We start from the raw sequence: 55937 nt of genomic DNA, 5'->3' as shown, positions 1-55937 counted from the left end.
TAAATAATGCACAGCTACTCGTTTTAAGGTGTAAATTGAAAGAGCTTTCACCACGAGATTTATTTTTTTCGTTCCGAATAAGCGTAAAAAAAGAGGTGCCGTGACTGGCACTTTAACACCTCTTTTTAATATAATATTCGCAGCTCTTTCTTCAAGTTTGAAATCCATTAAGGCGTTTTCTTACCAATTAAAACTGCTGGCTTTCCTGGACCAGGTGATTGAGGACGCAAAGTGATTTCTAACAATGACAATCCATTTTTCACCAACTTGGTATTAAACTTCGCAATTACACGACATTTCGGGAAATGAAATGGTAAATCTGTATTCGTTAATAATTCGATTGCTTGGTAAATCTCAGGCATTACCGGTGGTTCTGCCCATTGTCCATTGACAATTGTACCTCCTTTGACTTTAACAAGTGTCTCAGGTGAATAATCAAAAGTTGAAAGCTTGATATTTTTGGCACCTTTAATCGCGAATGTTTGAATTGGATCATCTTCTTGATCAGAATATTCATCCGTGATTTGTGGATCATCTTCTGTGAACTCACACGAATCTCGATAAGTTTGACATAATTCTTCTAATACCGCTGGCATCGTTCCATCTGCTGAAACTTCTGCTGAACTAATCTTTTTTAAGCCGTATGTTTTTACTGTAGCCATTTTAAATATGTTTTAAAATATGTTTAAACACTGATTAATCCTCTTTTTTGTCAGCTGGATTCTCTTCTGATTTTTGTTCAGAATTATCTTTTGACTCTTCTGAAGAACCTGTTTCTTCTTGACCTGTTTCATCAGATTTAGAAGCTAATTCGGTTTCCTTTTCTTGGATTTGAGCTTTTAGTTTTTCAATTCCAATATTGTGAGCAGGTTTTTTACCATACAACTCTTCGTAACGTGCAGCCAATTGTTGACGCTCTTCATCTGTCTCAGTTGCTTTAACTTTTGCAACTGGTTCTTTCTTTCCTTCTTCGTAAATCAATACTGAATCTGAAGTAAAATGATGAACTGCTTTATCACTCAAATAACGACTATGGTCGTTTGCGCGTTCTTTGTCTGTAAAACCTTGTTTATCCGAACACACATATACTTCTTGTAAATTGTGTGCTTTCATCATTTCTGATGCTTTAGGAGCTAACTCCTCGCGAGTGATATTTTCTTGTGACATTATCTAAAAATTAAATAGTTTGAGATTGAGCCCTAAACCAACATAAGGCGTTGTTTTGATTTGGTTATTTTGCTGATAGATTCCGTATCCCAATTGAACACCAACACTTAAAGGGCTTTCTTTTTTTTCTTCAACTCGAAAAGTTTGTAAGCCTTTTATGGTAACTCTTGGATCATCGGAATAGACATCGATATAATTTGTTTTCTTACCTAAAAACCAAGATTTATCGCTGTATCGTGCGATGTTTAAACCTACATCATAATTAACCGCTACCTGATTGCTATCTTGATTATAATTAAGTGTTAGCCATCTATCTTGATACACCAAATTATTAGCTTCATTAGGTTTTAATTGAACTTTTGCTTTCAACTCAGCGTTTACTTTTGTGACTTGGTCTATTTTGTTGAGCGATATTTTTAACGCTTGTTCAAGACTATCAGCATAGCTCTTTGATATGGCTAAACGCTTTGCAGCTTCATTGTCTGGAATGATTTTATCCTGATAAACGACGTGTTCAATTGAATCTCGGATGTACTCTTTTATTACGGTCGCTTTGGCACCTGTACTCACAAGTTCATCAAACTGTTCTTTTTGTTTTGTAGACTGATGACATTCTCTAATTGCTAGTCCAGTTGCAACACAACTGATGAAGACTAATAATATGGTAATCAAATTTTTCATTTCAATATTTTTTTAACGAACCCTTCCGTTTTATCTCGTACTATCGAATCTTTTGTTTGCATTTCTTCTCGAAGTGATTGGTTTTCGGATTTATAAAATATCATCCCTTCGTACAGTTGAATTCTGTCGTTTCGCTCTTCGAGAATTGTTTTTATTAATGCCTGTTTTTCTGCTTCGCAATGTTCCTGATCATCTTCTTTACGGACGAATAGAAAACCGATAACTGTACAGGTAATTAATAACAAACCGATTAATAGTGAGATAACTACCGCTTTAGGGCGTTTTTCGATATCTTGAATTGAAAAAGGTTGCGGTAGTTCTGGTTTCATTACTGGTTAAATTGAATTAATATTTTAGCATACTTTTCAGCCAATTGCACTTTGTTTTTCTCATATCGCTCCAAATCTTGAGCATTTGTGATAAAACATACTTCCGTCAAAGCAGCTAAACCTTTTTTGTTTAGAACTGCTAATTTTCCACGTGCTGATTCGCTTTCAGTTTTTAAACCTCTTGATTTCAAATTCAACACATCCACATTAGCAGTAAGAATTTCAGCTGCTAACTTTTTCGATTTTACAGAAGCAACGTCTGAAACTAAAACTTCTGTTCCTGTACTAGTTGGATTTGCTGATGCGTTAAAATGAATATCAAAAACGATATCAGTACTTTTAGGAAAAATCTTTCTCAATACTTGAGAGAGTGTATCATTGTCATCATCAATTTGATAATCTTTGAATCCTATCTTCTTGAACTGAGAAACAACTAAGTTTCTCAATTCTTTCGTTAAGTCAGCTTCTTTAAGATCATTTCCAATTGCTCCTGAATCTTTGTTATGATGACCTGCAAACAAGAAAATCATTAGACTCCTGCTGCTTGCATTAATACTGCAACTCCTTCATAATTCTTACGTCTTGCACGTCCTCCTGTTCTTACAAGAAACGAATAGATATCACCGTAATAAGTAGGATCACCAATACTTTCAAAGGCTTGTGTAGTTCCAATTGCCTTCTCTACCATGTTTTTATTCCAAAACAAATTCCCTTCTGTATCTGTTGCTTCTCCAACTGCTCCAAATGCTTTGAATTCTTTTGAAGTTGAATCCATTACATAAACACTTGAACGCTCCATAATCGACCAGCCTTGTACTTTATAAATTACACCAGCTCTACGTTCAGTTTCAGATGTAGCCGCCATATATGTCGCAACAACTTGAGAATCTACAGGGAACATTTGTGCAATTGCTTCTGATGTTAGCAAAGCATACATTTGACCTTCCGTCCAAGCTTTCTGAGCTTTGAACAATGCTTTCATACGCTGTAAATCTTTTAAGCCATGAGCATGTCGTTTTCCTGTTGATCCAGGAAGGGTTGCATCTACTAATTCACCTTCTGTTAACAAAATATTTTTAGATGGTAATTCTTTATTGTCTCCCACTGGAGATACAACCATATTCGTTAACATACCTTCTGCAACTTCCTCCGATAGATTTGCTATATCTTGATCCAAGATAGAGCGACGTTTGTCATAGCTCAACTCAACGGTGTCAGCGTTTTTAATACGAACAGGATCAGTTGTATATTCATCAATTGAATATAAAATCTCCGAATCCTTTCGTTCTGCAACTGCCGCAGGTAACAATGTTCTATTCTTTACAACCTTCGAAGGTTCTCCAGCTTGTGGAATATGAACAATTGTTCCATTAATAATATTGTCAGATGATACATCTGCAATATGTTGTAAGAAAGTATTATCCTGTAATAACTTTTCTTGAATGGTATCATGCCAAAATTCTACTTGTAATCCCATGTTTGATTTTTAAAAATTATTGATTTGGTTTTTTTCCGAATTGTTGTTCGAAACGTTGAGCGTAGTAGTCAGGATTATCAGCTTTCAATTTTCCTAAGTGATTGCCTTTGTCTAATTCATCCCAACTCATTTTTTCTAATGCTGCAAGTTGCGCAGCAGGAGTTTCGAGCTTACCAGCAATTGGAGTACGTTTAGGTAAACTTGTTAATAATTTTAAACCAGCTTCGTAACCTGATTTAAGCACCATTTCATCGATTGGAGCTTTTCCAGCTTCATCGATACGACCATCTTTGACTGCTAGGTCTCTTTCTGTTTCATAAGAAGCTTTTAATTCAGCAGTTTGCTTTTCAATGACTGCATCATATTTCGCTTTTAATTCAGCCTTTTCGGTTTTCAACTGGGTGTTTTCAGTTGAGTATTTTAGTTCTAATGCTTTAATTGCATTTAAAACTTCTATTTCACCTGCTCCATCAGCAAGTTGCAAATGTGTTGTTATTAATTTCATATTCTGAATATTGATATGTTGATTATTAATTGATAAAGTCAATTGTTTGACCTGAGAATCTGTATATTGTTTACCATCCTTTTTGTTGTAAAGTGTTACAGAGTTTGCGTTACTTGGAACTGCTACAAATGACACTTCAAAGAGTTCACATTTCAGTAACCATAATTCACCATCGATATAAACCATATCTTCAGGTTCGAAGAAAATCCCCATAGATACACTTACAATGGTTCCTTTGTTTACTTTTCGAACAACCTCCTTACCATCTAAATCCTCTGTATCAAATTCAGGTTTACCAACAAGTAACCCTTGTAATTGTTCTACATCAATCCATTTTCCTAATACATTCTTTGTATCGTTTTGATGATTGTTTAAACAAATTGGATTCGTATTAAATCTTGCTGATAAATCAATCCCATCAGTTTTTATTTTAAAACCGTAGGAATTCTTTTTTGATTCATCATTGAATACATATGATTTTTTCATCTTTCTAATTCCGTTTCTGATGCAAATTTTGGTTAGAAAAACCGCCTGTAAAAAAAGTCAATCTATGATACCTGAAAAATCAGGGTATCATACCCCAAATTCTAGGGTATCATAAGTGAAGTAATTTATTAGCTGAAGCTTACACGCCAACTTTGCTACATAATAAGAAGAAAATGGCAAGATTAACAGCAGAAAAACGCAAGGAAAAAGAGGAATTTGCGAAGCTTTTATTCACCAAGGAAAACGTTACGGATTTTACAGAATTGAAACGTCGTACTGGAGTGAGTGAAAAGACACTTCGAGCATGGGAAAAAGAAGGGAATTGGACGAAGTTAAAACGAAACATTGTCTTAACACGCGATGAACAAATGGCTTTGATGTACGATGAACTAGCCGAAATCAACGAGTTTATTCGTAACAAACCCGAAGGCTCTCGATTTGCTGATCATAAAGAAGCTTCTGTTCGTCGTCAATTGGTAAAGGATATCAAAGATTTAGAAACTAAAGCAATGCTTCCTGAAATCATCAATTCATTAACTCAATTCTTAGACTTTGTACGACGAAATGATATTGAAGACACAAAACTGCTTGCCAATTATGTAGATCAATTTATTAAACAAAAATTAAGAAGCTAATGGCATTTGTTACAACAAAATCACGAGAAGATAAAGCAGCTCTTGACTTTTGGGACGAATACTATAAATCCGTACAGAATACTGACATCGTTGACAGTTCAGAGCCTGAAGAGGAAAAAGAAAAACGAATCAAACGATTAGAAGCTGATCCAATCGAATGGATGAAACACCATTTCGAAAAGTACTGTACAGCAGAGTTTACAGATTTTCATAAGCGATTTATCAAAAGAGCTGTTCAGAACCCTGAAATCTATCTAACTAATGCTTGGTCGCGTGAGTTATCAAAAACAGGTGTAACGTTTTTGGTGATGATGTATTTGCATTGTACAGGACGCAAACGATTTACATTGATGATTTCTGCTACAAAAGATGCTGCCGAACGTTTATTGAAACCTTATAAACTTGCTTTTGAGAAAAACCCTCGATTACGAAATGATTATGGCGATCAAGTAAATTATGGTTCGTGGGCTGGTGATGATTTCACAACAAAGTCAGGTTCTCGTTTTATTGCTGTTGGAGCTGGACAAGCACCTCGTGGAGCTCGTAATGAAGAATTACGTCCTGACAGTATCATTATGGATGACTTTGATACGGACGAAGAATGTCGAAATCCTGATTTGATTGATAAAAAATGGGATTGGTTCGAGCAAGCTGTTTATGGTACTCGTTCAATTTCAAATCCTTTATTAGCAATATGGAATGGAAATATTATCGCAGAAAACTGTTGTATTAAAAAAGCTATTCAAGTATCAGATTATTTTGAAATTGTTAATATACGTGATGAATTTGGACGTTCAACATGGTCTAAAAATTCAGAAGAACATATTGATAGAGTTTTATCAAAAATTTCAAAAGCATCAGGTCAAAAAGAATACTTTAACAATCCTATAATATTAGGAAAAGTTTTCGATAAGCTTCATTATGGCAAAATGCGTCCTTTAAAGGACTATAAATATTTAACAGCTTACACCGATCCATCATATAAACAAAAAGGAGATTTTAAAGCAACTGTTTTAATAGGTAGATGGAAAGATGAATATCACGTATTAAAGGTCTACTGTAAACAAACATCTACTGCTGAGATGTTGGATTGGCAATATGAAATTTTAGATTGGGTAAATGATCGAGTTCCTGTTTACTTCTGGATTGAGTGGCCATGGATTGATGATATGTTAAAAGAAGAAATTAAAAAGGCTAATAAGCGTCATGGGTTTACACTTCATTTAAAAGCTGACGATCGTAAAAAGCCTGAAAAATTCTATCGTATTGAATCAAGTTTAGAACCATTGAACTCTAATCATAAATTGATTTTTAATGAAGCTTTAAAAGATAATCCACACATGAAAGAAATGGAATATCAATTCTTAGCTCTTTCAATTAAATCACGGGCTCATGATGATGGTCCAGATGCAGTAGAAGGTGGAGTTTGGCGTGCTAATCATAAAGCAAAAGAGAATGTCGGACCTCCAATAGTTATAACTGCTCATCATAATCAAAAAAGATATTAATAACAGACGATTTCATTGAAATTTATCTTTAATGTATAAACAAATATATTATGTATTTATCACCTGAAGAACTAAAAACACACGCCTATGAAGAAGAAATAGGCGCAATCATACGAAACGACGAAACAATTGCTTTGGCTTCTATTGACATGGCAATTGAATATGCTTCCTCAAAATTAATGAAGCATTATGATATTGAAGCTGTTTTTGCAACAACTGGAAAAGCTCGCAATCCTTTGCTTTTAAAAATTGTAAAAGACATTGCAATTTGGGAACTAATCGGTTTAGCCAATCCAAGTATTGATTATGAAGACAAAAAGTTTCGTTATCAGCAAGCTGTAGATTGGTTGACAGCAGTATACAAAGGTATGCCAACCACATTACCACCAAAAACAGAATTAGATGATAGTAAAGCGTCAAGTTTCACATATCATTCTAACCCACCACGAACTAATTACTATTAATTATGACACGAAAAAATAGATTAAAAGCCAATCAGAAAAGCGGTAAACAAATCAATATATCACAAACATTAATTGTAAAACCACCGCAACGTAGTAGTGTTGGAATTGAGAAATGGCGAAATGCCATGAAACAAGCAGACAGAGGTCGACGTGCTCCATTGATAGAATTAATTCAAGAGATTATGGATTCTGATCCTGTTTTCTTCGAAGCATGGGATAAACGAGTTCGTGCCATTACAAATGCTGATATAGTTTTTCAAACAAAAGGAAAGGAGGTTGAAGAAATGATGGATTTCATTGATACAACTGAATTTGAGGAAACTTTAAAAGAAGCAATGAATACAATTCTTTTAGGGAAAACTGTTGGAGAATTAGATTTTGCAAATGGATATAAGTTCAATTTAATTGACCGTCGACATTTAAATACAGAAACAAAGCAAATCTTAATCAACCAATCTGATACAGTTGGTATTTCATATGAGAATAACGATTTCTTATTGAATCTTGGAAAGGATAATGATTTAGGTTTAGCAATGAAAGTGATGGCGTATGCAATTTTTAAACGGAATGGAGGTGCAGATTATGCGCAATTTTGTGAATTATTTGGCATCCCACAACTCGCAGGACTATACGATCCTGAAGATGAAAAAGGACGCGAGGAAATGGAATCAGCTTTCCAAAAACGTGGTTCTGCGGGTTCTATTGTCATGTCGAAAAATGGAGACATCAAAACGATTGGGAGTGAAACTTCAGGAAATGCAGTTGTACATGATGGATTTTTAAAATGGTGTGATGAGCAAATTCTAATTGGATTAATTGGCCAAACCATGACAACAAAAGATGGTGCGAGTTATTCTCAAGGAAAAGTTCATGGAGATACAGAGAACGATATCAACAAAGCTGATAGACGTTACATTCAAAGGATTTTAAATGAAAAACTTTTACCAATTCTTGAAAAACGTGGTTATCCTGTAAAAGGTGGTTGGTTTTCATTTCCTGAGAAAGAAAAAGCATTATCAAAAAAAGAACAATTAGAAATTGCAATTGAAGTAGACGAAAGAACAGAAGCTGGTATTGATGAAAAATATTGGTACGAAAATTTTGGACTACCAAAAGGAAATAGAAAAGCTAAACCTGAAACAGAAGAGGAACCAACTCCTGAAGACGAAGAAGAAACTGATCCAATAGAAGAAAAAGCAACAAAAAAAACGAATCAAAAAAAGACGAGCAGATCTGTTCAAGGTAAAAAGGTACAAGCGCAAGAATTATCTTTTTGGAATAAGCTGAAGAATTTTTTCGACAAAGCTCCTCGATAGAACTCACGCTATACGAGGAGCTGGATTGGAAAGCTCTTGAAAAAGATTATGAAAATTGCAATCATTCGCATCAATTGAATTCTGATGACAATCAACCTGATTGGGCTGATTTATTAGCGGCTCAATGGATGGATACGGTAAAGGAAGTTTACAAGGATAAAGATTTACCAAAAGATAAGGTTTCACGCCCAATTGTCAAAACACAAGCAGAACGCTTTGAACAAGGTGTAAATTCTATTTTAGGAGAAGTTGATTTTGATTCACCAGAATTTTATTTACGTGAAGTTTTGCGCAAAAATATGTGGCAATTTTCTGCTGCTAAAAATTACAATGATTGCGTTCGTCTTAACAATTTGTTATTAGATGAGAATGGTAAATTAAGAAGCTGGAGCGACTTTTTATATGAAGCAAAAAAAGTCATTGGAGATTCGGTTCGTTATCTTAAAACAGAATACAATACCATTGTTGCAAGCGCACAAATGAGCCGTTTGTGGTACGAAATACAACGAGATAAAGCAATCTTTCCATTTGTTCAGTTTTTGGTTGTACAAGATGATCATACCAGCGAAATATGTAGTCCGTTACATGGTTTAATTTTTTCGGTTGACGATCCAGTATTAGCGTATTATTTTCCTCCTAATCATTTCAATTGTCGTACAACAGTTAAAAAATTGCGATACGGAGTTCCATCTCAGAATTACAGCTTACCTGAAATTCCTGAAGCTTTTAAAAATAATGTTGCGCAAACAGGTGAAGTATTTACAAGTGAAAACAAATATATCGCAAATGCACCGAAAGAATTAGGAAGTGATTTAGAATATTACGAAGAAGATGGAATCCATATTTCCAATTTAGCTGAGAAATTCTCAAAGAGTAAAGTAGAAAGAGAACGCCAAAAGCAAGAATTTGAAAACCGAAAAGTTGCAGCTAAAACTTTGAAAGAACATTTTAATGAAGAAACCTACATAATGCCTGAGATTTTACCACAACATTGAAGTTTTGATTTTCATTTTAAAGGGCAACCAATTGCAGGAAAAGTAACTGATATAAAAGTTGGTTCTGATTTTTGGGAGTTAGAAAGCTATGAAGGTAAATTCAAGAAAACAAAGCTTGGTCGAATGATCAAACATGGCCAGGAGCAATCAAATAATGTTGTGATTAAAATGAATCATAATATTCCATTAAAACAGATTAGTACCCAAATGCGTGAATTGTTTGATAAAAAGGAATTTCAGATTACAGCTACAAGAATTTATATTATAGATCATAAAGGAAAGTTGATCTACATTTTTGATAAAGATAAATTCTATTAAAAATAAAGTAGGACTTAATTTCTTAAGTCCTACTGCCTTTAACCTAAGTCAAAGGGGGCACAGAATCGAAATCCCGTTGGTACAAATATACAACATTTTTAATTATGATTTAAAAACCTTTTAAACACTATTTTAATGGTAACAGACAGAATCAGTAAATTACAAAAGAAGTTGGCAGATACAATTAGAATTTTACCTCCAATATTAGCAAATGAAGCAATTAATTTTTCATTAAATAGTTTTGATCAAGAAGCTTGGAGCGGCAATTCTCAGGAAGTATGGAAAAAACGAAAAAACCCAACAAAATGGGGGAAGCCTGATGAAACAGGGCGTGCTTTATTGATGAAAACAGGTCAATTAAAGCGAAGTATTCAAGTTGTTAGAGAAGATATTGATAATGGGATAATATATATTGGAGCTGGAGGAGCAGATACACCTTATGCACGTGCTCACAATTTTGGTTTTCGTGGAAAAGTTGACCAAAATGTTAGAGCATTTACTCGCAAAATGAAAAACGGAAAAACGCAACAGGTAAAAGAACATCAACGTACGATTCATCAAAATATACCAAAGCGTCAATACATTGGTGGCGACAAAGATTCGCCTTATTTAAAAGCACGTTTACGTCGTGCATCAATACTGGAACTTAAAAAAATATTCAAATAATGGAAGAAATATTATACGAGCTAATTTTAGAAAAATTAGATGAAATCAACGAAATAAAATTTAGTGATTTAGATTTTGGACAATTAATGGTTGAAGTTCCTCCAATCAGCTATCCTGCTGTTTTGGTATCGATAGATTATCCAACAACAAACAATATCAGTCGATTATTACAAGAAGTAAGGGCAACTATCAAATTAACGATTGTCACTAAAGCAATTACAGAAACAAATAGTTTAGCTCCAAAAGAAATTAGAAGTCAAGGATTAGAATTTTTGCGATTACGCCAAAAAGTGTACAAGAAATTACAAGGTTTCGGAAACGAAGAATTTTATCCATTCGAACGAAAATCGATGCGAAATGAAACACTTAGGCAAGGTCTAAAAACAACTGTGCTCCAGTTTGAGACATCTTTCCATGATGATAGCTCCAATTCATAAACGGAAAGTAATCTTTCAGCGTAGTTGTTGTGAAGTTTTCTGTTTCTAAATGACAAATATAATCGGTGTGAGCAGCCAATAAATCTGCAATGCGCGATTGAGAGATAAAGAATTCTTTCTCTAAGTTTTCTAAGCATTTAGAGAACTTCAGACCATTCAATGAACTGTAAAAATAAAAGCGCGCAGTCAACAGCTTATTGCGATCAGCAATAAGATTCTCATTACGTCCTTTTTTGATATTTACAGATTGATTGGCTTGCATGTTTACAAAATTAATAAACCCCAACTTGATTTGCAAATTGGGGTTTATTGTGGTTAGATTATAATTTTTTGTTCAACAAATGATTGCCATAAATTACCATACGATTTCTTATACTCTTCTACTAAATTCATATCAACTATATCTGTTAAAATAGATACAAATATTAATCTATCAATAGCTGAAATGACATAATCAATCCTCAATTGATTTGATTTTGTTGTATTCTTTATTCTTTCGACACACAAAGCAGGATATCCATTTACAAAAGTTCTTTTTGTACTCTGAGACACAACTCCATTTGATTCAGGTATAATTGTATTCATATACTCATATAATCTGTTTAATTCTGCATCTTCACCAGATAAAATATATTCATTGAAAAGTTTTTCACTTGCTCCATGTTTTAAGAAAAATAAACTTAACAAAGATGATGAACCTTCTTTATCTATTTGTGTTGTAAATACTGAATTTTTATAATCATTGAATATTAAATTATCATCACCAAACATGACAATTGTTTCTGTTTTATTAAAGTTAAAAATTGCTATATTTTCATCTTTTAATCTTGAATATTCTACTGTTGTTTGGCCGATGCAAAAAGATGATAACAACAATAGTAAGTATAAGTATTTCATTTTTTTTATTTAAAATTAGTATTTTTTGGATTAAGAAAAGTATCTCCAAATATTTTATTCACTATTTGAGGTATATTATATTTAAATTTTTCAGAAATTTCTGGCAAGGTATAATCTCTTGACGGTACTGCATAACGTAATTTTTTAACTGTTGTACGACAACCATCATGATTTGGAGGAAAATAACATGCCAAAACGGGATCATCAACAGAAAATATTAAATTATGTAAAGAACTACAAATTTTACTTGTATGATCATCCTGTACAACTAAAAATTGAACAAATGGAAAGATGGCTTTATCTCGTTGAATTTCGTACCAAAGTCGACTCATTTGAGCGCTTGCAACAATGGTATTATAATCTTTTTGTAATAAATTATAATCAATTTCGATTATGTTGCATATGTTTATCGCATCATATTTAAAATTATTCCAGTTCTTCAAATTGCTATTTCCATCTAATAATAAATTGTTTAACAAAATATTATCATCTGACGTTTTAGCTGCCGAAAATTGCCAGTTATTTTCTAATAAAATTTTTCTCAAAAGATAGTCTGGTTGATCAAAATTAATTTCTCCAATTATCGGTTTTGGAATTTTATTTATGTGATCTTTCTGTATATTATTAGCGTCTTTTGAAATATTGTTTTTTATTGTATCCATCCATTGAGCTGCTAATAAATCTGCCCAATCAGGTTGTTTATTTGAATCACTCATTATATATTTTTTACGAAAAGTCTTTTATAAAGATATATATTTTCTTTAAATAACAAAAGCCACTCTAGTTGAGTGGCTTTTCTTCTTCTTTACCGCATATTTTGCAATAAGATGGTTCATATTGTCCTGCTAATGGATCAGAAACCCATTCATGATCACATATATTTTGCAAAGATAGAATTGCAACATCAACATTCATTGCGTGTGCATCTGCTTTTTTCTTTGCTTTTTGCAACTTCTTAAAAAGCTCAACATTCAATGTTACTCCCATCTCTTTTGGTTTATGTATGTTTCAGCATACGGCATCGCTGTACCGTCTATTTTCTTTTTATCACGTTCCTTGGGTAGATGAAGCAAAGCAGCCAATTGTTCTAATGGTTTTAGCTTTTCGTACTTCTTTTTTGCAACGGATTTTGTACCATGCTTTCCGTATTCTTCCCAAAATCGGTCAAAACTCAAATCTGCTGGTATCTCTTCGACTTTAAAGTCTTTGGCTTTTTGTTTCCATTCTTCCATCTTATCCAATGTGTAAGGTATATTGGTATAAAAGAACTTTACAATTCCTACAATCGTGTTAGAAATGTTATGTTGAAAAAGAATTAACCAACCATTAAGATTGTATTCATAAATCACTTCACCTGTAAAGTGATCACTTGTTATGATGTATTTTTTCCCCTTCATCTTTTCTCATTATTTCACGGTAAATAAATAATTCTTTTATCAAGCCTCTCAGCTTTTCTACGAAATAAGCTATTGCTATTCCTGCTAAAATTCCTATTAAAAATTGATTTGTTATCATAATTGCTCGTGTATTTGGTTTGCGATTTTTAAAACTACCATATTGATATATGGACTTTCGGATTCAACCTGCTGAAAATCTCTTAAAATAAAATGAAGTGCATACGCTTGATGGTATTTTAAACTGATTTTAAAAGCCTTCACATTCATTCGCTCTGTTATGAATTTTTTGAGCATCTTATCCGCCAATTCATAAATGATGGATTCTACTAATTTGGTTTCAGGCGTTGGAAGGCTTTGCTGGTTTATTCTGTTCTCGATGATTTGATTAATGATATTCAATTCATCATTTTTTAGTTCAAACTTTATTTTTTGCATATCTAATAAATTGGAGGTTTAGGTCTTTCGATTGGTTGGTAGTGAGAGATTAAATTAAAAGGGAGTAAACTAAATTCACTTTTTAAAACAAAATGCTTGCTTTGATATAAAGAAAGGCATATTTTATCTTTATATATTATCCAGCAATCAACTATGTATTTCGGTAAATCATCTTCGCTTTCAATTTTTATCCAACCATTGTTTGTTTCGATTCCTTGAAGTGAATTTGGACGATAAAAATAATAACCTTCATCAGGAGAATAAATCTCAATACTCAAATCATCATTAAGCATTTTACATTGATTATTGGTTAAAAATTTTTCAGACACTAATCCGTATTCATCAATCTGTTCCTTTACATCTAAATAGTAATCTCCCCACGCATCCTTAATCTTTTCTTTTTTTTGTCATCCTACTTCCATTTAGATTTTACCATATTTTCTAAAGCTTTAATGACTTTCGAGATATCCTCGTAATTCATATCCTTTAATTTCTTATCCTGTACTGGACATCTTGCTGATCTAAACCAACCGCCTAAGCGTTCTAAACTTGCAAATCCTGTCTTTTCATCTATCCAATCAAGCTCACGAGCTAAGGATAATATTTTCATGTGTCGAGGATTGTTTTTGTCAAAGAGCGCATAAGAAGTGTAATCTGCAACTCTACCAGTCGTTAAGTAAGTTATTACGTCGTCAGCTTCGTTTCTTGAAAGGTCTTTTGTAGATTTTACCTCTCTAAAAAGAAACTCGGAGAAAAACTCCAACCGCTCGTCACGGTTAGAGAATTTTCCACTACAAATCGTTTGTATGATTTGGATTTGTTCTGGGTTAATTGTTGTCATAATAATCGCATATTATCTAATAAATCATCCTTTTCTGCTTCTCTTGGGCTGATAACAATTATTTGATTTACATTATCCTCAACTACTGTCTCAGCTTCAATAAGATTTAAAGAAAATCCATCATCCAAATAAATATCTCTGTCTTGATCAACATTCTGAAGCTTCTCTATTAATTCTTTTACAGTCATTACTCTATATTTTTAAATTTAACTTTAACGTCTTTTTGAATAGCCTTTAAATGGTTTTTAAATAGTGTTATCTCAAACCATTCGAATTTTACTTCAGGAATCCATTTTCCTGATTCGGATTGATAAACAGCCTTGCCGTTTACTATATATCCTTTGTCTGATAGTTGCGTGATTTGGTTTGGCATAGTTAATCGTGATTTTTAGTTCCTTTAAAGTATATATAAACAAATAAGCCTGTTATGAATAGCAACCATGACCCTATCATGATTGCTATAGCTTCTAATATTTTTATCATTAATCGATTGAAAAATTAAAGTTGACACGTCTAATATTTCCTTCACCGAAATCAACCATTTTGTAACCTCGAGCAAAACGTGAAGTTCTAATATCAATCAAAGCTTTATCGATGATATCCATTCCTTCAGAAAACAATTCGCTGTTGGCACGATCACGCATTTTATTTAATTCACGAACTTTCTTTGGATCGTAGTTTCCGTTAGAATCTGTTTTTAATGCGATTTCTAAGAACTCCATCAAAATCTTTTCGTTTTCCGTTTCACCTGCAAGGCTCGACATATATTCTCTGATTTTTACAATTCCTTCGCCTTCTGTTCCGTTGAATGAAGGTTTTACATTCCAACCAACTTTTATCGACGCAGAACCATCATCAAGTGTAAATGTGTGCGAATCTTGTTCTCGCTTTTTATTTCCGTACACTTCAGCTCTTAATTCAATTGCTGGTTCTATGTGTTTGAAAAGATTAAGTAAACGTTCCTCCACATCATCACGTTTATCGATGAAAAAAGGCACTTCAGATAGAACCACATCATTCTCTAATTTTTTAAGCAAATCTTTGTCTTGTTGCTTTTTTGCCTTCTCAGCTTTTTCCTTTTCTTTGATTTGAGATTGTAATTTTTCTAAATCTGCTGGAGATAATTTCTCGATGTCTATTGTTGTCATATTTGTTATTTTAAGTAATTCCACGTTTCTTTAAATTTGTTTGGCAATTGAACAAAGCCACCTTTGTCGATGTTTTCAACCCAGTTGAAAAATTTCGGTTTGTAATTGTTTACTTTAATTTTTAGGATCAAAGCTTTTATTTTGGTTCGGGTAGATCGTTCTAAATCTGCACCTCTGTGTATCGCTTTATGAATTTCACATCGTTCCGTGAGCGTTAAGACTTCTTGAGCATTCGTATCGTAATTAAGAACCAATAGCATTTCTAACTGTTCTCGATTTAATCTTTCATTTGTCATAGTAAAACACCTATTTGTTGATGAATTTGAGTTGGACACTGATCTTGTATGGTTAGGGAACTTGAATCTTTTAAATCTGATATGAGATCGAGATAGTAATAGACTTCATTTTTTGCTGTTCCTGCCATTGGATCATTAGGATTTTGAATCAGCCAATTATTTAATCGTTCAATTCGCTTTTCAAGTTGTTTTTTATTTAGATACTGTTTGTCCATTGTGTTTTAGATTATTGATTAATGTTTGTGGGTAGAAGTCCTCAATTTCAGCAGTCATCCATCTAAAAACCTGAAAGAGTTGCATTGGATCAAATTCGCCAGTAAAGAAATCTTTGTTTTCGTTGTAAAATCGATGTTCAATCTTTCGATATTCATTCTGATACCAGTTCCATACTGCATCACATCTTGTTATTTTTTCAAGTAAAACTGATTGAATTTGAGCCGTTCTAAAAGCCCATACTTCAAATGCTACTCGCATTTCATTTCTATACTGCATATTTGATAATTGTAATGCAGCTTTAACTTCTAATTGTAATACCTCGTAATTCATAGTGTTTTGTTTTAGATGATTTCTTTCCAATATTTAGCGGCTTTTTCAGCCCAAATCGTAAAAGGTTTCCCTCCTCCATTCAATCGACCTGAAGGAAACATTTTATAACCTTCAATCCATAATTTCAAATCGACATCATAACGAATATCGTCTGCCAAAGCTCCTTTCGGTTCTTTTCCTTTTGCTTGACTCACCCAAATAATCCCTTTGCCCTTATCTTGCATCAATTCTTTGAGTTGGTAGTATTGATTTTTATTAATTCTTGTATACTGCACAGAATCGATTATCAAGAACTGTGGAGACTTGTGTTTATTCATTCGTTCTATCATCTGGTCAAATGGTTCGCGATCTAATAGAATGAATGAGTTTTCGCAATCTTCCATAAAAGTTCGTTGAATAGTCATCTGCATCGTGTGGCTTAAACCTTCTTCTAATGAATTATAAGCCACTGTACCGAATTTTGTCAAGTGTTTAGCTAACTGCATCGCAAAAGACGTTTTACCGTTACTAGAATTACCCCAAATGATAGCTGAGAATGCTTTATCAGGATTTCCTAAAGAATCAAAGAACTCGTTTTCTAATTTTAATGGCGAGAATTTTTTGGTAGTGATGTTAGATATAGAGTAAGCACGGTTAGTTTTCTTTTTTGCCATACTTTTTATTGTATATGTAATAGGTTTGCCTTTTTATTTTACATCGCTCAAAAAAATCTAGAATATTTTCACCTTGCATCCGTTTAGCTTTTATTTCTAGAAATTCTTTTTTTGTCCACTGAGCTGGTTTGCAAAAGTTTTTGCTACTTTTATGATTAATACCTTGCCCTCTTTTACTCCATTGTAAATTTGAATAATGCTGACCTTTTTCTTCGTCTATTTTTTTAACAACATATTCTTTGTTCTCAGAAAGCCCGTGCCATGCTTCACAAACTAATCGCATAGTAGTTACCGATTTATTAATGAAAACAGTCATTGTTCCATCCGAATTATGATATTGTCTGATTAATTCATTATTTAAATAAATCTCTGTTCCATCTTCATTTACTTTTAAACCTTCAATAAGCGGATGAAAGCGAAACTCTTTATGCTGCATTTGCTCGTTTATTTGCAATTACTAATCTTTTTACTCTTCGAATATCCCCATCACAATCTTTTGAAATAGCTGATATTGCACGTTCATCTGTTACCCCATTTATTTCACAAACTGATTTCACATCTGCATAACTGGTTGGGTCTAATTCAATAAATCGTAAACCAATTCTCGAATAGATTTCACGATAACCTTTCTTTTGAGCAGTAACCCCACGTTTAATTCGGGTTTCTAAAAAGCGTGTTGCCATCAACATGATTCCTGCGTGATCTTCCAGTTCGTTGTAAAGTGTAATAAAGAACAATAGAACTTTGTCTTGAAGTTTATCAGCTTCATCAAGAATGATTAACGGCTTATCAATTGACTTAAGAGTTGTAACAACTTTCAACATCATTTCAGGCATCGTCATGCCGTCTGATTCTTTTCCCATTTTTGAAAGCAATTCTTTCAAAAACCATTTCTTATCCCAATATTCGTTACAGCTCAATCGAAAAACATTCGCATTATCAGCTTCATAATACTTTGCTGTTTCAGTTTTACCACTACCTGCATTAGCAGTAACTGCCATTACCAACGATAATCCTTGCGCATCAGAAAACAAACGCATCAATTCTTTCGAATTATTTGTTTCTGCAAATTTCCAATCATTAGCTCCAATACCTAAAAATGCAGATACACGTCGCCACATTTCATCAGCTATATTCTCCCAATTATGATTTCTCATTTGTGAAAGTGTTGCTGCTGATACTGATTGCATTTCGGCAGCAACTTTATTTTGAGAGCCTTTCTGAGCGATGTAACGCTCTAAATTTTCTACTACTACAAATTTGTCTTGTTGTGTCATTTTAATATCTTTTAATTATTCTTTAAATAGTGTTTAAACATTGATTAAATAAAGCTTTACCACTTTCTGTGATACTCATCTATATCAGCTTGCATTTGTTCCTCTTTCGGAAGGTGTCCTTTGAATTTCATTGCTGTTTCTTGATCTTCTATCATTGTTTCAACTGTTACACCTGCACGCTTCATAATTGCTTCAGCTTCGGCTAAATCTCGTTTGAATTCATCTTCACGTACTGCAATATCTTTCAGCATCTGATCACGAGAATGTTCTTTCATCAATACAGGTATTTGTTGATAAGTGCGTTTCTTCTCAGCATACGCCACAAATACTTTTTCATTTTTTGCATTCAGTTTGTAAAGCGCGATATACTGATCTAATTGTTCAGGATCATAGCGAACGATTAACTGTTCACCTACATAATTTCTTCGGAACTCCATATCGATTTGACCATTCTCATCATATACTTCAAATAAATAATCTTTACCCTCAACCGTCATTGGCATACCATGTCCATAGTATTTTTTAGGTTTAGATTCATCTAGCCAGAATAAACTCATTTGATCCATGTAGTCTAACTCGCTTCTAAATGGAGCTTCCTCCGCGTATAGATCATTTCTACAAATCGTCATATCACGTCTTGATTTTGAATTCCATTGAATAACCGCTAACTCAAACCATTGCCACAACTCTTCTTTTGTTGGTAATGCACCTTTAAACTCGATTAAGAAATCAGTATTTGGTTTATTATCCTCTTTACGAACTTTAATCGATTGTTTGTCAGAGAACCACATCTTACCAATTACTTGTTGTTGTAGGCGGTTAAAAATCTGCTCAGCAGGCGATCCTGTTTTACGACCAACCATGTGTGGGTAATGCGTTCCTTTTTCAGGCATCAAACGATCATATAAATCTTGCATTTTAGCCGATTTATGCCCTGATTGATTATCATACGTCAATAAATACGGTCGAGCGCCTGCAACGTTAACAGCTTGCTTAATTGCTCTAAAGTGTGCTGCATGATTTTCTGTGAAAGCGATATCCCAACCAATAATTTTCTCTGAGTAAACATCAAACACAACATCAATTTTCATAGAAGCCGCCATTTTCTGTTTGTTATCCTCGTAATGCACCCAATCCAGCTTAGTACCATCAATCGACCACCAAGAATTCGGGAAGAAATCAGAACGATCTCTGGAAAGAGAATGCCCATACTTTTTCATGTAAGCATCTTTTCCATGACGTGCTGCATACCATTTGCGCATTTGCTCAGGTTTATTTAACCAAGTCAAAATTGTTTTCTCGGCTATCGACTTCCATCCATTTTTCTCACGAACTTCATTATACACATCCATCACTTCAGGTACCGTATATTTAATCGGTAAACAATACTGAGCCAATAAAAAGTCTGCAATATCTCCTGTGATCTTAACCGTATTCGTGTTTAGGAACTTCCCTGAGACATTCGCCTCATAACCATCGTTTAAATACTTCTTAAAGGCTCTTTTAAACGACAATTCATTCTTGTATCTCGTATGCAACCATGTTGTTGGTAAATTTTGAATTGCTTCTAACATTTTAGACCACATTTTAGTTTTACCTCCAAACTTGCGTTGCACAACCACATTAGTGGCAACATGATTAACTGCATTGAAGATTGTTGCTTGATGCGTGTATTCCTTTTGCTTCTCTTCAGGTAGATTTGATCCATCTTCCAACAAATAAGATTTGTAGAATTTTTCTGCTTCTAAATCGTACTCGATATAATCTGCTAACACTACATATCTTACTTGTTCGTATGGATCACCAGCTAAAGCTTTAATCTTCGTTTTAAAACGATCAGGAATACTTTCGTAAGCAACCAATGCACGACGTCCGTTACCACCAACAGATATTTTTTTGATCTTACCAGTAGAACACATTTTTTTATAATTGCCTTCACTGATAATCTCATTTTCCCATAACCATTTACTGGCTACACATAAAATATTTTGTTGGTATTCGAACATATTACTCTTCGTTGATTGATTTGATTATTTCTTTTAGATTATCTTCAATTGCTATAAATTGAGATTGATAAAATATTGTCATAACTATATTCTTTTAAGATTATTTTTTAGCTCTAACACAGAAGCTTCTGCTTCTTTTAACATTTTTTTGTAATCTTTTTTAATACTATCCGAAGTCTCTGATTTTCTGTCACCATCTAAACTCATGGTTATAAAACGCTTTGAAACTCCGTACTTTTCAATTAATCTTTCAACTACTAAAGCATTGTAGTTGTTTTTTTTCTTTGTAGGTTTGCCTATCGTTTTCATTGTTCCAACATTTTGAACAAAGATAATGACAAAATTTTATCATTAACAAATTATATGGACAAAATTTTAGCACCAATAAAACAAAGAATTATACAATTAATTGAATTAAAAGAACTTGAAAAGAATAAATTCTATAAAGAATTAGGAGTTTCAGGCTCTAATTTCAGAAGCCAAAGTTTATTTAGTGAAGTTGGAGGCGAAGTTATTGCTAAAATTTTAGCAAAATTTCCTGATATCAATGCCGAATGGTTGATAACTGGAAATGGCTCTATGTATAATATTGATAACAATTTCTCTAACCTACCTATTGACAATAATGTTAATGAAATAAATACCAGTTATATAGCTGACAATATAGGAGACGAAGTGAAATTATTTGATGCAAGTCAAGAACCAGAAATATTTACGAATAGTCATGGAAATAAATTTCATGTTTACCCAGATGGAACTATCAGAATTGAAGTTTTAAAAATCCCATTCCCTGCATACGCCAGTTATGTAGAAAGTTATTTTGATGAAGTAAAATTAAAAGAAGACTTTTCAACTATCACTTTTAAAGTAGATCATATTGGACGAGGTTATTATTTAGGCTTTGAATCTACAGGCGACAGTATGTGGAATAATGGAGGATATGACACTCCTTCTGGAGCTGATATACTTGGACGTGAAATAGATCGCCAACTTTGGATTGACGGATTTAGAAAAACCACTTACGGATTTATAATTGTGTCAAAACAAGGAATTTGGCACAAAGACATTAAAGAAATTACAAATGATGGAAAATTAGTTTTAACATCAAGAAATCCAGAATGTAAACCATTCAAATACCCTGTAGATGATATAAAACAAATATTTCATGTTATAAAACGCTCTTTTTAATGTAAAAAACTGAATTTCAATACATTATAATAATACAAAACCTTATTGTTATAGGATTATCCCTATGCTAATAAGGTTTTTTTATGCTATAATGCTAAAATTTTAGCGTTATAGCATTTTTAATAATAATATTTCATCATTATTTAGTAACCCCAAAAGTAACCCCAACCGTAACTGCAAAAACTATTTTTGTATCGTTTATCAATATTTCAATTTCAAAGATATTTTATACAAAAAAGCCTTTTAAACAGATATCTAAAAGGCTTTAACTATTTCATAATACCGCTATAATAGTAGTTTCAAGCAGTATTTATTGTTATTATGTAATTAGATTACGCTAATTGGTATTTAAAGGATTTAAAAAGGGTAATTTAATGGTAGTTAAATGTAGTTAATTATACTTTTCGTTAGAAGTTGCAGAACAGGGCTTTTTTGCTTCAATCCCTTTGTTTATCGGGTTTTCTAGGCTTTTTTTATTATTATTTATTTATACTTTTCGTTCTATCCCCCTTAATATCATCAAAGTTGTTGGAAAACAAATGGAAATCAACAAAAAAGTTGTAATAAAATAATCATTTATCAATCCATCATAAAAAAATCCTTCGCTCATACAAGTGAAGGATTTTTTAATTTAGTAAATGGAAAAAATTATTAGTCATTATTGATATTTTTCTTAAAAAATGTGCTTCCATATAGAAACATGATTAATAAAAAAGGGATACCAAGCGTGACTGATAATAAAATAAATGTTTTTAACATACTAATAAGAAATATTTTAGTTTCTAATACTTTTATCAATTTACAATTAATAATTTTATATTATTCACAATAAAACATCTTTTTTTATTTATTAACACTATTTTTATCAACTTGATAATTAAAAGCTTTTCATTAATATAAATTCATAAAAAAAGTCGCTTAAAATTAAGCGACTCATATATAGAAAATTCTATTTCAAATTATTGGTTCCCCTTTGCGTAATCAGCTAAGAATTGTGCTAATCCAGAATCTGTTAATGGGTGTTTTAACAATCCTAAGATTGATGATAAAGGTCCTGTCATAACATCAGCACCAATTTTTGCACAGTTTACAATATGCATTGTATTACGAACTGAAGCGGCTAAAATTTGAGTTTCGTACAAATAGTTATCATAAACCAAACGAATTTCTTCGATTAAGTTTAAACCATCTGTCGAAATATCGTCTAAACGTCCGATAAATGGAGAAACGTAAGTTGCACCAGCTTTTGCAGCTAATAATGCTTGCCCTACAGAGAAAACTAAAGTTACGTTAGTTCTAATTCCTTTTGTAGAAAAGTATTTACACGCTTTTACACCATCTTTCGTCATAGGAATTTTAACTACGATTTGAGGATTTAATGCTGCTAAAGCTTCACCTTCTTTTACCATTCCTTCGAAATCAGTAGAAATTACCTCAGCAGAAACATCTCCGTCAACTAATTCGCAAATTGCTTTGTAGTGATTCAAAATATTTTCTTGACCTGTAATTCCTTCTTTTGCCATTAAAGATGGATTTGTTGTTACACCATCTAAAACTCCTAAATCTTGGGCTTCTTTAATGTCAGCTAAGTTAGCTGTATCGATAAAAAATTTCATTGTTTGTTTGTATTTCGTTCAGGCAAAATTAAGGATTAAATTATAGAAAACCATTTAATCTTAAAGATTCGATCAAAAATATTTTAAACCGCTGTATATCCTCCATCAACAAGGTAATAACCGCCTGTCATAAAGGATGCTTTGTCCGAACTTAAGAATAAAACTAACTCCGCAACTTCTTCTGGCTGCCCCAAACGACCCATTGGATGTTTTGTAACAAGCAATTCTAAATGATCTGCACTCAAATTATTCGACAACAAAGGTGTCATAATATAACCTGGTCCAACTGCATTGCAACGAATATTTTTTGGTCCATATTCAGCTCCAATATTTTTCGTCAAACCTACAACTCCATGCTTTGCAGAAGTATAAGCCGAACTCATTGGTGCCGCAACTGTCCCGTGAATAGAAGCCATATTGACAATAGAACCTCCTCCATTCTTTTCCATTGCTTGCAATTGATATTTACATCCGTAAAAAACACCATTAAAATTGATATCGATTACTTTTTTCCAACCATCTAACGGATAATTTTCTGTTAACTCAGCAGGCCCTCCAATTCCAGCATTGTTACAAGCAATATCAAGTTTTCCATAAACTTCAAGCGTTTTATTTACCAATGCCTCATTATCTTCTGGCGAAGAAGTATCAGCTCTGAAAAATATCGCTTCTCCTCCATTCTTTTTGATGATTTCCACCACTTCATTTCCGCCTTCTTCATTAATATCCGAAACCACAACTTTAGCACCCTCTTTCGCATATAATTCAGCAATTGCTTTTCCAATTCCTGAACTCGCTCCTGTTACAATTGCAACTTTATCTTTTAAACTTGACATAATTTTATGATTTTAATTTGAATAAAGTTACTCATTTATAATCGGATAAATAAATCATTTAGTATAAATAACATTATTTTAAATCATTCAATTTTAACAAATATTCTTTATTAATTTTTGTATCGATTATATATAGGTTAAAAACAATTCTAATTTTTTATATTTGATACAAATAACTTTTTAAATGAAAAATTTAGTAGCTGCTATTCTTTTATGTAGTTTTTCTACGATAAATGCACAAGAAACAAGTGATTATAAATACATCAATATTCCAGAAAAGTTTTCGGGTTTTGATAAAGATGAATATCAATTAAGTAATCGATTAAGATATATTTTAACGCAGAAAAAATACGAAGTTTTACCTTCTGATAAATCTACTTGGCCAGAAGACGTTGTTCTAAATCCTTGTTTAGCATTGAATGCGGATATTTTAAAAGTTAAAAGTTTTCTGAATAATAAATTAGAGGTAAGTTTTACAGATTGTTCTAATAAAAGTATTCAAAAATTTGAAGGAACATCTAAAATAAAAGAGTTTGACAAAGGTTACCAAGAAGCTATAAAATTAGCCTTAAATCCTTTAAAATCTCAAAATGCGAAAGCTTCTGTTCCAATGGTGAAATTAGAAAAAGCCCAAACAGAAACAACAACTGCATATATACCCGAACCAATAGGAACACAAGTTGCAACTACAAATTTGTTAACGGACGGAACAACTACGTATCAAATAATAGAACTGCATAATGGTGGATTTATGTTAATGTCGGAAAACGGAAATCAGGTTGTTGCAACATTTAAACCAACTCTAAAAAGTGGAATTTATAGAGTAATTGTTACCAAAGGAAATTCAAATTATTTTTCGGTTGGTTATATCAGTGGAAATACTATTTCGTACGAGGTTTCTGAAAATAATACTTGGAAAGAAATTAAATTATCTGCTAAATAATCTACTATGAAAACTATTTTATCAAGTATATTTATTATTGCTTTATCATCACTTCAAGCACAAAATGTAACAGATTACAAATATGTTATCGTACCTCAACTCTTTAAAGATTTTGCGAAAGACGATTTTCAATTGAATACCGGACTAAAAACCGCTTTGAGAAAAAAAGATTATGAAGTAGTCAATGAAAATTCTATTCCGTTAGATGTGCAAATCAATCCATGTTTAGCTACAAAAGCTAACATTGAGGAAGTAAAAGTGATGTTTAGAAATAAATTAAAAGTGACTTTTACTGATTGCAATAATGCTGTTGTTAGCTCTTATGAAGGTTCGTCAAAAGAAAAAGATTTTACAAAAGGTTATCAAGAAGCTTTAACACTTGCTATGAATCAGGTGGGAAAACAAAATGCGATAGATTTACCTGTAACTAAAACAGAAAATACAAAAATTCCAACCATTAAAGAAACAACTAATAAAATCGTTAATCAAGAATCAAATAAAACTGTAGAAAACAAAAACGTTTACAAATCGAACGGAAAAAATTACACGACAGCAAGTACAAATAACAACGAATTTGTATTAATCGATCAAGAAAATTCAAAAGTTATTGCACAATTTTATCCAGCTACTCAACAAAATGTTTTCCATGTCACAGTGATTTCTCAAAACGGAAATTATCAAACAATTGGTTATTTAAATGGAAATAATATCATCATCGAATATAAAACAGGTGATAAATCTTGGTCAACTACAACTTATTCAAAGTAAGTTTTTATAGTACATTTGCACCTTAAATTTTAGAAAATGCAAGCACCTATTGCGAAAAAAATAGAACAAAAATTAGAAAAACACGGAGATATCCGCATCGATAATTATTATTGGTTGAATGATCGTGAAAACTCTGAAGTTATCGATTATTTGAACCAAGAAAACGATTATACAAAAGCTGTTTTACAACCAACGGAAACATTACAAACAAAGCTTTTTGAGGAAATGAAAGCACGAATCAAAGAAGATGATTCGTCTGTTCCTTACAAATTGAATGGTTATTGGTATTTGACAGAATATCAAAAAGGGAAAGAATATCCGATTCACAAACGTCGAAAAGACAGTTTAGAGAATTCTGATGAGATTCTTTTTGATGTCAACACAATGGCAGAAGGTCATTCATATTATCAATTGGGCGGAATTTCGATGGCGCCAAATAATCAATTGGTTTCCTTTGGAGTTGACAATGTTTCGCGAAGAATTTATACGATTCAAATCAAAGATTTAACAACTGGAGAAATTCTTTCTGATAAAATAGAAAACACAACTGGAGGTTCTGTTTGGGCCGCTGATAATCAGACTTTGTTTTATACAAGAAAAGATGAAACCTTGCGTGCTTATCAAATTTGGAAACACAAATTAGGGACAAAACAAGAAGATGATGTCTTAGTTTTTGAAGAAACTGATGATACGTTCAATGCATTTGTTTACAAATCAAAATCAAGAGATTACATTATTATTGGATCTTCAAGTACTGTTTCAGATGAGTTTAGATATATTCCTTCTAATCAACCAGATGCAGCGTTTAAAATCTTTCAAGAAAGGGAACGTGATTTAGAATATTCAATCGAACATTTTGGTGATTCATTTTATATTCAAACCAATAAAGATGATGCGTTTAACTTCAAATTAATGAAAACTTCTGTCGAAAAAACAGAACAAGAAAATTGGATTGATGTGATTCCTCATCGTGAAGAAACATTGATTGAAGGTTTCGAAATTTTCAAAAATTATTTGGTTATCGAAGAGCGCACAAATGGTTTATTGCAGATGAATATCAAAGCGTGGGATAATTCAACGGATTATTATTTACCATTTAACGAAGAAACTTATACAGCAAATGTTGGCACAAATCCAGATTTTGATACTGACATTTTACGTTACGGATATACATCATTGACAACTCCTTCTTCTGTGATTGATTTTAACATGAATGATAAAACATTCGAAATCAAAAAGGAGCAAGTTGTTATAGGTGATTTTGATAAAGAAAATTATATTTCTGAACGTATTTGGGCAAAAGCGCGCGATGGAGAAATGATTCCAATCTCATTAGTTCGTCGAAAAGATACGCCTCTTTCTGCCAATACTCCTCTTCTACTTTACGCTTATGGTTCTTATGGTTACACTATCGAGCCTTATTTTAGTTCGGTTCGATTAAGTCTTTTGGACAGAGGCTTTATTTATGCAATTGCGCATATTCGTGGTGGTCAATATCTTGGTCGCGAATGGTACGAAGATGGAAAAATGTTAGAAAAGAAAAATACATTTTTCGATTATATTGATGCAGCAAAATATTTGATTCAACAAAATTACACGTCATCACAACATTTGTATGCGATGGGAGGTTCTGCTGGTGGATTGCTGATGGGAGCTGTGATTAATTATGAGCCTACATTATTCAATGGAGTAATTGCGCAAGTTCCTTTTGTGGATGTTGTAACAACAATGTTAGACGATTCTATTCCATTGACAACAGGGGAATATGATGAATGGGGAAATCCAAACGAAAAAGAATATTACGATTACATGAAATCGTATTCGCCTTACGATAATGTGAAAGCGAAAGCTTATCCAAACCTTTATGTTTCGACAGGTTTACACGATTCTCAAGTACAATATTGGGAACCTGCAAAATGGGTAGCAAAGTTGAGAGATTTAAAAACAGATGATAACATTCTACTTTTAGATACGAATATGGATACAGGACACGGTGGTGCTTCTGGTCGATTCGAATCGTTGAAAGAAGATGCAAAAGAAGATGCTTTCTTATTTATGTTAGAAGGGATTACAGAATAAATTTCAAACCAAAAAGTCAACAAATTTGTTGGCTTTTTGTATTTTTAACCAAACCTACTCTATGACCTTTATTTTCTTAATTTTTGGATTAGCGATTGCTGGATTTCAAACACTTATTTTCAAAGAAATTTGGCAAATAAACCTTCGCCCGAAATGGATTTTGTTCCTTATAATTCCTCTATTAATAACTATTACAGATTATTTTTGCGACGATCAAATCACAGCTTTTGTATTTTTTGGAGCAATAGCTTCAATATTTTTTATTGCAGTTACTGGTATAATTTTTCATTATTCTACCAATTTTAATGAAGAATCAAATAGTTTCAGAGATAAAAAAAGTTATAGCGAAATTTTTCAAGATTATAATCAGCCTTTTTACCTAAATCCTGTTTGGGGAATTGTTTATCAACTCTATGTCGTTGTGATGATTGGAATTTATATTTTTGTTCCAAATGAAGTTTATAAATCTGATTTAAATTATAAATTGATTGAACAAGATTTAGTTTTACAATTGTTATCACTTTTTATTTTTACTGGATTTTCCATTATTGTTTTGTTGTACAATTATTTAGACGGAAACAAAAACTATATTCCTTCCATTTTCACCGGAAAAAGATTAGTTGCAACACCAAAAGAAAGCAGAATTAATAAGGCAATTACGATAAGTATTACGCTAATTTCATTCATTATTTTCTGTAAATTTTGTTACGATAAAGGAATTTATTTCAGCTTAAAATCAATCTTTCATTCATTTGATTCATCATCATTTTTATCGATAAATACAGGAATAATTGCATTTATCATTTTCAATTCCATTATCCTGATAATTAATCCATCACAAGTTGCAAAACGAAATATGATTCGCATTGCAACACTTATTCAATCTGCTTTTTTCAGTATTTTTTTATCAGCCGCAATTGCAGTCCCTTTTATGATTTTGGAAGATCAATTGGCTTACTTCAATATGAGTTCGGAGATTCTTTTATTTTTAGGATTTAATATTGTTTTATTAGTAAACGAAATTTCACTTTTTGTAAAATACAAAAAAGGTATAATCGATTAAGGTGAAGTTACTTTTCCTGGTGCATAATATTTCTCTTTTTCAATAAATTCTCCATTCGGCGAATATTTATAAAGATATTTTTCGCCATCAATATTCTTAATAATTTCTTTTCTTATAAATTTATCATGCTCATAAACAAGCTTTACCTCTTCCTTATCCTTCGTTTCATATTGTTTAGACATTAGTTTTCCTTTATAATAATTCTCAACATAAAAAACACCTTCTTTCGTATATTGTTTTGTTCCTAAAGTCCCATCTTCATTATATTTTTCATAACTTTTACCATGAACTTCCATTTTATTTCCATTTTCATAGTATCTCGTATTTATTCCTAAAATTGAATTCTCCACAGAAGCTAAACCTCCACTTTTATAATACGATTTTGTAATTCCTTTTTTATAATGCGCTTGACGATTCAAAGACACAAAACCTTCTTTGGTAAGTCTATTTTGATCATTATAACTCTTGAAATTTAATTTATTATTTTCTCTAAATGCATCAGTTTCTAATAAATCATTATGATATATTTTTAATGTTATAATTTTAGAATTCTGAATCTTGTACTCTTTTCTATAACTTTCTCCTTCATACAAAACAATATCTCCATTGATTAATTCATTTTTTATTTCAAATTTTCCTTTCTGAGAAGAATTTTCAAGAATATAAAATCCATCTTTAAGCGTTTTTCTTTGGTGAGATTCAAGGTCTTTTACGTAAACATTCTCAAAAAAATCTTTTGAATTTCCAATAGAAAGTTCAATATTATTGATTTTTTCTTGCCCAAAAATCGATGATGAAACCATCAACAAGATTAATAAAATTAGATTTCTTGACTTCATAGGTTTTTGATTTTTATTTTCAATATTATCTCAATGTCAAACTATTCATTCTAACATTTGCTAAATCTTCAACTTTATATAGTTTTCGAATAAAAGCTTCTCTATTTGATTTAATATCATAAAAATCTCTTGGAAAATATTTTTCACGTTGCTCTTCATTATCAATATTGAATTTTTCAGGTAAATTATAAGGAATATTAACTGAAACTGTTTTTACATTTGCTAGATATTTAGTGATATAAAGATCTCTAAATTGATAAATTCCTAACCATTTTTCTTTTATTTTATAAGCAATATCAAATTGATATTTGTATTGATAGAATTCTTTCTTTTTCTTATTGAATCCTAAATATAAAATTGGATATTCTACAGATAAAAAATCTGGTTTACCATAATGATCAAATGAAACAAATTCTATTATATCTTTTTTAATATCATTATTCAACCATTTTATCACTTTTACTTTCGTTACATACATTTCATCCATTAAAATTGGAGCTTTATCAATTAATTGATAATCATTTTTAGTATCTCCTATTTGTAAAGAATAATTGGTTATTTTATCTTTCAAGTCATAATGTTCTTTGTAATCTACTTTATTTGATTCTATTACTTTTCCTATAAAAGCATAAATTGAATCCTTTTTTTGAGAAAAAAGAAGAATTGGAAGTATATAAATAACTAAACTAAAAATCGTCTTCATAAATCATTAGATTTTACCTAAATTTACAACAAAGCTTTGTAATTTCTGGAAACTATTTTAAAATGAAATTTAAACTTACACCAATATTAATTGTGTTGAGTATTTTAGAACTCTTCCTTTTATTTATGTCTATAAACTATCTTTTTATTGATAATAATGGAGGAAATGCTTTGGGTGGAACAATCGCTTTTTTTGTATTAATTATTTTCTTTTTTATTTTATTAATTGAACAACTTATTATAATAAGTATAAAAATTCCGATAAAATTTATTTGGATCATTGAATCTATAGTCCTATTGATTTCAATTATTTATGTTTATTATAATGGGATATCTATTGGATAATATAAAAAAGATATAAACTCATTAAATATTAAAACCAAAAATCACTCAATTTCTTTGCTATAAAAGCATAAAATTATTTACAATTAAAAAATAATTAACTTATGAAGTTTTAAGTTTAAACATAAAATCACAGATTTTGCCTAAATTTACAACAAAGCTTTGTAATTTGACACCAAAAGAAATTCTTTTTAAGTATTGGAATTATCCTTCTTTCAAAACGCCGCAAGAGGAAATCATCTCAAGTGTTTTGGAAGGTAAAGATACGTTGGCTATTTTGCCGACTGGTGGCGGAAAATCTATCTGTTATCAAGTTCCAGCAATTATTTTTGAAGGATTAACATTGGTCATTTCGCCGCTTATTGCGTTAATGAAAGATCAAGTTCAAAATTTACAATCCAAAGGAATTTCGACGGCATATATCACCAATGAAATTGACCAAAATACGATTGGAAAAATTTTGGACGATTGTCAAAACAATAAAATCAAATTATTATATGTTTCACCAGAGCGTTTGCAAAGTAGAATTTTTGTCGAGCGATTGAAACAAATCAATATTAGTTTGCTTGCAGTTGACGAAGCACATTGTGTTTCTGAATGGGGACACGATTTTCGACCTGCATATCATCGAATTTCGAGGTTAAAAACTATTCTTCCTAAAGTTCCAATCCTAGCATTGACAGCAACGGCAACAGAAAAAATTCAGCAAGAAATTGTAGAAAAATTAGAGTTAGATCAACCAGAAATATTTAAATCTTCTTTAAAAAGGGAAAATCTTTCGTACAATGTTTTTCTTTCTGCTGACAAGAAAAATGATTTGATTTATTATTTAAAAAAACATCCTGGTTCGAGTATTATTTTTGTTCGAAATCGAAAATTAACCTACGAAATTGCAAGTTTTTTAAGTCAAAATGGTTTTGATGCCGATTTTTTTCACGCCAAATTAACGAAAGACGAAAAAGAACAAAAACAGCGAGATTGGATGTTGAGTAATTCTAGAATTATGGTTTCGACAAATGCGTTTGGAATGGGAATTGACAAACCAAATGTTCGTACCGTTTTTCATATCGATTTACCGCAAGGAATTGAAGCGTATTACCAAGAAGTTGGACGCGCTGGGCGTGATGAACAGGAATCGCATGGAATTTATTTATACAATCCTGATGATCGAATTCAGGCAGAAAATATTTTCAAAGCGAATTTACCTTCGCAACAAGATTTTATCAAAATTGGGAATTGTTTGTTTAGTCAATTACAATTGGCGGAAGGCGAATTAACGGAAATGAATTATCAGTTGGATCTTCCAAAATTTGCAGAAAAATTTGGTTTAAATCTTAAAATGGTTCTTCAATTTTTAGAATTTCTCAATACGAAAGAAATCATTCAGCAAAAAAATTATTCTCAAAATAGTAGTATTCAAATTTTAGCGTCACCACATTCGATTAACTTGAATGAAAACCGAATTTTTGATTATTTACAACGACATTATCCTGGAATTTATACTTATAATAGAGAAATTTCGGAAAGTAAAATGGCGTTTGAGTTACACATGAGTATTGGCGACATTAGAAATAGCTTACACGAATATGCAAAAAATGGTTCGATTGATTATTCAGATCGATTTTTAGCGCGATTTAGATTTCTTGTTCCACGCGATTCGAATGCGTTTAAAAATAAATTATGGAAAGATTTCGAATCAATTCAAGTGAATAATTGGAAACGTTTGCAAGCAATGGCTTATTATGCCGAACAAAATACTATTTGTAGAGAACGTTTGTTATTTGGTTATTTTAATCAAAAATCTGATCAAAATTGTGGTAAATGTGATGTTTGTCAATCCAAAAAACAAAATGAAAGCTTTAATTCATCTGATTTGATTGAATATTTGAAAGAAGGTACAAAAACGCAAGCCGAAATCCTTTCAAAATTCATAAATTCGCCAAAAGATAAAATCGTCGAAGAATTGCAATATTTGATAGACGAAATACGAGTTCAACCAATTGGATTCGATTCTTATAAACTAATAGAATAAAAATGCGAGTAGTCTTTATGGGTACGCCCGAATTTGCGGCGACATCTTTGAATGAAATCAATACAAATAGTCATCACGAAATAGTTGGAGTTGTTACTGTTCCAGATAAACCGTCTGGTAGAGGACAAAAAATGAATATTTCTGATGTCAAAAAATATGCAGTTGAACATAATTTGCCTTTGGCACAACCAGAAAAATTACGCGACGAAGCTTTTATCGAAACATTAAAAAGCTGGAATGCTGATGTTTTTGTTGTTGTAGCTTTTCGTATGTTGCCACAAGTTGTTTGGTCAATTCCTTCGAAAGGAACTTTTAACCTTCATGGTTCACTTCTTCCGCAATATCGTGGTGCCGCACCTATCAATTGGGCTGTGATGAATGGCGATCAGGAAACTGGAGTAACAACTTTTTTGATTGATGAAAAAATTGATACTGGAAATATCTTAATTTCTGATAAAGTAGAAATTGGAGAAAATGATAATGTTGGAAAAATTCATGATGAATTGATGCATATCGGTGCAAAATTAGTTGTGAAAACGTTGGATGGTTTAGAAAATGATTCATTAAAACCGCATCCACAAGACGAAACAACAGAATTGAAACATGCTCCAAAAATCTTTAAAGAAGATTGTAAAATAGATTGGAACGATTCTATCAATGCTATTCACAACAAAATTAGAGGACTTTCTCCTTATCCATGTGCGTGGACAACTTTTGGAAATGGCGAAAATTACAAATCGTTAAAAATATATGCTGGTCTAAAAACGGATATTGTTGTAGATGGAGAAGATTATCAATTAATTTTACAAAAAAATAACCTTTATATCAATCTACCTCAAGGAGTTTACGAAATTTTAGAACTTCAACCCGAAGGAAAGCGCCGTATGACAGCCAAAGATTTTATCAATGGACATCAAAACGAGGATACCTTATTCGTAAAATAAGTACTTATTTACTGATTTTTGACACCGATTTCATAAAATTTTGCATTTTTATTGAAATTTATTGCGTTGAAACTTGCACAAATAAAGGGAAAGAGTATATTTGTGTATAAATTAATTTAAAAAGTTACAACTATGAACAAATCAGAACTTATCGATGCAATTGCAGCTGACGCTGGAATTTCTAAAGAAGCTGCTAAAAAAGCCTTAAACTCATTTACAGAAAATGTAACTAAAGCTTTAGCAAAAGGAGACAAAGTTGCTTTAGTAGGATTCGGTACTTTCTCAACATCTGAGAGAGCTGCAAGAACAGGTATCAACCCACAAACTAAAAAAGAAATTAAAATTGCTGCTAAAACAGTAGCTAAATTTAAAGCTGGATCTGAATTATCAGGAGCAGTTGATACAAAAAAGAAAAAATAATATTTCTGATACAATAAAAAATCCACTCGTTTGAGTGGATTTTTTTATGCCTTGAAATTTAATTAATTCCTCAAAAAAAATCCTTCAAGAATACTTGAAGGATTTTTACATTTTATCTAATATTGATTTAATTATCTTCTGTTAAATCTGTTTTGTACGTTTCTGGAATTGTAAAGTAATTCACTAAAATCGCAATAAAGATTAATATCAATGGATAAGCTAATCCGATATAAGGCGACATAGCAGCCGAAACGATAATCGTACTTTTAATTAATTCTGTGACAAAAGTCGTTGCTCCACCAATAAATCCATTCCCCATATTTTGCGCAAATCCCATACTTGTGTAACGAATTTTAGTTGGGAAAATTTCTAACATAAATGCGCCAAGTGGTCCATAAGTTGCTGCTCCTGCAATTGAAGTAATTAAACTTACAACTACAATTCCGAAAACTGCTAAATTCGAAATATCATGAACTTCTTTCAATCCTTCTGGATTTCCTAATTTCATGTACAAGAAAAATGATAATGGAATTAAGATAAAACTACAAATCATTCCTCCTAACATAACAGGTTTACGCCCGATTTTATCACTTAATGCTCCAAACCATTGATAGAAAAATGAACTAAATAATGTAGAACATAAAACAACAATTAAAACTGTTTCGTAAGGTAAATTAACCGCTCTTTGTAAAAAGAAAAGAGTTACGAATAACGTTGTTTGCATAATTGTACTTTGCGCAGCATTTCCTCCAAAAATTGCTTTCAACATCAATTTTACATTTCCTGGCGTTGTAAAAGCATCTTTAATTGGTGTTTTAGATGTTTTTCCTTCTTTTTTTAATTGTTCGAAAATTGGACTTTCGTGTAAACGTTGACGAATAAAGTAACTCAAAATCACTAATATTCCACTAAATAAAAATGGAATTCTCCATCCGAAACTTGCAAAAGCCTCTTCTGATAAAAATGATTGTGTTAAGAAAACAACTGATAAACATAATAATAATCCAATTGGAACAGTTGCTTGAATAAATCCTGTATAAAATCCTCGCTTCTCTGCTGGCGCATGTTCTGCGACATAAATTACCGCACCTGCATATTCTCCACTAATTGCAAGTCCTTGCATAATGCGGCAAAACAATAATAAAACAGGAGCAAACCAACCTACACTATCAAAAGTTGGAATACAACCAATCAAGAATGTTGCTGCTCCCATCATAATTAAAGAAACTAAGAATGAATATTTTCTACCAATACGATCCCCAATACTTCCAAAAATTAATGATCCAATCGGACGGAACATAAATGATGAAACCACTACGGCAAGTGTTTCTAAGAAATGTGACGAACCATCGTTAGGAAATAATTGTGTCGATAATACACTAGCCAAGATGATTGCCAAGAACATATCGTACCATTCGATTAAGGTTCCGACAGATGATGCTAAAATAATTTGGAAAATATTATCCTTCTTCGCTACTGTTTGCGAAGTATCTAAAGTATTTGTACTCATGTTTTTTTTGTGATATTAGAAGTTAAATAATGTTGTAAGTTGAAATCTATTGTTATTTGCTAAATATTTGTTTTCGGTTCCCGTACCTTTTATCGTCGCATCTGCCCATTGCGCTGTACTACGATCATATTCGAATCTAAATTTTAAGGCTTTGCTTAAGGTAAGATCTAAACGAGGAACTACTTTGTACAAATAATTTACAGTACGTGTACCTGGAGTTGCAGAAATTGCGCCCCAATTTGTCGTTACACCATAAGATGTTGATGCAATTGCTCCTTCTACTGGATCTTTGACACCGTTATTTCTAACATAACCTGCAAATAATCCGAACGAAAATTTACCTGTTGAGTTTTGTTGCAAATCAATCCACATACTATGTGTATTCATCGGTTTGTATGTTTCAACAGCTGTCGGACTTGTTTGATAACCTACAATTCCACCTAGTTGTACAAAAGACGACGCATCTTGCATCAAATATCCAGCAACAGTTACTTGTAAAGGTTTTGTATTTAACTTTGAATAAGCCATAAACGAAACATTTTCAACTCGTTCACTAGACTTAACGGGAGGATTTCCTGAAGATAATTTTGGTTTAAGATTCTCATATTGAGCACCAATTCCCGCAGTAAAAACTTGTGATTTATATTGAAATTGAAGATGAGCCGCTGGCATTCCACTATTTCGGAAAGGCTCTGTATTTGGAGTAAAATCTCGTTGAGAATGTAAAGCAGCAATAACTTTAAATTTGTCCGTGAATTTATGCGTTAAACGAACTTGAGGATTACGATTCAAAGCATAAACAGGCGCACCAGTTCCATAATTTGCAACGTTTGGTAAAGCTTCTAACACAACGAAAGGATGCCAATATTGTCCAATCCCTAATTGCGTTTTCTCCCAATCCAACATCACATATGCGTGACGCAAACGAAACTCGTTGATTCCTCCTTCTGTTGCTCCAAAAAATTCTCCTTCTAAAATACCAGAAGTTTTAGCCCCAAGTAATTCTGGACCTTTCAAATTAACGCCAGCTCTCGAAACAATCGACAACATGTGAAATTTAGAAGCTGCATTGATATCAGCACCGTTTACATCCGATAAACGATCTTTTGGATAAAGCGGCACTAAAGCCTCTCCTGCTCCAATCATTTGACGCGTATCCATAAAAATATCATTCCTGATAAATCCATAAAACTGCACATCAACTTTGTCCTTGTTTTCTTTTGGTTGTATTAATTCTAATTTTTCTACAACCACACTATCTGTCGTTTTCTGTTGAGCAGAGACATAGCTATAGCTGCAAAATATAGCTAGACAAGCCAATTTTGTTAAATTTTTACTCATTTTTTTGTGATAATTTGAACGACTAAAATAATCAAAAGAAAAAAACTAACAAATGTTCGTTAATCATTTTTTGATAAATTTTTAAAGCTTTATTAAATTCATCAAAATTTTAAATAATTTTTGAGAAATAGATATTTTGAAATAAGTTTTGGAAAGAAATTTTGAGAATTTGACATTTTAATTAGTGTACGAAATACACTTTACTAGAATTCTTCGAGGCTTATTTTTCAAAAAAAATCGAGAGAAGAATAATTGTTTCAACAAATGAGGAGAAAGTTAGACTTCTCTCGTAGTTTTAGTTTTAAAAATGTATGCAAATTTATCGATTACAGAATTTTCTTCAGCATAATCAATAATAAGCTTATGTTAAATCATAAAAAAAAGAAGTTTTCTTAATTCTATTTATTATCCTCTACACTATTTTTAAAATTTATGTATAATTATTCAGTCAATATTATTAAATAAATTATATTTTTATCAAATTCGGATTACATAGTTCAAATAAAATTCAATCTTTACTAATTTTTTAAGATTTTTTTTAGAAAAAACTTAAATGTTGGGGCTATTTTTGCTTTGCAAATTACAGCTATGCAAACAAACATTGAAATACACTCATTAACTCATGTTGATTTGGAAGAATTATCAGCCTTATATAATCTTTCTTATCAAAATTATTACGTTTCTATCAACCTTTCGACTGAACAATTTCAGGGAAAATTAAAAATGGAAGATATCAATCTTGATTATTCTGTAGGTGCTAGTATTGATGGAAAATTAGTTGGTTTTTTACTTTATGGAATTAGAAATTATAACGATGTAAAAACAGCTTATATTGGTGGAACAGGCGTTTGTCCTGAACATCGTGGAAAAAAAATCACGCAACAAATGTTAGATTTTAGTTTTCCAAAATTGAAAGAACAACAAGTGAAAAATATATTTTTAGAGGTAAATACTAAAAATGATTTTGCAATTAACGCTTATGAAGCTTGTGGTTTTGAAAAAACAAGAACTTTAAATAGTTATAAAGGAATTCCTATTTTGGTCGTAAATCCATTACATGAAATTGTAGAATTTAGTGATTTGGATTTGATTACAAGTGAAAATTTTTGGGACATAAAACCTACTTGGAAAAATGATATTCAAAGTGTAAAAAATATCATCGAAGATTGTCAAATAAATGGAATTTATGAAGATGGAATTTTAGTTGCTTATAAAATTATCAACAAAAATAATACACGTATTTATCAATTTGGTGTTCATCACGATTATCGAAATCGTTATTTAGCTTCAATTCTTTTTAGCGATTTGAAGAACAAAGAAATTAAGATGATTAATGTTGACGAAAGAGAAATCTCTACAAATGATTTTATTCAATCAATGGGATTAGAATTGTACGACAAACAATACGAAATGAAAAAAGAATTATAAATCAAAAGCCTCTGTTTTAGAGGCTTTTTTTCATTTTATTATTTACTTCAACTCGAAGAAATCTCGTTTTCCTATTTTAATTTTAGTTTCGGTTTTTAATTCAAAATCATCAAAAGCATCCATTTTTTTTTCTCCATTAATTTGTACAGCGCCGCTTTCTATCAAACGTCTAATCGCATTTCTCGACAAATCTTTCTTTAATTGATGACAAACATCTAACAATGTAATTTTATCATTTTCAAAATTGAATGAATCAATTTCAATTATTTCAAAAACTCGATTATCATCATTTCTTTTCTGAAATTGATTATTAAAAAATTCTTCTGCTTGCTCAGCTTCTTTTTCAGAATGATATTGTGTAATAATATTTTTTGCAACTAATTTCTTAATTAACATTGGATTATCTGTTTTTAATCGTTGATTTAAGTTTAATTTTTCCCCAATAGAAAAATCAGTTGCTAAAGCAATGTATTCTTCTAATAAATCATCTGGAATAGACATCGTTTTCCCAAACATTTCATTTGGTTCGTCCGTCAAACCAATAATATTATTCAGCGATTTACTCATCTTTTCTTTTCCATCTGTTCCTCTCAAAAGTGGCATACACATCACAATCTGAGCAGCTTCTCCATTGGTTTCTTGCAATTGTCGTCCCATTGTACAATTAAATAATTGATCGGTTCCTCCCATTTCGATGTCAGCATTTATCTGAACAGAATCAAACGCTTGCAAAATCGGGTAAACTAATTCGTGCATTGCAATTGGCGTATTTTCTGTGAAACGTTTATTAAAATCATTGCGATGCATCAATTGCGCAACAGTAACTTTTGATAACAACTGAATAACATCCGAAAAAGGTAATTGATCTAACCAATCCGAATTAAATACAATTTCAGCCTTTTCTACATCAATAATCTTTGACAATTGGTTGATGTATGTTTCTGCATTGTTCTGAACTTGTTCTGCATTCAGCGGTTGACGACTTTTATTTTTCCCTGTCGGATCACCAATTTGAGCTGTAAAACTTCCAACCAAAATAACAATTTGATGTCCTAAATCTTGAAATTCTTTCAATTTCTTCAACACAACAGCATGACCAAGATGCAAATCGGGCGCTGTAGGATCAAAACCTAACTTGATTCGTAATGATCGATTTTCTTTTTCAGCTAATATTAATTTTTCTTCCAATCCATTTTCTGGTAAAAAAATAGCAACGTTTTCTTTTAATTTTTTTAGATTTTCCATGATTTTTTTAATAAAAAAAGCCCGAGCAAAACTGCTCGGGCTTGTAGATTTATGATTAAATTTTTACGTACAAAATTAATACGAAGTATACACATAGCCTACCCGAGCAAATATTGTACTATAATAAGTGCTAAAAAATGGTAAACGTAATATGTGTTGTAAAAACTTCATTTGTTGTGCAAAGTTAGTATTATTTTTTAGTTTAAGGATTTTCTTTCCAAATTTTATCCGAAGCCTCTAAATAAATAGGAAGTGCAACCGATCCATACCAATTATAAATCTCGATATCCAACAATTTGACTTCTATAGCAAGATCAGTTTGTAGAATTTTTTCCAATTCTTCTTTCGATTCAATATTCTAAAAAATAAAAATCCCGCAATAATTCTTCTCATTTTTGCCCATCGGACCAGCAACCACTAATTTTTCCTCTTTTACCAAACGATTAATATTATCTAAATGTCCTCTAAATTTTTCATTAATCATTTTTATATCAGTTGATGTATTAGAACCAGTTTTTAGAATAACAAAAAAAAAGGATTTCATTCCATAATCATCACCTTTCAACTCTTTTGCTAATGCTTCATCATAATTTGGATTTGATTTTTGAGCAAATGAAGAAAAAGATATTGTCATAAAAGTTAATACGTATAAAAATTTCATTTTAGATATTTTCATTTAATTTTAAAATTTTATTCTTAAAATATTTATTTTTAGAATAGTAAACAATCCCTAAACAAAAAAGCATCATTGATATCATAAACTTTTTATCAAAAAATCTTTTTTCATTCTCTGTTTTTATTTTTCCTATTTCAATATTAGTTTGTTTAATAACATTTTTTAAATGATCTAAATTTTCTGACTCATTAGTTTTTTGTAACAATTCATAACGACTAACTTGAAAACTATACTTCATTAACAAATCATCTTTATAATTATCAGAGTTAAAATAGAATTGTACTAATACAAATACGAACCCTGCAATTAAAAAATTAATCCATTTATTAATACGTATAATTTCATCTAAAGTCATTGGTATTTTTCTATAAAAATAGTCTAAAAAAGTTTTTCGTTTTAACTTTGTGTAAATTATTATAGAATGAGTAATAAAACTGCTAAAACAAATGCAGTCCGAATTTTAGACACGCACAATATTTCATACGAATTGCGTGAATATGAAGTTGATGAAGAACATATTGATGCTTTGCATGTTGCAAAATCATTGGGTGTAAATCCAGAAGGAATTTATAAAACTTTGGTTTTAAAAGGAAATATAGAACCATTTTTAGTTGCCGTAATTCCTGCGAACACACATCTTGATATGAAAAAGTTTGCGAAAGTTTCTGGAAATAAAAACTGCGAAATGCTTCCGTTGAAAGATTTGCTCAATGTTACAGGTTATATTCGTGGTGGTTGCTCACCTATCGGAATGAAAAAGCAATTTCCTACTTACATAGAAGAACTGGCAATTTTGCAAGATCAGATTTGTATCAGTGCAGGAAAAAGAGGTTTGCAAATTATTCTAAATGCCGAAGATTTAGGAAACTTGATTGAAGCTAAATTTGAAGATATTACACAATTTGATTCATAATTTACTTACTATTCAGAATGATTTTTTCTAAAATAGTTGGAAATTTTGCTTCATCTTCAAACGTCAAATCTGGATTTGCATACACTATAATTCCATTTTTATCAATCACATAAGTCGCTCTATTGTTGTAACCTAAACGATTATACGAATTATACATCAACGAAATTGTATAATTCTCATCATTCAAATATGTCATATTATTTGTTCGCAAAGCTGATTTCCATAATTCTAACAAAGGATTTGTAGAACTAGAAACTGCGTAACTTTTTATATTTTGCAACAATGGATTATGATCGATTAATTGAATTTGAGCAGCACAAGTCATTGCAGCTTTTGTATCAATCGAAGTAAAATCTGGTAAAATTTGTCCACTAAACGCCGCAGGATAAAACGTCAATACTTTAAAACTTGATTTATCATCCAAAAATTTCTCTGTTGAATTAGTCTTATAATTTGGTCCATTCAAGATAAAATCTGGTGCTTTATCACCAACTTTCAAGGTTTTATTTTGAGTAACATTTACTTCTATATTATCAGTTTTAGACGTTCTTTTTATCAATCTTTCCAAAGGTTTCAGATGTTCGCCTTGCGCACGATAATCATTGTCTCGCATCAAAATTTTATTGTTTTTATCCACTAAAAAAAGAATCGAACTCTCTACTAAAACATTGTTAGAATTAGAAGTTGGAATTATATTCGAAATTGAATTTTGCTTAAAAGGTTTCAAACCAATTGCATTATAGATTTTTCCAGATTCATCATAAAATACTTTTGTTCCATCTAACTTATTTTGATTCGAAGTTTCGCTAAAAGCAAACGCTTGTTGCGGTTCTTTACTCCATTTATCATCTTCATTTACGATATAAATCACATCAATTTTTGGAGAATTTTGAGACGAAAATGCCAAATTCTTCACAAAATAATAATTCAGCGATGTTGTCATCATGCTCGCATACGGATTCGTTTTGTATAAACTTGGCGTAAATACAATAATTTTCAAGTTTGAAGATTGATTGACATTTTCAATTTTATTAATCGGGAATTGAGCACCAACATTCAAATTTTGAGCTTTTGTAAAACAAAAACCACATATAATTATTAATATCGAATAGATTCGTAACATAAAACGTTTATTTTAAACAAACTAATAAATAAAAACTACCACAAGATAACTAAAATTCTACTTTCTCAAAAAAACTATTCATTAAATTCTCATTAGAATTGACGATTAACTTTTGAAATTATCGAGTCTTTTTCGCAGTAAATCAGTTATCTTTAAGTTGATTTTAATTTAATGATTATTGCTTGTATAGGTTTCTTTTTTCGTCCATCAAAAAAATAGATAAAAATGGATTAAATGGTATAGTCACGCAAGGAATAGATCCTGGAATGCCTTTAGGTAAAAAACACTTTCAGATTATTTGAATAAGTAAAGTGAAAATAGTTTGATGAATAGAAAAATGATTTGCAATATTATCAAAAATAACTTATTTCTGATTTTAACTCTTGGAGTCAATCAACTTCTTTTGCGCAAGAAAAAATTCAATCTCCATTATCATTAGGTAAAGTAGAACCTTATTTAATGAAAGTTACCTACGATAAAACCTCAATTCGTTTGAAAGTAAGGGAAATTTCTTTGTATAATTCTTCACCTATATTTTTTTATACATTTTCAAGCGATGATCTCTTTTGATAAATGCACAACTTTCAGCTTTTAAAACAATCCTTCGATCTCTATCCTCAATCACTTGTTCTCCAGAATACAAATAAACCAAGGTATGCTCGGGTGTGGCGTGAACGCACTTTTCGCTATAATCTGTAAAAACAAAACATGAAAATTCCTGAAAAGCTGATTGTTTTTAATTTTGATTCTTCTGCTGTTTCCATTCTTGACTCGATATGATTACGAATAACAAAATTAAACAATTTTCACGCTTTTCGTTTTGCTCTAAAATTCAAGTTCATTTGCTGAGAAGTTTAAGCACTAATAGATATATGCTATAAATATGAGTAATTTAACCTTAGTAAAAATTAAACAACCTAACACTTCCCTTAAAAGCTTATTCAACATCATAGCTCTATATAAATGGATGAAGCGTAATTTCTATGCCAATCATCGCAATAAAGATGAAAAAGCAGATACGAAAGGTTTTAATACTGATTCTCTTGCGAACGATACCTCCAACCCACATACCCATTAAAGCAGGAATAATCGCAATAGCTGAGTATAGAAGATTATCCATCTGAAAAACACCACCATTCGCTAATCCTGTTGCGAGTGCGATTGTTGAAACTGTAAATGACAATCCAAGTGCCTGTATAAGGTCGTCTTTTGAAAGATTCAGCGCTTGTATGTATGGAACTGCAGGAAGCGTAAAAATTCCCGTTGCGCCATTGAGAAGTCCGGTTGTGATACCAATTATTGGTGATAATTTTGACTCTAGTCTGGTAGGGATTGAAAATGCTTTACCAAAAAGTCCATGTACCGAATAGATGATCAAGGCTAAACCTAATCCAACACTCGAATAAGGCGTATTGATGCTTGTTAAGAGCCAAGATCCAGCCAATGTTCCAATAATAATTCCGACCATCATCACCCAAAATCTTTTGATTAAATCAAGAAATTTTGGTCCAGTAAATAATTGCCAAACGTTGGTTACAAAGGAAGGAATGATTAGCAATGACGCTGCACTTAGTGGTGACATGATGATACTTAATATTCCCATTGCTATGGTAGGCAATCCCATTCCTGCAACGCCTTTAACAAATCCAGCAACGAAAAATGTAATTAATATCAATAAAAAATTTAAAGTAAGAAATTCGATCATTTTGAAGTATTTAGTTACGATGTCTAGACACATCATTTTATTTTTGACAAAGGTAAAACGCACAAACACTTAAAACAATCGGAATTATTTGTAGTTTTACTTCAATAATTTTGAACTATGGATATTCATCAACTTAAAAGCTTTAAAACCATTGTAGAAAAAGGTAATTTTCTAGATGCTGCGAACGAACTTAATTACTCGTTATCTGCTATTAGTTATCAAATGCAGCAATTGGAAAATGAAATCAAGTTTCCCTTGTTTGAAAAGATTGGGAGAAGAATGGTACCCACCGAACAATCCCTAAAACTTATTCCACATATTAAAAATATTCTTGATGAAATAGAGCAAATTCGTTTGTTGAACGCCAAAAATAGAATTATTGAAGGCAGTTTAACTATTTCGGTTTCGGACAGTATTTTGACTTATATCATTCAACCTATTTTAATAGAATTTATGAAAAAAGCCCCTAATGTACAACTGAAACTTAAAGTCAAAAATTCCTATGATATTCAAAAAGATGTCGTTCACAACGAAATAGACTTAGGCATTCATTATCAAGTGTTTGTCTATGATAATCAGATTAATGTTGTTGAAATAAAAGATTTTAGTATTGGTTTGATGGTTTCACCTAATTTTTCCAAATCAGAACGTGATTTTAATACTAAAAATCAAATAAAAAAAACAACCATCATCAACAATGATCCCAACGCAGTTTATCAGATTTATTTGAGAGATTATTTAAAAGAAAAGAATCTGCAAATGACAGGTCAAACACTAGAAGTATGGAGCATTGAAGCAACCAAACAGAGTGTCATGAATAATCTTGGAATCGCATGTTTACCGCGATTTGTCGTTACTAATGAATTGAAAAATGGAAAAATTGAGGAAATTGTTGTTAAAGATTTTAAACAGAATATTACTTTAATTGCAGCTCATCATTCCAATAAATGGATAAGCCCAGCAATGGAGCTTTTTTTAAATTTGTTAAAAGAGAAAATTTGAAATCATTAAAGAATTTGCTTACACAAACTCTCCAATATCAAAATCATCAAGACTTTTCTTTAAAACAGAAAAATTAGAATCCATTTCAGATGAAATACTATTATCCAATAATTTTGCAATTTTGATAGTTTCATTTTCTATAGAATTTTCAAGCAGACTGATTAATTCGGTTCCTTGTAGTTTGTGAACAATAGCTAGAGTGGTTTCACTGTCTAAAAATCCTTGTTCATTTTCTAAAAAATTTCCAATTTGATTAAATTTGGAACAGAAAGTTTTCTAGTAGTCTTCTATTTTTCCATTTAAGGGAAATTAAGAATATTTTCTTCATCTTTTTGGTCTATAATTTTCGAAGTAATGGTATCTTATCGTATAAAGTAAAGATATTATAATTAAGAAACTAAAATCATCAAAAAGGTATTATTTGGCAAACTATGGAAAAGTTCGGCCTAATATTTTCTTATCAAAAAACATCTCAATAAAATTTTACTTTGTAAGACTTAAAATGTTATTAGAATAATTAGTATGACGAACTTCCGCCTCAAAACTTTCATTGGCTAATTTTGAAGTTTGCGGATTCATTCCGATTTGTCCCGAGACAAAAACATGTTGACCAGAAGCTAAGGAAGAACTTAGCGGAAAACCAGTAGGTTTTGTTTTTTGTGCTTGTGCAAAACCAATTCCCGCAATTAATAACGTACCCAATAGTATTTTCTTCATATCTACTTTTTTTGAAATTTACTGTTTATTACTGAATTTCAACAGCCTTTTGCAATAATTTCTCAAAGATATAAAAACAAATTTAATAGACAGACTTGTCTATATGTTTTATAATATTTAGTTTTGCCAAATCAAGAGTACAAAAATGGATAAAATAAAGAATGACAAATATTTAGCTTTAGCTGCTTTTATAGCTTTAGGATGCATTTGGGGCAGTAATTTCTTGTATATGCGTTTGGCTGCGCATTACATTTCGCCCATACAAGTCGTATTTTTACGCGTTGTTTTGGCAACAATTCCAATCGTGGCATTCGGGTTTGCAAGAAAAGCTTTTAAAAAATGGCACTTCAAATATTGGTATCATTTTTTGGTGATGTCGTTGTTGGCAGCGGTCATTTACTATTATTGTTTTGTGATGGGTTCGCATCTTTTGTATTCGGGAATTGCGGGTTCCATCAGCGGTTCCACGCCTTTATTTTCGTTTATTTTAGGTTTGATATTCTTAAAAGAAGAGAAAAGTTCAGCATTAAAAATTCTTGGTTTAATCATCGGAATGTTGGGGATAATTCTTTTGGCAAAGCCTTTTAATGCAGCCATTACCGCGACCACTTGGGAAGGCGTTTTGTACATGATAATTGGTTCCATCAGTTTTGGTGCTTCCTTTATTTATGCTAAAAAATATGTCAGTCCTTTGCAGATTTCGGGCTTGGCATTAGCATCTTATCAATTAGTTGGTGCATCGATTATTTTATTGATTTTAACACCGTTTCATGGAATTCTGAATATTCTACAAGACAAGACTGCAACTATCGGCTTAATACTGGGACTTTCGGTACTGGGAACAGGTTTGGCGTTCTTGATGTATTATTTTATCATCGACAAAATGGGCGCTGTGAAGGCTGCTTCGGTGGCTTACATCGCACCCATTGTTGCATTAGTTGTTGGCGCAACTTTGGGCAAAGAACCTATCGGATGGGTCGACATTGCTGGGGTTTTATTAATTTTGTTTGGCGTATATATTTTAAAGAAAAAGTAAAATGAAATCATCTGTTGCCGTTAGAGACCGTATTTTGGACACCGCGTCTGAATTGTTTTATCGACAAGGCTACAATTCTACAGGAATCAACCAGATTATTGATGAAGCCGAGATTGCAAGGGCGTCTTTGTACCATCATTTCAAGTCAAAAAACGATTTGTTATACGCATATCTGGAAAAAACGAACGATGCTTGGTTTGCTCAATTGCATCAATTTATCAAGAAGCAAAAGACGCCTGAAGTTAAGATATTAGCGATGTTTGATTTTCGAATTAAACGCCAAACGACTAACAAATTTGGCGGTTGTCCCTTTTTAAAAGCAAGTTCCGAAATTCCTTTTGATGATACCAAAGCTTTTGAAATTATCAACACACATAAAATGAAATTCAAATCTTTAATACTTGAGATTCTTGAGGATGAAGAATCAAAAAATGATTCATTTTCCAAAACCGAATTGGCAGAAACTCTTTTTCTTCTTATCGAAGGCGCAACGATGACGGCGAATTATCAGAAAAATAAATCTGCGTTGGAATCAGCAAAAGCGATGGCTGCGAAGTTGTTAAGTTAAATTTTAAATTAAAAGAACATGACCATCAACATCATAAAATTAAACGATGAAAACATCGTCGAAATAACACGCAACGGAATTTTTTTGACAAATACCGAAGATGCAATGCAGTTGATGATGGATTGCAAGTATGAACATCAGGCGTACAAAGCCATTTTTTATCAAGAAAATATTACACCCGATTTTTTTGAGTTGAAAACAAAATTGGCGGACGAAATGTTGCAAAAATTCACGCAATATGGCTTTGAAATCGCGATTGTTGGTGATTTTAGAGTTTATGAAAGTAAAAGCCTCAACGATTTTATTTTTGAAAGTAATAAAGCAGGAAAGTTTATTTTTGTAGCCACAAAAGATGAAGCGCTCTCTCGATGGAATATAGCTTAAAGCTTAAGAAAATGAAATTAGAAAACGAAAGAATTATTTTGCGTCCTATTGCAAAACAAGATGCAGCGCGAGTTTTAGAATATCGTGCTGACAAAATCGCCAACGCTTATCAAGGTTGGATTCCTGAAAATTTGGAGGAGGTAGAAACATTTATTGAGAAGAATCCAGCGGAATTTAATCAGCCTGAATCGTGGTTTCAGCTGGTGATTTTGGAAAAAGAAACAGGAAATCTCGTTGGAGATATTGGTGTACATTTTTTTGGTGAAGAAAATTTGCAAGTGGAATTTGGAATCACCTTGGATAAAGCCTTTCAAGGAAAAGCTTTGGCTTCAGAATCTTTGAATTTGTTAATTAATTATCTTTTTAAGGATTTGAAAAAGCACCGAATTATGGCTTCTTTAGACCCAAGAAATACAGCGTCTGAAAAATTGATGCAACGTCTTGGATTGCGTAAGGAAGCGCATTTCGTGAAAAGTTATTACCAAAACGGAACTTGGGCAGATGACGTGGTTTTTGCGATTTTAAACGAGGAATGGAAATAAATTTAAAATCATAGAAATAATGACAACCGTACTAAAAGAAAAACTGGCGGAAACGCTTCAACTTTCGTTGGAACGTGTGGATGAGTTTTTGGAAATTTGCTATGTTGTCAACTATGATAAAAACAAAATGATAGAACCCAAAAACGGCGTTTTCGCCTGTTTGGGATTCATTTTGAATGGTGCTGTTCGCATTTATTATGTCAACGAAAAAGGCGAAGACATCAGCTATCTTTTGCAGGTGAATAATGATGTCATCGGCGATTATGCGAGTTATATCACGGGCAAAAAGTCGGTCGCTTTGATACAAACTTTATTGAAAACCGAAGTTCTATATTTTGACAAGAAAGATGTTGAAGCTTTGATTCAGAAAGATATTTTTTGGCTTGGCCTGGCAAAACACATGTCTGATTTGGCATTTTTGGATGCAAAACAACGCTTGGACGAATTGTTTTTCTACACCCCCGAAGAGCGTTATCTCAACCTTTTGAAAAAGTCGCCCGAGATTCTGAACAAAATTCCGCAGAAATATATTTCGTCCTATTTGGGAATCACGCCACAATCTTTGAGCAGAATTCGGAAACGGATTTATTGATTCCGAAATTAACTTAAGTGAACGTTTTTGGCTTTTCGGACTTGTAATTTTGCCTCATCATTTAAACATAATCACAATGAAAATAGCAATTATAGGAGGCGGAATTGGCGGTTTGACAACAGCTTTAGCCTTACAAAAAAACAACTTGGATGTAACAATTTACGAAAGTGCTCCCGAAATAAAACCTGTCGGTGCTGGGATTATCATGGCAAATAATGCAATGCAGGTTTTTGATAAATTGGGTATTCGACACAAAATTGAAAATGCTGGTCATAAAATTTCAAATATCAAAATTACAGACCCGCAGTTGAAGACTTTATCTGACGTACAATTGAATAAATTCGAAAGCAAATATGGCGTTCATAATGTTGCCATCCATCGTGGCGATTTGCAACTGATTTTGGCTGAGGAAATCGGATTTGAAAACATTCAGCTTTCCAAGCGTTTGGCTAAAATCGAGAAAAACGAGGACTATAAGCTCACTTTTGATGATGGTACTATTGCAAATGCGGATGTTGTTATTGGTGCTGACGGAATAAAATCGGCGGTTCGAAATCAAATTCTAAACATCGGAACACTTAGAGATTCTGGACAAAAATGTTGGCGTGGCGTTGCAAACATGGATTGGGCAACGAAATACAACCATCAGGCGCATGAAGCTTGGGGAAAAGGACGACGTTTTGGCTTTGTGCGAATCAACGACCAAAAAGTCTATTGGTACGCCGTTGTAAACGAAAATTTGGTGAAAAATCCGAACAATCTTGTGGAACTTTTTACCGATTTTAATGCAGATGTTGTCAGAATGATTTCTGAAACGCCAAAGGAAAATATCTTTGTGAGTGACATTATCGATTTGGAACCGATTTCACAATGGCAAAAAGATCGTGTTTGTTTAATTGGCGATGCAGCGCATGCAACCACTCCAAATATGGGTCAAGGTGCTTGTCAAGCGATTGAAGATGCGTATGTCCTCGGAAAGCTTTTTGGCGAAGGAAAAACGGTGGAAGAAGTTTTCACACAATACGAAAACTCGCGTATGAAAAAAGCCCATTATATCGTCAATACCAGCTCTGCTATTGGCAAAGTTTCGCATTATGAAAATGCCTTAGCGATTTGGATACGCAATACTTTAGTAAAAGCAACGCCAAATTCGGTCAACGAAAAACAAATGGAAAAAGTCTTTGATATTGCTTATTAAAAGTGATATCAATACATTCTAAGTATAATCAAGACGCAGCAAAACGAGTTGAGCAAAATCCTGCGTCTCAACTTTATTTTTAGGTCAAATCACTTCCTTCGTTCCAATAATAACTATCAGGATAAATGCGCTCTCCGAAAATGGCTGAACCTACGCGAATAATACTTGCGCCTTCTTCAATTGCAATTTCCAAATCGCCACTCATCCCCATTGACAATTCGCTCATTTCAACATATGGGATATTTTCAGCAATGATTTTTTGTTGCAGATTTTTAAGGAGTTTAAAGCAAGCTCGTACTTTCTCAGAATGATTGCTTAACAAACCAATCGTCATCAAACCTTTTATTTGTAAGGTTTCTAACTGCGCGACTTGACGCACCAATTCGAGTGCTATGTCGGGATGAATTCCAAATTTACTTTCCTCGCCAGAAGTATTCACTTGGATAAAAACGTCTATCTTTTTTCCCTCAAACAGAAGACGTTGATGTAGTTTCTCTGCTAAATCTAATCGATCCAAGGATTGCAAACATTGCACGTCGTATTTGATGATATCTTTAATTTTATTGGTTTGCAAATGCCCAATAAAATGATTGGTGTGTGGCGTCGTTTTTAGAGCTTCATATTTTTCTTTCAATTCCTGCACTCTGTTTTCTGCAATCATGGTATAACCCGCGTCTAAAGCTACTTTTATACGTTCTGCATCGACGGTTTTTGTAGCTAAAAGTAGTTTTACATCGTTGGGATTTCGACCACTTTTTTGACAAGCCTTATTCATGCGGTCGACGATTATTGCGATATTTTCGAGGATGTTCTTGTTCATAATTTAATAGATTTTAATTAACCACCTTTCTGAATGTATAATAAATCAACTTTCTCAGCATGATCTGAATTCTTGGCATTTTCTTTTTCCAATTGTTCTATCAATAGTGATTTAACCTGTGTGAAAGCATCATCTTTAGCTTCGGCGTACGAAATTTCATATTTTCGGTTGAAGTTTTTTAAATGCGTTGGGATTGCTGATAAAATATTGTCGTAAAATAAATTTAATTCGTCTTTAGTAGGTTTTCAAAAGAAATATGTAACTGAAAACGTCTTAAAAGTGCTGTATCAATAATCTCCGAATGATTGGTAGCAGCGATTAATAAGGCATTTTCAGGAAAATAATCAATCAACTGAATGAGCGTATTTACCAATCGTCGCATTTCCCCAACATCTTTGTCGTCGCTACCTCTCGCCTTGCCAATTTGGTCGAATTCATCAAAGAAAAGCGCCGCTTTTTCTCGTCCAGCTTTCTCAAAAACTTCTTTGATATTTTTAGAAGTTTCGCCAATTCTTGCGTTGACAATACTACTGAGATTTAAGATTAAAATCGGTTTCCCTAAAGCATTGGCAATCGCTTTTGCAGTCGTCGTTTTACCACAACCAGAACTGCCGCGCAACAAAATTTTGTTGTTCACAGGAAGTCCATATTTCTGCAATTCTGGCAAATAACTATGCTCTTTTATGAGTTGCGAAATCGCTTTTTTGTTCGCCGCATTCAGGAAAACATCTTCCAGTTTTACCGCTTCTTTTTTTTGAATAATTAAATCAAATACGCTCATTTACTGCAAGAATTAAGGTTTAAAATATTCAGTGAAGCAATGATATCTTCGCTGTTAAAATCCATTCTGCCGTTGTTGAACATTCTCAATAAAACATTCGACAGAATATCGCCCGACAACAAAACGGCTTCATTTAAATGAATTCCTTTGAGCAAAAAAGACAGTAAATGTGCAGCGAAAAGTTCGCCCGTTCCCGCCATTTGAACAGGAATTTCTTTGTTTCGGATAATGGTCATCTCGCCATTTTCGACAATACAATTATCCAAAGTTCCGTGTAAAGTAGTTTTGAATTTTGCACCAGTAATAACAATTTTTTGAGTAGAAAATAGCGCATTAGAACGGATTAAATCCAATATTTCATCAGCAGAATTTGTAGTGGTATTCAGAATTTTTTGAATTTCAAATTGGTTGGGCGTCGACATATCGGCAAGCGGCAGCAAAAGCTTTTCAATACTCGTAGAAACGTTCGGATTTACATACAAACCAGCGTCAATATCGCCCATCACAGGGTCGCACAAATACGTAAGTGATGGATGCGAGTTTTTAATTTTTTGAACAAAATCAGCCGTCATTTCCACCTGCGTTTCCGTGCCAATATAACCGATAACAATCGCTGCAACGTCGTTGAGCAAATCTAATTTCAAAACGCCTTCTAACAAATCCTGAAACAAATCGTCAGGAACAGCGCCGCCACCAATCGTCGCCAATCCCAGATGATTGGAATAAAGCACCGTCGGAATGGTGATGACTTCGAAACCGCTCAATTGAAGTACCAACGCCGTCGTATTAAGCCCTACAAAGCCGTAGGAAACCTTGCTGTGGATGATGATAATTTTCTTTTTGTTCATGCTTTTTCTAAAAATAGAGGTCGGAAATGGATTCGAACCACTGTAAAAGACATTGCGTGCCTTCACCTAACCACTCAGCCATCCGACCTTAATTAACAATGCAAAATTAAGATTAATTTGGATGGTCTATATCATCCAGATTTCAGTTTGTAGGTAGTCCAATTTTTGATTTAAAAACGGAGCTTTTTATCTAAATTGTAATATTCATACGTCAGTTCGAGTAGCGAAGCGTATCGAAAACTATTAAATAAAAAACTTCTCGATAACTGTAGCGACTTAATTTTTAGTGCAAACCATTTTATTCGAATTGAAATTATTTAAGCCAAAATGAACATAGTTATTTTCCTAAAGGACTATCTTTGTTTGTAAGAATTGTTTTAATCAATAGTCCAGATGCTTCCATTCGAAAATATAATTAGCGTTGACCGAAACAGCAATATTGCTATTTACAAACAAATCGCAATTTCCATTATTAATGCCATCAACAACGGAACTTTGAAAGCTGGTGCAAAACTGCCGAGTAGCCGCGAATTGTCTAAATTATTGGGCTTGCATCGCAAAACCATTGTTGCGGCTTACGAGGAACTGAGTGCGCAGGATTGGATACAAAGTAGTCCACGCAAAAGCATCACGGTTTCTAACCAAATTCCGATGCTTTATCCCAAAATTGATGTTAAGCAAAACAAGGTTTTAGCTTATGAAAATAAGTTATCTCTACCTTTTAAAATCGTAAAAAAAGAACCCAAAAATTCAGAAAATGATAATTCAAAAATTACGATAAACGACGGTTATCCCGATGTTCGACTTTCTCCGTTGGATGAATTATTGAAAACGTATCGCTCATATTTAGCCCGAAATTATGCGATTGAAAATGCACATATCGGCAACGACCAAGGCACGATAAGTTTGCGTGAGGAATTGGCTGAGTTTCTTGCAGAATCGCGTGGTTTAAACATAAAACCAGACAATATTCTCATTACGCACGGAGCACAAATGAGTATTTATTTAGCCTCAAAATTGTTGTTAAATGACGGCGACATCGTTGTTGTGGGCAATCCCAATTATTCCAACGCTAATGAGACTTTTGAGGAAGTTGGTGCCAAATTGCTTGAGGTAAATGTTGATGCGAATGGATTGGACGTTGATAAAATTGAGCTAATCTGTAAAAAGAAAAAAATTACGGCGGTTTACGTCATTCCGCATCATCATTATCCAACGACCGTGACTTTGAGCGTGGAGCGTCGCATGAAGTTGTTGGCGCTTTCTCAGCAATATTCGTTCGTGATTATCGAGGACGATTACGACTACGATTATCACTACAATTCGTCGCCGTATTTGCCTTTGGCGAACGCTAATCACAACGGAAATGTCATCTATATCGGTTCTTTTTCCAAGATTTTGGACCCGTCGTTGCGCATTGGTTTTATGGTGGCGCCTGCTAATTTCATTGCGCAAACGGTCGCACTTCGAAAGTTGATTGACGTGGGTGGCGACGGTTATATGCAAAATGCGTTGGCTTCGCTGATTAAAAATGGAGAGTTAAAAAGGCATTTGAAAAGAGCTTTAAAAGCCTATCATTTTCGACGTGATTTTTTGAATGAACTTTTAGAAAAAAAACTCGGCAAGTATGTTCAATACAATATTCCGTCTGGTGGAATGGCGTTTTGGATTGAATTAAAAGCGCTTTATAAAATCAAAGATTTGGTAAAAGATTCGCAGTTGAAAATCAAGCGTTGGGATGAAGCGCTCAACGCGTTCAGATTTGGTTTTGCTTCGATGAATGAACAGGAATTGACGATTACAGTGACCTATCTCGCTAAACTTTTCAAGAAAATGGACGACCAGCAATCTGGACTATCAGAATAATCAAATCTGAGCTACCAAGTGCATTTTTTCTGTCAGTAATTTTGCTCCCGAAATTAGAAACATAAAAAATTTAGAAATGGAAAAATGGTTCAATAAAATAGTCCTCGAAACTGAAAATGTATTGCTTCGCCCACTCACTATCGAAGATAAAAACGATTTGGTGGAAGCCAGCAAAGACGGCGATTTGTCGGAGCTTTGGTTTACAACGGTTCCGACGGAAGAAACGGTTGAAAAGTACATCAACGCGGCGTTGGAAGAACACAATGCCGACAAAGGTTTGCCTTTTGTGGTGATTGACAAAAAAACGAACAAAATCATCGGTACAACCCGTTATATGAACGGCGTTCCCGAATATCGAAAGTTGGAAATTGGGCACACTTGGTATGCAAAATCTTACCAAAAAACTTACGTTAACACCGAATGCAAATTTTTGCTTTTGACACATGCTTTTGAGGTTTTAAAGGCGATTGCCGTTGAATTTCGCACCAATTGGTACAATCTTCCATCCCGAAATGCGATTGCAAGATTGGGTGCAAAGCAAGATGGCGTACTTAGAAACAATATGATTTCGGCGAATGGTTTGGTTCGTGATACGGTTGTTTTCTCTATTATCGAAAACGAATGGCCAACTTGTAAAGTGGCACTTACTTACAAAATCGATCAGCTTTGGAAAAGAAATAATCTTGGAAATTAAGTTGCGCAAAGAATTTAATTTTTATAGTATTTATCCTTTAGCCATAAACTCGCTTTAACCAATAAAATAAGGACGGGAACTTCCACCAAAGGGCCGATAACGCCGACAAATGCTTGCGAAGAATGGATCCCGAAAGTCGAAATAGCCACCGCAATTGCCAACTCGAAATTGTTGCCCGTTGCGGTGAACGCTATCGACACATTTTTGTCGTACGGAACTTTCAAAGCCTTATTGATAAAGAAACTGACGAAAAACATGAGGACAAAATAAGTGATGAGCGGCACCGAAATCCGAAGCACATCCATCGGTAATTCGATGATTTTATCGCCTTTTAAACTGAACATCAAAATGATGGTAAACAAAAGCGCATAAAGCGATAGCGGTGAAATTTTGGGTATGAATTTCCGATTATACCATGCCAAACCTTTCGTTTTTACCAAAAAATATCGGCTGAGAAAACCTGCAAGAAAAGGAATGCCCAAATACAAGAAAACGCTTTGGCTGACGTCTTTTGCAGAGACATTGATGTTGAATTTTGCCAATCCGAGTTTTGCTGGCAAAACGTTGATGAAAAGCCAAACCAAAAAACTGTAAAACAAAATCTGAAAAATGCTGTTGAGGGCGACCAACATTGCGGCGTATTCGCGGTTTCCTTTTGCCAAATCGTTCCACACGATCACCATTGCGATGCACCTT

71 protein-coding genes, 1 tRNA gene and 1 pseudogene (2 of these 73 cut by a window edge) are annotated in these 55937 nt (G+C 32.5%); 28 read left to right on the top strand and 45 right to left on the bottom strand.

The genetic code is table 11. The features are described 5' to 3' along the window. The 8 genes in view from N5D90_RS01355 to N5D90_RS01320 are tightly spaced (at most 34 nt apart) and all read right to left on the bottom strand, a layout consistent with a single transcriptional unit that may run on beyond the window. Positions 1-168: the 5' portion of a hypothetical protein gene (locus tag N5D90_RS01355; protein ID WP_280061319.1), read on the bottom strand. It extends 306 nt beyond the left edge of the window; only the first 168 of its 474 coding nucleotides appear in the window; it begins with the start codon at positions 166-168; its stop codon lies beyond the left edge, outside the window. Beyond that, positions 168-662 (bottom strand): hypothetical protein, encoded by a 495-nt coding sequence (locus N5D90_RS01350; RefSeq protein WP_280061318.1) that lies wholly within the window; start codon positions 660-662, stop codon positions 168-170. Before N5D90_RS01350 ends, N5D90_RS01355 begins: the two co-directional genes overlap by 1 nt. Before the next feature lie 34 nt (positions 663-696). Then, a complete protein-coding gene (locus N5D90_RS01345) occupies positions 697-1167 on the bottom strand; it encodes a hypothetical protein (RefSeq protein ID WP_280061317.1) in 471 nt (156 codons plus the stop codon). 3 nt (positions 1168-1170) lie between these two features. Next, positions 1171-1848 carry a hypothetical protein gene (locus N5D90_RS01340; protein WP_280061316.1) on the bottom strand — a complete coding sequence of 226 codons (678 nt, stop codon included), beginning with the start codon at positions 1846-1848 and terminating at the stop codon, positions 1171-1173. After that, complete coding sequence (locus N5D90_RS01335; RefSeq protein WP_280061315.1) at positions 1845-2177, bottom strand: hypothetical protein; 333 nt, start codon at positions 2175-2177, stop codon at positions 1845-1847. Before N5D90_RS01335 ends, N5D90_RS01340 begins: the two co-directional genes overlap by 4 nt. Further along, complete coding sequence (locus tag N5D90_RS01330) at positions 2177-2707, bottom strand: N-acetylmuramoyl-L-alanine amidase (protein ID WP_280061314.1); 531 nt, start codon at positions 2705-2707, stop codon at positions 2177-2179. Before N5D90_RS01330 ends, N5D90_RS01335 begins: the two co-directional genes overlap by 1 nt. Continuing rightward, positions 2707-3654, bottom strand: a complete 948-nt coding sequence (locus N5D90_RS01325) for a hypothetical protein (protein WP_280061313.1) — start codon at positions 3652-3654, stop codon at positions 2707-2709. The genes N5D90_RS01330 and N5D90_RS01325 overlap by 1 nt, the downstream gene beginning before the upstream one ends. 16 nt (positions 3655-3670) lie before the next feature. Continuing rightward, positions 3671-4645: an HK97 family phage prohead protease gene (locus N5D90_RS01320; protein ID WP_280061312.1), complete on the bottom strand. Its 975-nt coding sequence runs from the start codon at positions 4643-4645 to the stop codon at positions 3671-3673. Between the two features lie 173 nt (positions 4646-4818). On the opposite strand from N5D90_RS01320, the gene N5D90_RS01315 reads away from it, so the two are divergent. From N5D90_RS01315 to N5D90_RS01280, 8 genes are all read left to right on the top strand, one after another. Continuing rightward, on the top strand, positions 4819-5280 hold the full coding sequence (locus tag N5D90_RS01315) for a transcriptional regulator (protein ID WP_280061311.1): 462 nt from the start codon (positions 4819-4821) through the stop codon (positions 5278-5280). Next, a complete protein-coding gene (locus tag N5D90_RS01310) occupies positions 5280-6788 on the top strand; it encodes a hypothetical protein (RefSeq protein WP_280061310.1) in 1509 nt (502 codons plus the stop codon). The genes N5D90_RS01315 and N5D90_RS01310 overlap by 1 nt, the downstream gene beginning before the upstream one ends. Before the next feature lie 50 nt (positions 6789-6838). After that, positions 6839-7252 (top strand): phage protein Gp36 family protein, encoded by a 414-nt coding sequence (locus N5D90_RS01305; RefSeq protein WP_280061309.1) that lies wholly within the window; start codon positions 6839-6841, stop codon positions 7250-7252. A gap of 2 nt (positions 7253-7254) precedes the next feature. Continuing rightward, the gene (locus tag N5D90_RS01300) at positions 7255-8568 is read left to right on the top strand and encodes a DUF935 family protein (RefSeq protein ID WP_280061308.1); all 1314 of its coding nucleotides are present in this window, start codon (positions 7255-7257) and stop codon (positions 8566-8568) included. A 74-nt stretch (positions 8569-8642) separates the two neighbouring features. Further along, positions 8643-9563, top strand: coding sequence for a minor capsid protein (locus tag N5D90_RS01295; RefSeq protein ID WP_280061307.1), 921 nt, complete (start codon positions 8643-8645; stop codon positions 9561-9563). A gap of 123 nt (positions 9564-9686) precedes the next feature. Beyond that, complete coding sequence (locus N5D90_RS01290; protein WP_280061306.1) at positions 9687-9881, top strand: hypothetical protein; 195 nt, start codon at positions 9687-9689, stop codon at positions 9879-9881. 135 nt (positions 9882-10016) lie between these two features. After that, on the top strand, positions 10017-10547 hold the full coding sequence (locus N5D90_RS01285) for a phage virion morphogenesis protein (protein WP_280061305.1): 531 nt from the start codon (positions 10017-10019) through the stop codon (positions 10545-10547). After that, the gene (locus N5D90_RS01280; RefSeq protein ID WP_280061304.1) at positions 10547-10984 is read left to right on the top strand and encodes a hypothetical protein; all 438 of its coding nucleotides are present in this window, start codon (positions 10547-10549) and stop codon (positions 10982-10984) included. The genes N5D90_RS01285 and N5D90_RS01280 overlap by 1 nt, the downstream gene beginning before the upstream one ends. Here N5D90_RS01280 and N5D90_RS01275 read toward each other — a convergent pair. The 19 genes from N5D90_RS01275 to N5D90_RS01185 form a co-directional block, all read right to left on the bottom strand. Next, positions 10914-11246 (bottom strand): hypothetical protein, encoded by a 333-nt coding sequence (locus tag N5D90_RS01275; protein WP_280061303.1) that lies wholly within the window; start codon positions 11244-11246, stop codon positions 10914-10916. The genes N5D90_RS01280 and N5D90_RS01275 overlap by 71 nt on opposite strands. A gap of 53 nt (positions 11247-11299) precedes the next feature. Continuing rightward, complete coding sequence (locus tag N5D90_RS01270; RefSeq protein ID WP_280061302.1) at positions 11300-11881, bottom strand: hypothetical protein; 582 nt, start codon at positions 11879-11881, stop codon at positions 11300-11302. 5 nt (positions 11882-11886) lie between these two features. Next, a complete protein-coding gene (locus N5D90_RS01265; RefSeq protein WP_280061301.1) occupies positions 11887-12597 on the bottom strand; it encodes a minor capsid protein in 711 nt (236 codons plus the stop codon). 64 nt (positions 12598-12661) lie between these two features. After that, a complete protein-coding gene (locus N5D90_RS01260; protein WP_280061300.1) occupies positions 12662-12868 on the bottom strand; it encodes a hypothetical protein in 207 nt (68 codons plus the stop codon). Continuing rightward, a complete protein-coding gene (locus tag N5D90_RS01255; protein WP_280061299.1) occupies positions 12859-13278 on the bottom strand; it encodes a hypothetical protein in 420 nt (139 codons plus the stop codon). The genes N5D90_RS01260 and N5D90_RS01255 overlap by 10 nt, the downstream gene beginning before the upstream one ends. A 114-nt stretch (positions 13279-13392) precedes the next feature. Next, positions 13393-13713, bottom strand: a complete 321-nt coding sequence (locus N5D90_RS01250) for a hypothetical protein (protein ID WP_280061298.1) — start codon at positions 13711-13713, stop codon at positions 13393-13395. A 2-nt stretch (positions 13714-13715) separates the two neighbouring features. Further along, entirely contained in the window at positions 13716-14042 is a 327-nt protein-coding gene (locus N5D90_RS01245; protein ID WP_280061297.1) for a hypothetical protein, read from the bottom strand. Between the two features lie 83 nt (positions 14043-14125). Then, entirely contained in the window at positions 14126-14554 is a 429-nt protein-coding gene (locus N5D90_RS01240) for a hypothetical protein (RefSeq protein WP_280061296.1), read from the bottom strand. Further along, a complete protein-coding gene (locus N5D90_RS01235; protein ID WP_280061295.1) occupies positions 14551-14742 on the bottom strand; it encodes a hypothetical protein in 192 nt (63 codons plus the stop codon). Before N5D90_RS01235 ends, N5D90_RS01240 begins: the two co-directional genes overlap by 4 nt. Beyond that, complete coding sequence (locus N5D90_RS01230; RefSeq protein ID WP_280061294.1) at positions 14742-14927, bottom strand: hypothetical protein; 186 nt, start codon at positions 14925-14927, stop codon at positions 14742-14744. Before N5D90_RS01230 ends, N5D90_RS01235 begins: the two co-directional genes overlap by 1 nt. A gap of 109 nt (positions 14928-15036) precedes the next feature. Beyond that, positions 15037-15702: a hypothetical protein gene (locus tag N5D90_RS01225; RefSeq protein ID WP_280061293.1), complete on the bottom strand. Its 666-nt coding sequence runs from the start codon at positions 15700-15702 to the stop codon at positions 15037-15039. Positions 15703-15707: 5 nt separating this feature from the next. Next, the gene (locus N5D90_RS01220) at positions 15708-15998 is read right to left on the bottom strand and encodes a hypothetical protein (RefSeq protein WP_280061292.1); all 291 of its coding nucleotides are present in this window, start codon (positions 15996-15998) and stop codon (positions 15708-15710) included. After that, a complete protein-coding gene (locus tag N5D90_RS01215; protein ID WP_280061291.1) occupies positions 15995-16213 on the bottom strand; it encodes a hypothetical protein in 219 nt (72 codons plus the stop codon). The genes N5D90_RS01220 and N5D90_RS01215 overlap by 4 nt, the downstream gene beginning before the upstream one ends. After that, positions 16191-16544, bottom strand: a complete 354-nt coding sequence (locus N5D90_RS01210; protein WP_280061290.1) for a hypothetical protein — start codon at positions 16542-16544, stop codon at positions 16191-16193. The genes N5D90_RS01215 and N5D90_RS01210 overlap by 23 nt, the downstream gene beginning before the upstream one ends. Positions 16545-16555: 11 nt before the next feature. Next, a complete protein-coding gene (locus N5D90_RS01205; protein ID WP_280061289.1) occupies positions 16556-17197 on the bottom strand; it encodes a hypothetical protein in 642 nt (213 codons plus the stop codon). Continuing rightward, complete coding sequence (locus N5D90_RS01200; RefSeq protein WP_280061288.1) at positions 17178-17651, bottom strand: hypothetical protein; 474 nt, start codon at positions 17649-17651, stop codon at positions 17178-17180. The genes N5D90_RS01205 and N5D90_RS01200 overlap by 20 nt, the downstream gene beginning before the upstream one ends. Beyond that, complete coding sequence (locus tag N5D90_RS01195) at positions 17623-18474, bottom strand: ATP-binding protein (protein WP_280061287.1); 852 nt, start codon at positions 18472-18474, stop codon at positions 17623-17625. Before N5D90_RS01195 ends, N5D90_RS01200 begins: the two co-directional genes overlap by 29 nt. A 56-nt stretch (positions 18475-18530) precedes the next feature. After that, positions 18531-20480: a hypothetical protein gene (locus N5D90_RS01190; RefSeq protein WP_280061286.1), complete on the bottom strand. Its 1950-nt coding sequence runs from the start codon at positions 20478-20480 to the stop codon at positions 18531-18533. 84 nt (positions 20481-20564) lie between these two features. Continuing rightward, positions 20565-20789, bottom strand: coding sequence for a hypothetical protein (locus N5D90_RS01185; RefSeq protein WP_280061285.1), 225 nt, complete (start codon positions 20787-20789; stop codon positions 20565-20567). Positions 20790-20843: 54 nt separating this feature from the next. On the opposite strand from N5D90_RS01185, the gene N5D90_RS01180 reads away from it, so the two are divergent. Beyond that, entirely contained in the window at positions 20844-21668 is an 825-nt protein-coding gene (locus tag N5D90_RS01180; protein WP_280061284.1) for an XRE family transcriptional regulator, read from the top strand. A 959-nt stretch (positions 21669-22627) separates the two neighbouring features. Here the strand turns inward: N5D90_RS01180 and fsa are convergent. Then, complete coding sequence (fsa, locus tag N5D90_RS01175; protein ID WP_125349844.1) at positions 22628-23284, bottom strand: fructose-6-phosphate aldolase; 657 nt, start codon at positions 23282-23284, stop codon at positions 22628-22630. Positions 23285-23367: 83 nt separating this feature from the next. Continuing rightward, positions 23368-24120, bottom strand: coding sequence for an SDR family NAD(P)-dependent oxidoreductase (locus tag N5D90_RS01170; protein ID WP_038331427.1), 753 nt, complete (start codon positions 24118-24120; stop codon positions 23368-23370). A gap of 184 nt (positions 24121-24304) precedes the next feature. Here N5D90_RS01170 and N5D90_RS01165 point away from each other — a divergent pair, with 184 nt between their 5' ends. The 4 genes from N5D90_RS01165 (at position 24305) to N5D90_RS01150 (ending at position 28973) form a co-directional block, all read left to right on the top strand. Beyond that, entirely contained in the window at positions 24305-25063 is a 759-nt protein-coding gene (locus tag N5D90_RS01165) for a hypothetical protein (protein ID WP_280061283.1), read from the top strand. A gap of 6 nt (positions 25064-25069) precedes the next feature. Continuing rightward, positions 25070-25831, top strand: a complete 762-nt coding sequence (locus tag N5D90_RS01160; RefSeq protein WP_280061282.1) for a hypothetical protein — start codon at positions 25070-25072, stop codon at positions 25829-25831. A 36-nt stretch (positions 25832-25867) separates the two neighbouring features. Further along, the gene (locus N5D90_RS01155) at positions 25868-27910 is read left to right on the top strand and encodes a S9 family peptidase (RefSeq protein ID WP_280061281.1); all 2043 of its coding nucleotides are present in this window, start codon (positions 25868-25870) and stop codon (positions 27908-27910) included. 61 nt (positions 27911-27971) lie between these two features. Further along, positions 27972-28973, top strand: a complete 1002-nt coding sequence (locus tag N5D90_RS01150; protein ID WP_280061280.1) for a hypothetical protein — start codon at positions 27972-27974, stop codon at positions 28971-28973. Here the strand turns inward: N5D90_RS01150 and N5D90_RS01145 are convergent. Beyond that, positions 28970-29812, bottom strand: a complete 843-nt coding sequence (locus tag N5D90_RS01145; protein ID WP_280061279.1) for a hypothetical protein — start codon at positions 29810-29812, stop codon at positions 28970-28972. The genes N5D90_RS01150 and N5D90_RS01145 overlap by 4 nt on opposite strands. Positions 29813-29837: 25 nt before the next feature. Beyond that, positions 29838-30515 (bottom strand): hypothetical protein, encoded by a 678-nt coding sequence (locus N5D90_RS01140; RefSeq protein ID WP_280061278.1) that lies wholly within the window; start codon positions 30513-30515, stop codon positions 29838-29840. 62 nt (positions 30516-30577) lie between these two features. Between N5D90_RS01140 and N5D90_RS01135 the strand changes: the two genes are divergently transcribed. The 4 genes from N5D90_RS01135 (at position 30578) to N5D90_RS01120 (ending at position 34252) form a co-directional block, all read left to right on the top strand. Next, positions 30578-30859 (top strand): hypothetical protein, encoded by a 282-nt coding sequence (locus N5D90_RS01135; RefSeq protein WP_280061277.1) that lies wholly within the window; start codon positions 30578-30580, stop codon positions 30857-30859. A 166-nt stretch (positions 30860-31025) separates the two neighbouring features. After that, positions 31026-32888 (top strand): RecQ family ATP-dependent DNA helicase, encoded by a 1863-nt coding sequence (locus tag N5D90_RS01130; RefSeq protein WP_280061276.1) that lies wholly within the window; start codon positions 31026-31028, stop codon positions 32886-32888. 2 nt (positions 32889-32890) lie between these two features. Continuing rightward, a complete protein-coding gene (gene fmt, locus N5D90_RS01125) occupies positions 32891-33832 on the top strand; it encodes a methionyl-tRNA formyltransferase (protein WP_280061275.1) in 942 nt (313 codons plus the stop codon). A gap of 132 nt (positions 33833-33964) precedes the next feature. Next, positions 33965-34252, top strand: a complete 288-nt coding sequence (locus N5D90_RS01120) for an HU family DNA-binding protein (protein ID WP_019975917.1) — start codon at positions 33965-33967, stop codon at positions 34250-34252. 127 nt (positions 34253-34379) lie between these two features. On the opposite strand, the gene N5D90_RS01115 is transcribed toward N5D90_RS01120, so the two are convergent. Next, positions 34380-35762, bottom strand: a complete 1383-nt coding sequence (locus tag N5D90_RS01115; protein ID WP_280061274.1) for an MFS transporter — start codon at positions 35760-35762, stop codon at positions 34380-34382. A 15-nt stretch (positions 35763-35777) separates the two neighbouring features. Next, the gene (locus N5D90_RS01110) at positions 35778-37103 is read right to left on the bottom strand and encodes a DcaP family trimeric outer membrane transporter (RefSeq protein WP_115000787.1); all 1326 of its coding nucleotides are present in this window, start codon (positions 37101-37103) and stop codon (positions 35778-35780) included. 588 nt (positions 37104-37691) lie between these two features. Here N5D90_RS01110 and N5D90_RS01105 point away from each other — a divergent pair. Beyond that, complete coding sequence (locus tag N5D90_RS01105) at positions 37692-38531, top strand: GNAT family N-acetyltransferase (RefSeq protein ID WP_115000789.1); 840 nt, start codon at positions 37692-37694, stop codon at positions 38529-38531. Between the two features lie 42 nt (positions 38532-38573). On the opposite strand, the gene tyrS is transcribed toward N5D90_RS01105, so the two are convergent. The 4 genes from tyrS to N5D90_RS01085 form a co-directional block, all read right to left on the bottom strand. Next, on the bottom strand, positions 38574-39776 hold the full coding sequence (tyrS, locus tag N5D90_RS01100; RefSeq protein WP_280061273.1) for a tyrosine--tRNA ligase: 1203 nt from the start codon (positions 39774-39776) through the stop codon (positions 38574-38576). A gap of 202 nt (positions 39777-39978) precedes the next feature. Beyond that, entirely contained in the window at positions 39979-40113 is a 135-nt protein-coding gene (locus tag N5D90_RS01095; protein WP_260392460.1) for a hypothetical protein, read from the bottom strand. A gap of 21 nt (positions 40114-40134) precedes the next feature. Further along, the gene (locus N5D90_RS01090) at positions 40135-40437 is read right to left on the bottom strand and encodes a hypothetical protein (protein ID WP_280061272.1); all 303 of its coding nucleotides are present in this window, start codon (positions 40435-40437) and stop codon (positions 40135-40137) included. A 1-nt stretch (position 40438) separates the two neighbouring features. Continuing rightward, positions 40439-40807 carry a hypothetical protein gene (locus N5D90_RS01085; RefSeq protein WP_280061271.1) on the bottom strand — a complete coding sequence of 123 codons (369 nt, stop codon included), beginning with the start codon at positions 40805-40807 and terminating at the stop codon, positions 40439-40441. 66 nt (positions 40808-40873) lie between these two features. On the opposite strand from N5D90_RS01085, the gene ybaK reads away from it, so the two are divergent. Then, positions 40874-41365, top strand: a complete 492-nt coding sequence (ybaK, locus tag N5D90_RS01080) for a Cys-tRNA(Pro) deacylase (protein WP_280061270.1) — start codon at positions 40874-40876, stop codon at positions 41363-41365. A 1-nt stretch (position 41366) separates the two neighbouring features. Here the strand turns inward: ybaK and N5D90_RS01075 are convergent, their stop codons facing one another. Both N5D90_RS01075 and N5D90_RS01070 read right to left on the bottom strand, forming a co-directional pair. Further along, positions 41367-42488 (bottom strand): redoxin domain-containing protein, encoded by a 1122-nt coding sequence (locus tag N5D90_RS01075; RefSeq protein ID WP_280061269.1) that lies wholly within the window; start codon positions 42486-42488, stop codon positions 41367-41369. 955 nt (positions 42489-43443) lie between these two features. Further along, positions 43444-44193, bottom strand: coding sequence for a sulfite exporter TauE/SafE family protein (locus N5D90_RS01070; RefSeq protein WP_038331736.1), 750 nt, complete (start codon positions 44191-44193; stop codon positions 43444-43446). A gap of 117 nt (positions 44194-44310) precedes the next feature. On the opposite strand from N5D90_RS01070, the gene N5D90_RS01065 reads away from it, so the two are divergent. Further along, a complete protein-coding gene (locus tag N5D90_RS01065; RefSeq protein WP_280061268.1) occupies positions 44311-45195 on the top strand; it encodes a LysR family transcriptional regulator in 885 nt (294 codons plus the stop codon). A 483-nt stretch (positions 45196-45678) separates the two neighbouring features. Here the strand turns inward: N5D90_RS01065 and N5D90_RS01060 are convergent, their stop codons facing one another. Next, positions 45679-45912: a hypothetical protein gene (locus N5D90_RS01060; protein ID WP_147280005.1), complete on the bottom strand. Its 234-nt coding sequence runs from the start codon at positions 45910-45912 to the stop codon at positions 45679-45681. Positions 45913-46057: 145 nt separating this feature from the next. Here N5D90_RS01060 and N5D90_RS01055 point away from each other — a divergent pair, with 145 nt between their 5' ends. The 6 genes from N5D90_RS01055 (at position 46058) to N5D90_RS01030 (ending at position 50232) form a co-directional block, all read left to right on the top strand. After that, positions 46058-46948, top strand: a complete 891-nt coding sequence (locus N5D90_RS01055; RefSeq protein ID WP_280061267.1) for a DMT family transporter — start codon at positions 46058-46060, stop codon at positions 46946-46948. A 1-nt stretch (position 46949) separates the two neighbouring features. After that, on the top strand, positions 46950-47516 hold the full coding sequence (locus N5D90_RS01050; RefSeq protein WP_115000806.1) for a TetR/AcrR family transcriptional regulator: 567 nt from the start codon (positions 46950-46952) through the stop codon (positions 47514-47516). Between the two features lie 18 nt (positions 47517-47534). Then, positions 47535-47900: a DUF4180 domain-containing protein gene (locus N5D90_RS01045; RefSeq protein ID WP_115000809.1), complete on the top strand. Its 366-nt coding sequence runs from the start codon at positions 47535-47537 to the stop codon at positions 47898-47900. An 11-nt stretch (positions 47901-47911) separates the two neighbouring features. Next, positions 47912-48442 carry a GNAT family protein gene (locus N5D90_RS01040; protein WP_280061266.1) on the top strand — a complete coding sequence of 177 codons (531 nt, stop codon included), beginning with the start codon at positions 47912-47914 and terminating at the stop codon, positions 48440-48442. A 19-nt stretch (positions 48443-48461) separates the two neighbouring features. Next, positions 48462-49034 carry a Crp/Fnr family transcriptional regulator gene (locus N5D90_RS01035; protein WP_280061265.1) on the top strand — a complete coding sequence of 191 codons (573 nt, stop codon included), beginning with the start codon at positions 48462-48464 and terminating at the stop codon, positions 49032-49034. A 76-nt stretch (positions 49035-49110) separates the two neighbouring features. Then, positions 49111-50232: an FAD-dependent monooxygenase gene (locus N5D90_RS01030; protein ID WP_280061264.1), complete on the top strand. Its 1122-nt coding sequence runs from the start codon at positions 49111-49113 to the stop codon at positions 50230-50232. A 79-nt stretch (positions 50233-50311) separates the two neighbouring features. Here N5D90_RS01030 and N5D90_RS01025 read toward each other — a convergent pair whose 3' ends face one another. From N5D90_RS01025 to N5D90_RS01010, 4 genes and pseudogenes are all read right to left on the bottom strand, one after another. After that, a complete protein-coding gene (locus N5D90_RS01025; RefSeq protein WP_280061263.1) occupies positions 50312-51052 on the bottom strand; it encodes a YggS family pyridoxal phosphate-dependent enzyme in 741 nt (246 codons plus the stop codon). A 17-nt stretch (positions 51053-51069) separates the two neighbouring features. After that, positions 51070-51833 (bottom strand): annotated as a pseudogene (locus N5D90_RS01020) (AAA family ATPase). Then, a complete protein-coding gene (gene pdxY / locus N5D90_RS01015; protein WP_280061262.1) occupies positions 51830-52681 on the bottom strand; it encodes a pyridoxal kinase in 852 nt (283 codons plus the stop codon). The pseudogene N5D90_RS01020 and the gene pdxY overlap by 4 nt, the downstream one beginning before the upstream one ends. A gap of 17 nt (positions 52682-52698) precedes the next feature. Beyond that, positions 52699-52769: transfer RNA gene (locus N5D90_RS01010), tRNA-Cys, on the bottom strand. A gap of 305 nt (positions 52770-53074) precedes the next feature. Between N5D90_RS01010 and N5D90_RS01005 the strand changes: the two genes are divergently transcribed. After that, the gene (locus N5D90_RS01005) at positions 53075-54547 is read left to right on the top strand and encodes a PLP-dependent aminotransferase family protein (protein ID WP_280061261.1); all 1473 of its coding nucleotides are present in this window, start codon (positions 53075-53077) and stop codon (positions 54545-54547) included. Between the two features lie 76 nt (positions 54548-54623). Further along, complete coding sequence (locus N5D90_RS01000) at positions 54624-55241, top strand: GNAT family protein (protein ID WP_280061260.1); 618 nt, start codon at positions 54624-54626, stop codon at positions 55239-55241. Between the two features lie 14 nt (positions 55242-55255). Here N5D90_RS01000 and arsB read toward each other — a convergent pair whose 3' ends face one another. Then, positions 55256-55937, bottom strand: the 3' portion of a protein-coding gene (gene arsB, locus N5D90_RS00995; RefSeq protein ID WP_280061259.1) for an ACR3 family arsenite efflux transporter. Its footprint extends 353 nt past the window's final position; the window shows 682 of its 1035 coding nt (coding positions 354-1035); its start codon lies beyond the right edge, outside the window — the gene reads right to left on this strand; the stop codon is at positions 55256-55258.

The sequence above is a fragment of the Empedobacter sp. GD03797 genome (genome assembly GCF_029842105.1).
GTDB lineage: Bacteria > Bacteroidota > Bacteroidia > Flavobacteriales > Weeksellaceae > Empedobacter > Empedobacter falsenii_C.
The sequence above is the reverse complement of the archived record's forward strand: the minus strand, read 5'-3'. Positions and strand labels throughout refer to the sequence as shown.

Bases quoted from the DNA above. Each gene is read 5' to 3' on its own strand.
- N5D90_RS01350 (WP_280061318.1), bottom strand. From the start codon at position 662: ATGGCTACAGTAAAAACATACGGCTTAAAAAAGATTAGTTCAGCAGAA.
- N5D90_RS01345 (WP_280061317.1), bottom strand. From the start codon at position 1,167: ATGTCACAAGAAAATATCACTCGCGAGGAGTTAGCTCCTAAAGCATCA.
- N5D90_RS01340 (WP_280061316.1), bottom strand. From the start codon at position 1,848: ATGAAAAATTTGATTACCATATTATTAGTCTTCATCAGTTGTGTTGCA.
- N5D90_RS01335 (WP_280061315.1), bottom strand. From the start codon at position 2,177: ATGAAACCAGAACTACCGCAACCTTTTTCAATTCAAGATATCGAAAAA.
- N5D90_RS01330 (WP_280061314.1), bottom strand. From the start codon at position 2,707: ATGATTTTCTTGTTTGCAGGTCATCATAACAAAGATTCAGGAGCAATT.
- N5D90_RS01325 (WP_280061313.1), bottom strand. From the start codon at position 3,654: ATGGGATTACAAGTAGAATTTTGGCATGATACCATTCAAGAAAAGTTA.
- N5D90_RS01320 (WP_280061312.1), bottom strand. From the start codon at position 4,645: ATGAAAAAATCATATGTATTCAATGATGAATCAAAAAAGAATTCCTAC.
- N5D90_RS01315 (WP_280061311.1), top strand. From the start codon at position 4,819: ATGGCAAGATTAACAGCAGAAAAACGCAAGGAAAAAGAGGAATTTGCG.
- N5D90_RS01310 (WP_280061310.1), top strand. From the start codon at position 5,280: ATGGCATTTGTTACAACAAAATCACGAGAAGATAAAGCAGCTCTTGAC.
- N5D90_RS01305 (WP_280061309.1), top strand. From the start codon at position 6,839: ATGTATTTATCACCTGAAGAACTAAAAACACACGCCTATGAAGAAGAA.
- N5D90_RS01300 (WP_280061308.1), top strand. From the start codon at position 7,255: ATGACACGAAAAAATAGATTAAAAGCCAATCAGAAAAGCGGTAAACAA.
- N5D90_RS01290 (WP_280061306.1), top strand. From the start codon at position 9,687: ATGATCAAACATGGCCAGGAGCAATCAAATAATGTTGTGATTAAAATG.
- N5D90_RS01285 (WP_280061305.1), top strand. From the start codon at position 10,017: ATGGTAACAGACAGAATCAGTAAATTACAAAAGAAGTTGGCAGATACA.
- N5D90_RS01280 (WP_280061304.1), top strand. From the start codon at position 10,547: ATGGAAGAAATATTATACGAGCTAATTTTAGAAAAATTAGATGAAATC.
- N5D90_RS01275 (WP_280061303.1), bottom strand. From the start codon at position 11,246: ATGCAAGCCAATCAATCTGTAAATATCAAAAAAGGACGTAATGAGAAT.
- N5D90_RS01270 (WP_280061302.1), bottom strand. From the start codon at position 11,881: ATGAAATACTTATACTTACTATTGTTGTTATCATCTTTTTGCATCGGC.
- N5D90_RS01265 (WP_280061301.1), bottom strand. From the start codon at position 12,597: ATGAGTGATTCAAATAAACAACCTGATTGGGCAGATTTATTAGCAGCT.
- N5D90_RS01260 (WP_280061300.1), bottom strand. From the start codon at position 12,868: ATGGGAGTAACATTGAATGTTGAGCTTTTTAAGAAGTTGCAAAAAGCA.
- N5D90_RS01255 (WP_280061299.1), bottom strand. From the start codon at position 13,278: ATGAAGGGGAAAAAATACATCATAACAAGTGATCACTTTACAGGTGAA.
- N5D90_RS01250 (WP_280061298.1), bottom strand. From the start codon at position 13,713: ATGCAAAAAATAAAGTTTGAACTAAAAAATGATGAATTGAATATCATT.
- N5D90_RS01240 (WP_280061296.1), bottom strand. From the start codon at position 14,554: ATGACAACAATTAACCCAGAACAAATCCAAATCATACAAACGATTTGT.
- N5D90_RS01235 (WP_280061295.1), bottom strand. From the start codon at position 14,742: ATGACTGTAAAAGAATTAATAGAGAAGCTTCAGAATGTTGATCAAGAC.
- N5D90_RS01230 (WP_280061294.1), bottom strand. From the start codon at position 14,927: ATGCCAAACCAAATCACGCAACTATCAGACAAAGGATATATAGTAAAC.
- N5D90_RS01225 (WP_280061293.1), bottom strand. From the start codon at position 15,702: ATGACAACAATAGACATCGAGAAATTATCTCCAGCAGATTTAGAAAAA.
- N5D90_RS01220 (WP_280061292.1), bottom strand. From the start codon at position 15,998: ATGACAAATGAAAGATTAAATCGAGAACAGTTAGAAATGCTATTGGTT.
- N5D90_RS01215 (WP_280061291.1), bottom strand. From the start codon at position 16,213: ATGGACAAACAGTATCTAAATAAAAAACAACTTGAAAAGCGAATTGAA.
- N5D90_RS01210 (WP_280061290.1), bottom strand. From the start codon at position 16,544: ATGAATTACGAGGTATTACAATTAGAAGTTAAAGCTGCATTACAATTA.
- N5D90_RS01205 (WP_280061289.1), bottom strand. From the start codon at position 17,197: ATGGCAAAAAAGAAAACTAACCGTGCTTACTCTATATCTAACATCACT.
- N5D90_RS01195 (WP_280061287.1), bottom strand. From the start codon at position 18,474: ATGACACAACAAGACAAATTTGTAGTAGTAGAAAATTTAGAGCGTTAC.
- N5D90_RS01190 (WP_280061286.1), bottom strand. From the start codon at position 20,480: ATGTTCGAATACCAACAAAATATTTTATGTGTAGCCAGTAAATGGTTA.
- N5D90_RS01185 (WP_280061285.1), bottom strand. From the start codon at position 20,789: ATGAAAACGATAGGCAAACCTACAAAGAAAAAAAACAACTACAATGCT.
- N5D90_RS01180 (WP_280061284.1), top strand. From the start codon at position 20,844: ATGGACAAAATTTTAGCACCAATAAAACAAAGAATTATACAATTAATT.
- fsa (WP_125349844.1), bottom strand. From the start codon at position 23,284: ATGAAATTTTTTATCGATACAGCTAACTTAGCTGACATTAAAGAAGCC.
- N5D90_RS01170 (WP_038331427.1), bottom strand. From the start codon at position 24,120: ATGTCAAGTTTAAAAGATAAAGTTGCAATTGTAACAGGAGCGAGTTCA.
- N5D90_RS01165 (WP_280061283.1), top strand. From the start codon at position 24,305: ATGAAAAATTTAGTAGCTGCTATTCTTTTATGTAGTTTTTCTACGATA.
- N5D90_RS01160 (WP_280061282.1), top strand. From the start codon at position 25,070: ATGAAAACTATTTTATCAAGTATATTTATTATTGCTTTATCATCACTT.
- N5D90_RS01155 (WP_280061281.1), top strand. From the start codon at position 25,868: ATGCAAGCACCTATTGCGAAAAAAATAGAACAAAAATTAGAAAAACAC.
- N5D90_RS01150 (WP_280061280.1), top strand. From the start codon at position 27,972: ATGACCTTTATTTTCTTAATTTTTGGATTAGCGATTGCTGGATTTCAA.
- N5D90_RS01145 (WP_280061279.1), bottom strand. From the start codon at position 29,812: ATGAAGTCAAGAAATCTAATTTTATTAATCTTGTTGATGGTTTCATCA.
- N5D90_RS01140 (WP_280061278.1), bottom strand. From the start codon at position 30,515: ATGAAGACGATTTTTAGTTTAGTTATTTATATACTTCCAATTCTTCTT.
- N5D90_RS01135 (WP_280061277.1), top strand. From the start codon at position 30,578: ATGAAATTTAAACTTACACCAATATTAATTGTGTTGAGTATTTTAGAA.
- fmt (WP_280061275.1), top strand. From the start codon at position 32,891: ATGCGAGTAGTCTTTATGGGTACGCCCGAATTTGCGGCGACATCTTTG.
- N5D90_RS01120 (WP_019975917.1), top strand. From the start codon at position 33,965: ATGAACAAATCAGAACTTATCGATGCAATTGCAGCTGACGCTGGAATT.
- N5D90_RS01115 (WP_280061274.1), bottom strand. From the start codon at position 35,762: ATGAGTACAAATACTTTAGATACTTCGCAAACAGTAGCGAAGAAGGAT.
- N5D90_RS01110 (WP_115000787.1), bottom strand. From the start codon at position 37,103: ATGAGTAAAAATTTAACAAAATTGGCTTGTCTAGCTATATTTTGCAGC.
- N5D90_RS01105 (WP_115000789.1), top strand. From the start codon at position 37,692: ATGCAAACAAACATTGAAATACACTCATTAACTCATGTTGATTTGGAA.
- tyrS (WP_280061273.1), bottom strand. From the start codon at position 39,776: ATGGAAAATCTAAAAAAATTAAAAGAAAACGTTGCTATTTTTTTACCA.
- N5D90_RS01090 (WP_280061272.1), bottom strand. From the start codon at position 40,437: ATGAAATTTTTATACGTATTAACTTTTATGACAATATCTTTTTCTTCA.
- N5D90_RS01085 (WP_280061271.1), bottom strand. From the start codon at position 40,807: ATGACTTTAGATGAAATTATACGTATTAATAAATGGATTAATTTTTTA.
- ybaK (WP_280061270.1), top strand. From the start codon at position 40,874: ATGAGTAATAAAACTGCTAAAACAAATGCAGTCCGAATTTTAGACACG.
- N5D90_RS01075 (WP_280061269.1), bottom strand. From the start codon at position 42,488: ATGTTACGAATCTATTCGATATTAATAATTATATGTGGTTTTTGTTTT.
- N5D90_RS01070 (WP_038331736.1), bottom strand. From the start codon at position 44,193: ATGATCGAATTTCTTACTTTAAATTTTTTATTGATATTAATTACATTT.
- N5D90_RS01065 (WP_280061268.1), top strand. From the start codon at position 44,311: ATGGATATTCATCAACTTAAAAGCTTTAAAACCATTGTAGAAAAAGGT.
- N5D90_RS01060 (WP_147280005.1), bottom strand. From the start codon at position 45,912: ATGAAGAAAATACTATTGGGTACGTTATTAATTGCGGGAATTGGTTTT.
- N5D90_RS01055 (WP_280061267.1), top strand. From the start codon at position 46,058: ATGGATAAAATAAAGAATGACAAATATTTAGCTTTAGCTGCTTTTATA.
- N5D90_RS01050 (WP_115000806.1), top strand. From the start codon at position 46,950: ATGAAATCATCTGTTGCCGTTAGAGACCGTATTTTGGACACCGCGTCT.
- N5D90_RS01045 (WP_115000809.1), top strand. From the start codon at position 47,535: ATGACCATCAACATCATAAAATTAAACGATGAAAACATCGTCGAAATA.
- N5D90_RS01040 (WP_280061266.1), top strand. From the start codon at position 47,912: ATGAAATTAGAAAACGAAAGAATTATTTTGCGTCCTATTGCAAAACAA.
- N5D90_RS01035 (WP_280061265.1), top strand. From the start codon at position 48,462: ATGACAACCGTACTAAAAGAAAAACTGGCGGAAACGCTTCAACTTTCG.
- N5D90_RS01030 (WP_280061264.1), top strand. From the start codon at position 49,111: ATGAAAATAGCAATTATAGGAGGCGGAATTGGCGGTTTGACAACAGCT.
- N5D90_RS01025 (WP_280061263.1), bottom strand. From the start codon at position 51,052: ATGAACAAGAACATCCTCGAAAATATCGCAATAATCGTCGACCGCATG.
- pdxY (WP_280061262.1), bottom strand. From the start codon at position 52,681: ATGAACAAAAAGAAAATTATCATCATCCACAGCAAGGTTTCCTACGGC.
- N5D90_RS01005 (WP_280061261.1), top strand. From the start codon at position 53,075: ATGCTTCCATTCGAAAATATAATTAGCGTTGACCGAAACAGCAATATT.
- N5D90_RS01000 (WP_280061260.1), top strand. From the start codon at position 54,624: ATGGAAAAATGGTTCAATAAAATAGTCCTCGAAACTGAAAATGTATTG.